Below are 57671 nucleotides of genomic sequence, written 5' to 3' on the forward strand. Positions count from 1 at the left end.
ATCAATTTTTGCTAAACATTTATACCATTTCCATTAATTATGTGACCAATCAGAGTCGCTCAGACTGTTCAGTTTGAGGCGCATTGTTGAAATAATGGTTATTCCCTTCTAAGGCAATGCTACAAAGAAATGGACTGTCTGAGCGTCTCCTGCAAGGCGGTTTTCTGTGCCTTCTATGCTGCTTAATAGTATTTTGACGTACGACTGCATGGATGCAGGAGGTAGAGCAACGCAGGAGCAGTTGCCGAGAGCAACTATGCCTACAATCCTATTACTTGCCTAGAAGGCACAGAATTACCGCTGAATGACCAGATAATTAGTGGAATTGGTATTACTTGCTCTTCACCCATGAGAACTCTGTCATTTTTACCTGCAGAGTCGACTAAAACTAAACCGCTGTTTGTTTGAATTAATAAAAGACCATCATTTTTGAGAATTGACTCACAACAATGACTCAAACAAGCGTAACAATGATTTTTTTTCAAGTTAACCAACTGATTTATGATTATAATCTATATATATTAATGCTTACTAATTTTGAGCTTTTTAATTGAGTTTTAATTTGGATAATAAGCGTCATGAAAAGTGAATCTTTGTCTACTTAACCCTTTTTATTTTCACTTTTTGTATGGTCAAACTTTTGCAGTTTTAGATTCAATGGAGTACGGCTAACTATGGTTTTGAGAGTCAAAACTAATGCTTTTGCATGGCTTGTTGTGGGGGTGTTGGTTCTTTTTTTATCACCGACTTTGATTGCACACAATATTGACGACAATGCTCAAGCAACTGTAGTGTTTACCGAACAAGAACAGCAATGGTTAGCTGAAAACCCAGTGGTTAATATTGGTGTTGACGGCTATTTTCCACCGTACAGTTATTTTAATGAAGACGGTCAACTTGTTGGCCTAGCGATTGATATATTATCTTTGATAGGTGATAAAACAGGCATTGAATTTGTCTTTAATGACGAGCATAAATGGCCAGACATTGTTGAAAATCTACAGCAAGGCAATATCGATGCTATTTTAACAATGGTCAAAACCCCTGAGCGTGAACAAGCTTACTTTTTTACTACACCCATCATTTATAAGTCTCTGGTAATTATCACTCAAGAGCATAATCACCTCATTAATAGCCGAGACGATATTGCTAATAAAACCATTGCCTTGGTCAAAGGTTATCAATACGCCGACAGTGTAGGGGAAGAGTTCCCAAATATTATCCATGTTTATGTTGATACCATGCGTGAATCCTTTGAATTAGTTGCAGCGGGGCAAGCCGATGCCACCATTAGTTATTTAGCTGCAGCCAATTACTTTCAATTAAAGTATGCCTATAACGATTTAAAAATTGCTGCATTTTATGAAAAACACAATGCGAATGAGGCCATTGCGGTAAGTAAGACTGAACCGATGTTGGCAAGTATTATTCAAAAATGCATTGATTCACTCACTTCGCAACAAAAAAAAGCCCTGATTGAAGTGTGGGGCGCCAATATTAAAATCCCAAAGGATTATACTGAATTAATTGAGTTCGCTTTACTTGCTGGTTTGCTGATTTTGATTTTAGGGATTTGGGGAATACAGTCTAAACGTAATAACCGTGATTTGGTTAAAGCTAATCAAAATGTTGAAACAGCAAATTTAGCCCTAAACGACCTTAAAGATAATTTGCAGCAATTAGTTGCTGAACGTACTCAACAGCTCACAGTTAGTGAAAACCGTTACCGAGGCTTAGTTGAGTCGCTTGAAGATGAGTACATTTTCTATCAACACGATATTAATGGTTTTGTTAATTATGTCAGCCCATCATTAACCCACATTTTAGGGCACTCGGTCACAGGTCAAGGTGGGTTTTATCATCAGTTTTTAACCGACAATCCTAAAAACCAAGCGATTTCTGGCTATATTGAGCGCATTTTGCAAGGTGAACATTTAGCGCCATTTGAAATTGAGTTAAAAGATATTAAAGGTAATCTACACACTTTCGAAGTACTTGAGCGCCCCATGTACGATGACCATGGCGTGTGTGTTGGTTGTGAGGGAATTGCCCATGATGTAACCGCACGAAAACAGCAGCAAGATAAGCTGTTTTATTTATCACACTATGATGATTTGACCGGGTTAGTGAACCGTTATTATTTTAAAAAATTACTCGATGATGACATTGTAAACTGTAAAAATAATGGCCAACCTTTGGCATTATTATTTTTAGATTTAACCCGCTTTAAAGTAATTAACGACAACTTTGGCCATTCAGCTGGAGATTACATATTAAATCAGGCTGCAGCGCGCATTCAAGATCATCTAAATAACGACTTCATCGTGTCGCGCTTTGCTGGAGATAAGTTTTGTATTTCGTTGCCCAACACTCGCGCTGCCGATGCAAACTTAATGGCCATTGAGTTAATTGAAGCATTTCAATCTCATTTTGAGTTTCTTGAACAAACCATCATTATTGGCTGCCGAGTAGGGATAAGCCTCTTTCCGCAAGATGGTCTTAATGCAGACACACTCATTAGCCATGCTGACTCGGCACTTTATGAAGCTAAAAAGAATCCTGCCTGTGTGGCTTTTTGTAATAAGGAAATGGCTTCATACAATAAAAAACGCCATATTATTGAACAAAATTTACGTAAAATTCTGTTTGTGAATGAGGAACCTCAACCTCAACAACTCTTTATGGTGTATCAGCCATTCATGAGCTTACCCGAAAAGCAATTAGCTGGCTTTGAAGCGCTTGTACGTTGGGAGCACCCTGAGTTAGGCGTCATTTCGCCAGGTGAATTTATTCCTATTGCAGAAGACACTGGGTTAATATTTACGTTAAGCCATTGGGTCGTTAATCGCGTTTGTGAACAGTTAGTTGAATGGCATCAGCAAGGGTTTGACTTTAAACGGGTGTCGGTGAATATATCGGCACTTGAATTAATGAACATTAAATTTGCCGAAGATTTACTCAGTTTAGTGGTTCAATCTGGTGCTCAACCGTGCTGGTTTAAGTTAGAAATCACCGAGACTGCTTTGATGGCCATTCCTGAGCAAGCTATCGAAATTTTACAAAAGTTAACCATGGCTGATTTTGAAGTTGCCATTGATGATTTTGGTACGGGTTACTCTTCACTAACGTACCTTAAATCATTGCCCGCCAGCACATTAAAAATTGATCAATCCTTTATTCGTAATTTAATCGATTCAAGTGAAGACCAAGCTGTAATAAAAGCGGTGATCAGTATGGCACACTCTTTAGGTAAACAAGTCACTGCTGAAGGGGTTGAACAGCAAGCTCAGCTTGACTACCTGATAGCCCATGGCTGTGATGTCGCCCAGGGATATTACTTCTCGCGGCCGATTAGTGTCCAAGAAGTGAGCCGGTTATATTTTGAGGTGTAAGTTTATTGATTCGGAATTTAGTGAATTCATAAACGATAATATTGGGTGGTGATTTGATTAATTAGCGGCGCAGTATGCTTTATTGCTATTATAGTGTTATGTGCCACGTTGGCAGCGAAGACAACATCGGAAATACCCATGGTAGAAGAGCAACAAAACAATCCATTACATGGACTTAAGCTTGAAACATTAATAACAGAGCTGGTTGAATGTTATGATTGGAAAATTTTATACGCCGCATTGAAACTCGAATGTTTTAACCTCAATCCATCGATTGAGGGTTGCCTTAAGTTTTTGAAAAAAACCGAATGTACACGTGAAAAAGTCGAAAATTTTTATTTATATCGTTATAAGCGGATGCCTAAAGCAGTAGGTGATCAGTTTGAGCTAAAACCTCGTGAGCGAGGTTTTGCTGCTGGTATAGTACCGCGTAAGCCAATGGAGCTTACTTTTGAGTCTATCGCGAGAATGCACGCCCAAGCGGCCGAAAATTTTGAAGCAAATCGTAATGCCAGAGGCACCTAAAAGCTCAGCTAAAGCCCATGTTAGTCGTAATAGTAGCGGTTATGAAAAGCGCGTTACGTCTGGTAAATCATCTAACAGAGCTCCCTCAGCCGATCCAAGTAACCCTTGGGGCAAATAACATCATTAAAACTAAAAAGCCCTGAATCATCAGGGCTTTTTTGTACTCGTTTCATTTATTTAGAGCTTATACCATTTTAATTGGCAATCGAAAGATCAGATTCTGCCGCGGCTAACATCGCGAACTCTTCATCAGCATTTTTAGCGACGAGTCGCTTTGAACTGTAGCCAAAGTAATAAGTCGCACCAACCACAAACAAGCCCATAGTGAACAAGAATGCACGCGGATCAAATGCATACACACCGGTCAGTGCAATTAATGACAACACCAAGGCAATGCCAGAGGTGACAACGCCGCCAGGTGTTTTATAAGGGCGAGCTAACTCAGGTTGTTTAATGCGCAATAAAATATGACTTAAAGCCATTAATGCATAAGACACGGTGGCGCCAACAACGGCCATAGCTAGCATCAAGTCACCTTCACCGCTCAATGATGCAATAAAACCAAATATTGCAGGAACAATTAACGCGCGAGCAGGGACTTTGCGTGAAGTGGTAATCGATAACGCACGTGGTAAATAACCGGCGCGAGATAACGCAAAGACTAGGCGACTATAGCCATAAATAATCGAGAAAAATGAGGCGACTAAGCCTGCTAAACCGAGAATGTTGACTATGGTGGCTAAGCTGTCATTGCCAGTCACTTTTAATGCATCAACTAAAGGTACAGCGCTCGCGCCCATTGTTGCAGCACCGCCAACGCCTGGTACTAATACCACCACGAGCAAGGCTGTAAATAATAAGAATATCATTGCTCCAATAATGCCTTTAGGCACATCTTTGGCTGGGTTTTTAGCTTCTTCTGCAGCTAAAGGCACACCTTCAACCGCCAAAAATAACCACATGGCAAAGGGTAGTGCTGCCCACACACCGTACCAGCCTAATGGTAAAAACTCACTGGCACCGGCTGCATCGGTAACGGCAACATCGTACAAGTTACTGGAATCAAAATTAGCCACTAACACCACTGCTGTAGCAATAATGGCCAGTACCGCTAAACCACTGATTACCATCATTACTTTTAATGCCTCGCCGACACCGGCTAAGTGGATGCCAACAAACACTAAATAAAACACCGCATAAACCCAAGAGCCATTAAAGCCAAGCAGTTCTTGTACCGCAGAACCAATAAAAATAACAATGGCAGCAGGTGCTAGGGCGTATTCAATTAATACTGCTAACCCCGTCAAATAGCCACCAGCAGGTCCCATGGCTTGACGTGCAAAGCTGTATCCGCCACCCGCAGCGGGGATTGCTGCTGACATTTCTGCCAAGGAAAGCACTAACGTTAAATACATGACTGCCATTAAGATAGCGGCAATGGCAAAGCCACCCCAGCCAGCTTCGGCGATACCGAAATTCCAACCTGCGAAATCGCCTGAAATAACATATGACACGCCTAAGCCTGCTAGTAAAATCCAGCCTGCGGTGCCGCCCTTTAATTGCCGTTTGGCAAGATATTCTTGGTTATCTGACATGCTCTTTCTCCTGGTTTTTTATTTATAATTCTGCGATTAAAAAGTTAGTTGTTTGTTGTTGATTTTCGATCAGATCATCTTGAGTGCGATCTTTAAGGTTTACTCCTGTAAGTTGGCGTTTTCTGGCTTCACTTATTAAGTATTCAGCTTTTTTTGCGGCTTCATTGAAGCTGAGACCCGCGGGACGAATATTAGAAATACAATTACGATAAGCGTCTGTTAACCCTGTTTTTGGGGACCAGGTCATATATAAGCCAAGGCTATCTGGCGAACTTAAGCCGGGGCGCTCGCCAATAAGCACTATGACTATTTGGGCGTTAAATATTTCTCCAATATCGTCACCAATGGCCACGCGTCCTTGTTCAACGACTGTAATAGGGGCGAGGGTAAGTGGTTTTTGCTGTTGGTTCAGCCGTGTTAACAATGCATTAATAAAGGGTTTAGCATGGCTTTGAACCGCTAATGACGATAAGCCATCTACGACGACAATGGCCAAATCGAATCGTGGTGTTGGTGCTTGGCCCTGATTGAGATGTTTAACTAATGAGTGACGACTTGCATCTGCCAGTTTTCGGCCTAAGTCTGGACGTTGCAAATAGGTCACTCGATCATGTGCCTGACTTGCTACAACTAATACAGGAGTTGCATTTGCTAATAACGGAATGGCATTAAGCTGGGCAGTTAACGCACTTATCTCTAATGGTAAGTTAACGGCATCACGAGCTTCGGCGTGCGACAATTGAAAGGCCAGTAATTCTGATGTTGGCAAGCTGATTCCCGCGCGGCCAAGCCCTATTCGTGCATCGGTAAATTGGCGTAACTCTCGCCATGGGTTAGCAATGACGACCCCATTTTGTAATTTATTTGGGTTTATGGGTGTTTTGAGCGTTTGAGGTGATGAAGGTGATTTCATTAGCAACCTCCTTGTAACGCACGTAATGGTTTGGCAAACGCGCTGGGTAAAGCGGTTGATAAAATGGTGTTGGACGTATCTTGCATGATGTTCATGTGCATTAACCATTGCTCAAACTCAGGCGATGGGCGTGAGCCTAATACGCGGCGAACATAGAGGGCATCGTGAAAAGAGGTGGTTTGATAATTGAGCATTATGTCGTCTGAGCCTGGAATACCCATCACAAATGAACACCCCGCGACACCTAATAAAGTTAGGAGATTATCCATGTCATTTTGGTCTGCTTCAGCGTGGTTGGTGTAGCACACATCGCAACCCATGGGGACTCCGAGCAATTTGCCGCAAAAGTGATCTTCTAATCCTGCGCGAGTGATTTCTTTACCATCAAACAGGTATTCAGGGCCGATAAATCCCACCACGGTATTAACTAACAATGGTTTAAATTTACGTGCAACAGCGTAAGCTCGTGCTTCACAGGTTTGTTGATCTAATCCATGGTGAGCATTGGCTGACAATGAACTGCCTTGACCGGTTTCAAAATACATGACGTTTTGGCCAACAGAACCACGATTAAGGCTCTGTGCAGCTTGTTGAGCTTCGGCTAAGGTATTTAAATTAAAACCAAAACTACTATTGGTCGCTTCTGTACCGCCGATGGATTGAAACACTAAATCAACCGGTGCGCCGGCTTCAATGCATTCAATGGTGTTGGTGACATGGGTGAGAACACAGCTTTGAGTCGGGATTTGATATTTTTGGATAACATCATCCATTAATGTCATTAATTTAATCGCTTGCGCTACGTTATCGGTAGCCGGATTAATACCAATAACGGCATCGCCATTGCCATAGAGCAAACCGTCTAACATTGAGGCTGCAATACCGTTTACATCATCGGTTGGGTGATTGGGTTGTAAGCGGGTAGAGAGGTGACCCGGTAAGCCGATGGTGTTTCGAAATGCGCTTGTGACATGACATTTTTTAGCAACGAGAATCAAGTCTTGATTGCGCATTATTTTGCTCACAGCAGCTGCCATCTCAGGGGTAATGCCCATTTTTACAGTCGCCAAGATTTCTGGGGTAACGTAATCACTTAACAGCCAATTGCGAAAGTCGCCAACGGTTAGGTGACTAATATGACTGAAGGCCTTGCTGTCATGATCATCTAGGATCAGCCGGGTAACTTCATCTTGTTCGTAAGGAATTAATGCCTCATTCAAAAAGGTTTTTAACGGTAAGTCTGCCAATGTCATCTGGGCTACCGCCCGTTCTTTTGCTGAGTGTGCAATCACGCCCGCTAAACGATCGCCAGAGCGCTGCGGCGTGGCTTTGGCCATAAGCTCAGCCAAGTTGGCAAATTGATAAGTTTGGCTACCTAATGTGTAGCGATAAGCGTGACTCATTCTTAACCTCAATACTCTATGTTGTGGTATAGCTTTTGCTGTGATTTTGATTAACCCAATGACTTTGATGTTTTAGCTCAGCTTAAAGCGTACCAACTGACTATCAAATTTTGGCAAAAGTCGATTTGATGTTTATTTTCAGCTAGATAAAGTTAGGTTTTTGTCAAATTTTGTTAAATGGTATGCGTAAGGTGTGTGTTAAGGAGGCCCAATGCAGTTCGACAACGTGCATGACGCACCACAAAAGCGCATAGTGCAAACGACTGACGTTGATGAGCAGGCGCATAATTTAACCTTGTGGCAGCAAATTTATGATCAAACCAGTAATGGTCAGTTTTATGGTTGTATAGAAGGGATTGATTATCCAGATTCACACGTATTTAAAGAGTTTACCCAGCGGGCACTCAGGCAGCAGTGTAATATTGCCCCTGAATCGTTATGGCTTGGCATTCCAGCACTATCTACCGACAGTAAAATAAATGGTTTACAAGTAGAGTCACATCATTTTATGTGCCGTAGTAGTGATTGTCAGTTTGAATTGGTCACCCCAGATGATTTCGATATTTATGGTGTGGTCATAAATCGAGACACATTGTTAACAATGGCTGATATTCAAGGGTTAACGCTCAAAGATTTGTCGAATCAATGCTGTGGCCGCTTAGCGACAACCCCTACAATACTTGCGCAAACACGCACCACGATTGAGCAGCTTATTAGCCATAATCATTTGGGCTTACACACGCAATTACAACAAGATATCCTTACCACTCTGGTATTAACATTACTAACTGATAACCATGTAAACCAACATATTGCGCCAAGTTATCATCATAGGTTAACCGTTGTAGAAAAAGTAAAAGACTACATTCAGCAGCATCCTCATCAGCCGATAACCATTACCCAATTGTGTCAGCATACCCATGTGAGTCGGCGCACCTTACAATACAGTTTCGAGTCAATTTTAGGCATTAATCCATTACGCTTTTTACGCTTAACCCGCCTCAATAACGTTAGGCGAGAGCTTAAAAAACCACAGCAAGATAAAACCATTGCTGTGATTGCAGCTAATTGGGGATTTTGGCACCCAGGACAGTTCACTAAAGACTACACGCAATTATTTGCTGAAAATCCATCGCAAACCCGGAATCGTTTTCAGTATTGAACGTAAATTATCTTATCTTCGTATCACACTTACGCTATTGTTTTACTTTTATTTGCGACTTGCCACAACCAAAGCAGAGGGAACTTATGCAACAAGATAAATTGAACACAATTCCGCAAGAGGCGTTTGATTGGTATGACGCTTATGCACATGGTGGCATGGATCGACGCACTTTCATGGCTAAGCTTGGTTCGTTAGTGGCGCTAGGTTATTCAATGAGTGTGCTAACCTCTGCTCTATTGCCTAATTATGCCATGGCTGAACAAGTGTCGTTTAACGATGCTGATATTAAGGCCAATTATGTTGAATTTGATTCACCATCCGGGCACGGAAAAGGCCGAGGCTACCTAGTTCAACCGACCCATGTTGATAACGACAAAGAAGGGCGTTTACCTGTTGTATTGGTTGTGCATGAAAATCGTGGGTTAAACCCCTACATTGAGGATGTTGCAAGACGCTTAGCCAAGGTTGGTTTCATTGCTTTAGCGCCCGATGCATTGTTTCCATTAGGGGGCTATCCAGGTAATGATGATGAAGGTAGGCAAATGCAGCGCACGCTCGATAGAAGCAAAATAGAACAGGATTTTGTCGCTGCGGCTGAGTTTTTAAAAACCAATCCACGCAGTAATGGGAAATTAGGTGCGGTTGGATTTTGTTTTGGCGGGTATATTGTCAATCATCTTGCTGCATATAAACCAGACTTATTACAAGCAGGTGTACCGTTTTATGGCACACCGGCTGAAAAAACATTAAGAGCCAATATTAAAGCGCCGTTACTCATTCAATTAGCAGAACTTGATGAACGCGTTAATGCAACCTGGCCAGAATACGAACAAGATTTAATCGCAGCCAAAGTGCCTTACACCTTGTATATGTATGATAAATGCAATCATGGATTTCATAATGACTCAACAGGGCGCTTTGATGAAGTTAATGCTAATTTGGCATGGGAACGTACATTAGCCTTTTTTAATGAGCACATTCAATAGTGTAAGTGAGACTTATAAAGGGTAATAATTTGCCCTTTAATGTCGTATGATTTCTGTTTATATACTTTTTATGCGATTGAATTTAAGGTGTTATTTTTTGATTTTGGCTTTTTTAGTTGATCTTGTGATTTGAGTCACTAAACATTTCGTTAAGTTAATTGAGTATTATTAAGTTAGTTATATTGCTTAATGGGTTTATATTTTTCTAATGAACACTTATGTTTTATCGAGTAATCATATAGTATGTTTTATTAATAAAGCATACTAAAAAGATCATAGGAAATGACGAATGCCATGTTTTACTCATAACCTGCAACATAATGACTAATCCAGACACAAAAGCTATTCATTTGAAGCAAGCTATTTCGCAATATGGTGTTCCTTCTATTTTGCTCGCTGATGACAGTTTAACCCAACAATTTGTCATTAAAGCCGTGCTAGAAAATGTTGGTTTTAATGTAGATTGTGTCGATGATGGTGAAAAAGCACTCGCGCAAATCAAACACAAACGATATGACATTGTACTAATGGACGTACAAATGCCTGTACTCGATGGTATTTCTGCCACCCAGCAAATAAGACAACAATTCTCATTTGAGGTATTGCCTATTATCGCCCTAACAGGCGATGCTGAACTCGATGATCAATCTCCAGCTATTGTTTCGCTATTCAATGCATTGTTATTAAAGCCAGTAGACAGTAAAGATCTTATTGAAGCCATTATTGGACTATGGAGCCCACAAACAGATTCGTCGACAATTCTTCAGCAAACAACAGTTGTGAGTGATAATCCAAACCTTGTCAATTCAATTGTGCAGCTTGCACAACACCCATCGTTTGATTTGAGTGGTGGCGTTTATGAATGGGTCGGCGAGGCGGCTTATTTGCGCGTGTTAAATGCATTTGTTCGAGTGTACAAACCTTATGTCGTTGCACTAACATTAGATGACCAACAAACATTAACACAAGCAGAGCAACATCGATTTTTTCATAAACTTAAAAGTGCTGCCGCAGATGTTGGCGCAATTAAATTAGTTAAGATTATTGAGCGATTTGAACTAGATAACCATGTCAGTATTAATGAAATTAATAGCGAATTAACATTGGTGATTAATATGCTTAGACCATTAGAGGTGATTGCCAATGAGTAGTAAAATTGCATATTAATTACGATTTATTTCATTTTTTATATTAAAATGACGTGCAATACCACAGATTAAACACGGCATTACAAAGGGAGTTCACCAATGTCAGAAGATCAACAGCCGGATTTAAAAACGAGCACTAATAATCAACCCCCTAAACTTATTGTGGTTGGTGTGGGTGCCAGTGCCGGCGGTCTTGAAGCACTTCAATCACTTCTTTCAAATATGCCTACCGACAGTGGTATGGCACTGGTTGTTGCACAACATTTATCGCCATCGTATAAAAGCATGATGACGGAACTATTGGAAAAGGAATCGACAATTTCTGTGGTAACGGCTGTAGACAACGCCCCAATTGAACCTAATAAAGTGTACATTTGTCCGCCTAATTCAAATATTGAAATTACCGCAAACGATAGGATAAAACTGTTAAGTTACCCTGATGTAAGGCATACACCACGCCCGTCAGTTGATATGTTGTTCGAGTCTATTGCAGAACATAAAAATGATTTTGCTATTGGGGTCGTGTTATCAGGTACTGGTACTGATGGCAGCCGAGGTATTAGAGCGATTAAAGGCGAAAATGGGTTTGGTATTGTGCAAGACCCTCATGACGCTAAATATGATGGTATGCCTAATTCTGCGATTAATTCAGGGCATGTTGATCTTATTTTGCAATCAACTGAAATTGGCCACGAATTAAAAAACATTATTCACTTCCCTCGCAATACCGGTATTGATAATGATGGCACCATGCCACGTGAAACATACCATGGGATTATTAAACAGCTTAAAGCACGGCGTAATGTTGATTTTTCTTTGTACAAAGAAAACACAATTTTACGCAGAATTGAGCGACGAATGACGTCTTTAAAAATCCATCATTCCGCTGATTATTTGGCTCACTTACAAGATAATAAAGATGAGATAAATTATTTATTCAACGACATGCTGATTGGTGTAACCTCATTTTTTAGAGACCCTCGTGCGTTCGATAATTTACAGCGTGAATTGACCAATTATATTCAAAACAAATCGAATAAATCGTTACGTTTTTGGTGTGTTGCCTGTTCTACAGGTGAAGAACCGTACACACTAGCCATTATTTTAAGTGAGATTCTTGGCGATAAGATTGATGATTATAAAATTCAAATTTTTGCCACTGATATTGACCAAAATTCGATTAACTTTGCTCGCTTAGCTATCTATCCTGAAACCGCCTTAAACTTTATACCTCGTTCGATTAAAAATAAATATTTTGTGCTTAACAGTGAACAATATGAAGTGATTAAACCGATTAAATCGAAAGTGATATTTTCGGTGCATGATGTCAATAACGATCCGCCGTTCTTACGACTCGATTTGATTACTTGCCGTAACTTGATGATCTATTTTACTGTTGAGCTTCAACGTCAAATTTTGCCCATGTTTCATTATGCGCTTAACCCGAAAGGGTTATTAATGCTCGGCCAATCTGAGTCTATTGGTGTTTTTCAAGAGCAATACCGTCCTTTGTCTAAAACCGGCAAAATTTATGAAACATTATTTGTGGGTAAACAATTGCCGCCTGAGCGTAAAGCTAACCGTGGTGTAACCTTATCGACCAATAATATTCAGGAGTTAAAACCTCTATTATCGTCACAGCACAATCGTAATAAAGTTGATGCTGAATTGGCAAACATAATTGCAGATACGTTACGAGAGTACGTATTGCCCAATGCGATTTTATTAAATGAAAACCAAGATATTATTTTCACCCAGGGTGACAATGCGTTGTTGGTTCGACCAACGGGATTACCTTCAAACAATATCTTCAAAAACTTACATCCGCAGTTATCGATCGATTTACGCAGTGCGTTTCATAATATTCAAAATGGCCAAAAAATAGCCGATACCGGTTATCAGTCATTTAATTTAAACGGCAATAATGTTTGGGTTAAGTTGATATTATTATCGATTGAGCGCGAAGTAGCCATTAGGCAGCTTAACTCTGATTTTTTCGCAAATTGAGCAACCTGAAAATATTCCATTGCTCACTACAGATAAGCAAGAAACGTCTAACCAAGCTATTGCATTAGAGCAACAACGTTTATTAGCTAAAACTAAAGAGCAGTTACAAAATGTCATTGAAGAGTTAGAAACCTCAAACGAGGAAATGCAATCGATGAATGAAGAGCTACAAAGCTCAAACGAAGAATTGCAAAGCTCAAACGAAGAACTCGAAACCACCAATGAAGAGTTGCAATCGACCAACGAAGAGTTACAAACCGCTTATGCTGAATTACGCATGGCTTATGAAGAACGTGAGCATCAACGCAATGAGCTTGATACTTTGAAAGTGGAGTTAGAACATTCAAATACACTTCAATATGAAGCTGAAAAGTCTGCGCAAATGGGGTCATGGTTTTGGGATGTTTCTTCTCGTAAACTTGAGTGGAGTAACGGTTGTTATGAACTGTTTGGGTTAGACAAAGAAGTGTTTCATCCTTCGTATGAGGCATTTATTGGTTTAGCCTCTGGTGAATATCGCAGCCGATTAGAAGAGCAGTTAACCAATTTATTGCACAATAAAGCCACCCAGCCATTTATTTTTGAAGCGTTAGACGTTAATCGCAATATTACGATTATGTCGTTAGAAGCCGTGGTGTCGTTTAATGATTTAAAACAAGCTACCAGAGTGATGGGGACTATTCGCGATATTACTAGCACCGTTATGAAAGAGAAGGAACAAGTTGTATATAAAGATACCATTACTTATTTGCTCAATAATACTCTAACGGCTTCGTTTGTAATGGATATCGATAAATTACAAATTGAATACATTAACGCAGCGTTCCAAAAAATATTGGGATATTCTGAGGTCGTTATCAACACCTTAGCAGATGAAAAATTATTTACCTTATTTAACACTAAAGATGCCGTCGTTTTCAAAAATATTGTCGATAAAGTTGCTCTGTCCAGTGTGGGCGAATGTTTTCCAGGCCAATACGCTATGAAGCTAAAAGATGCTAATGAATTTGTCAGTGTTTATGCAAACCATACAGTATACGAAGTTGACGAGACGACAGGGAAGCCGAACAAAATGTTGGTGTCTCTTTTTGCTGCACAATAATGCGCTAAGGTTGCATAAACGTTATATTTACGCAACCTTGGTACGACGTAGTTCATTAAGTCATCATTCATTAATGATGCGTAGTAAAAGTTAAGGAGAAATTTTGGAACAATATAACGGAATTGGTGTTCCTTGTATTTCAACAACACATAAGCTAGAAATTGTCGGCTTTAATGATGTTGCCAAAAACATGTTTGGTCGTGCATTAACGATGACACCTATGGGAGAAAAACAAATCGTTCTCACGGCTTTAGTCAATTCTAATGTGTCAAACTTTCTCTCTTGGGTAACAAATAACGATCAAGATTACTTAGAGTTAAAAGTTTTATGTCATGGTGCAGTTAAACACTTTGTGGCTAATTTTAAGAGTGTTAACCAGATTGACTCATTGGGCAATGAAATTCAGTTATACAATTTTTGCTTTTTTCCTTTGGACAGTTATCACTCATTAAACAAAGATTTTAATCTGTATCGCAGTGTGTATATGCACTCTACTCAGGCGATCTATATTACTGATCATCAACATAATATAGTGTCGATAAATCCAAGTTTTGTTAACCTATTAAGTCGTTCTATTAAAGACGTTATGGGTAAAAATGACGGTATGATATATACCCAAGATTCGCATACCAGATTACAAGAGTTACTTGCGACGTTAGCGACTGAACGGGATGATGTCAGCGAGCGCTTAGAGTGTATTAGGCGGTACCCTAACGGTGATCCGGAGATCATTTACTGTAAAGTACATATTAATGTGATTTTTGATGAGGAAACTCAAGAGAAACAATATTTGCATATACTAGATGATGTCACTCAGCAGGTGTCTATTGAACAATCATTATCTAAAGCGGCCTATACAGACAGTTTGACTGGCTTGTCTAACCGAATGAGTTTCAACGAAAAGTTTAAAAGTATGTACGATTCGGCCCAAAGGCTGGGTGAAAAGTTGTGTGTATTTTATATCGACTTAGATCGATTTAAATATTTAAACGACGAGTATGGTCATGATTATGGTGATTTATTACTTAAGCATGTAAGTGAGCGTTTGGTTGGCTGCTTTAAAAAACAAGACTTAGTGGCGAGAGTTGGTGGTGATGAGTTTGTCGCAGTTATTCAGTCTGATGAAGATGTTGAATGTTTTGAAAGTATTGCATTACGGGCTATCAACGAATTATCGAAACCCTATACTTTAAATGAATTAAGTTACACTTGCACTTGTAGTATTGGCGTTTCAATTTATCCTGATGACGCAGTCGATCAGGAATATCTCTTAAAAGCTGCTGATAGCGCCATGTATATTGCTAAGCAAAATGGTCGCAATAATTTTTCCTTTTTCGATTTGAACCACAAAAAGATTGAAGACGAACATCAAAAAATCATTAAAATTGTAGAAAAAGCATTAGCTGATAATAAGATTATTCCATATTTTCAACCAATCCATGATGTCGTAACTGGCAATTTAGTGTCTTTTGAAGCACTGGCACGTTACAGCAACGAGAAGAAAGAAATTTTACCACCCAGTTATTTCATGCCGTCTATTGAGCAAGATGTATTGCTCATTGGTTTAGGTGTGACCATTATAAAACAAGTGGTGACACAATTAAGAATGCTTGAGTCGCACGGTGTGACGATTCCAATATCAATCAATTTATCTTCTTATCAGTTACTCTCTGAAGTGATTATCAAGCAACTTGAAATGATTGCGTTACGATTCCCTCAATTTGTCCCTTTATTGAACATCGAAATTACCGAAACTTTAATTTTTGAAAATAATCAGTTTGTGATAGTTAACATAGCACGCCTAGTCGAATGCGGCTTTAAGTTAATGCTTGATGATTTTGGCACGGGTTACTCATCCATTTATTCGTTAAAAAAATTCAAATTTGAAACAGTTAAAATTGATAAAACGTTCATCGATGACATCAATTCAGGCAATATAGAAGACCAAACCTTACTCAACACTATTATTTCTTTAGTGAAAAACCTAAAATTAAATATTATTTGTGAAGGTGTTGAAACGGCATCGCAAGTCGCTTTTTTAAAAGATAAACACTGTGGTTACGCCCAAGGATTTTTTATTCGGAAGCCATATCGAAAGCGAAAATGCATGAATATATAAAAAAGAACAGTAAACAAGATACTTTCTTACCTATCAAAATACCTATGTAATAGAGATTATTAATGAGTACCCAAAAGCTTGCTAAAGTGTTAATTATTGATGATGAGCATTCTTCTATTGAAGTTATGACCACCATGCTTGAGTCAACCATGACAGTGTATGTTGCCGAAACAGCTGAAGAAGGCTATAACTTGTTGCAATTGCATGACATTGACATCATTTTATTAGATGTTGATTTACCGGATCTTTCAGGCTTTGACTTGTGCAAAAAAATTAAATCAGATCAATGTTTTGTCGATATTCCAGTGATTTTTATTTCTGGTTACAAAGATCTTATTTTCGAAATTCAAGCATTTGAAGCGGGTGGTATTGATTACCTCACTAAGCCCATTAGTCCTGTAAAAATGCTCATTAGAATGAGCGTGGCACTCAAGATTAAATTACCTATTCCAAACGCTAAGAACATTCGTTTGGGTTAATCTATACATTATTCATACTCTTTATTAAAATATTAAAATTTTGTTTATACAGCGTTGAATGTAATTTGAACATTAGTGCCTTTGCCGACTTCAGATTGAACTTCGATACTGGCATTTTGCTGTTGCAATATTTGTAATACGATAGACATCCCGATACCTGTGCCAGTACCCACAGGCTTAGTGGTATAAAATGCATCAAACATTCTTTGTTTTACTTCAGGTGGCATACCGCATCCATTATCAATAATATTGAGTTTGATAGTGTTGTCATGTTGCGACAGCGTAATGGTGATTATGCCGTCATCATTGTCTTGTTGTTCACAGGCTTGTATCGCATTGACTAATATATTTACCAGTATTTGATTAAGCTCCCCAGTGTTAGCGCTTATCGCTGAATCTGATGAATATATCAATTCATCAGTTAATGATGAGCAGCTTTTTGTGCTAAGAGATGCCAGTGTTCTTACTGTGTATATTTTGACATTATGGGGATTTTCAATCGATCTTTGCAAAGTGATTTTAATGCAAGATCATCCAGAATTTCGTGTTCAAGAGGTAAACGAAGATAAACTGGGTTTAATTATGTATTTAGTTAAATTGAAACTTTTATGTAAACTCGAGAAAACTGAAAAAGAGAACCTCAAAAACTTGGTTGTGGACACAAAAATAGTCGATTGGATAGACGAAAACTTATAAGTCTAGTTTGATATTTAAAGCCGCTACTCCGTTAATTGCAACTCATTGCTATTGATTAAAACACAATGTCAGTGCTGTTAGTGCTAAGTCTGTTTTTGAGCATTAGACGCGGCAATAATCATCTTATTTCTAAGCCACTTGTTAGCGGGTTCTTTGTCTACATTCACATGCCAATATAAATGCACGCCAATATCTGGTAATTCAACAGGTAAAGGGTGCATGACAATATCGAGCATTTCACTGTACATCTCAGCCGCGGTTTTGGGTAACGTTAATAGCATGTCGTTACTTAAAATCACTTTACAAGCAGACAAGGCTTGTTGACAACGCAGCGAAATTTTTCGGTGATATCCCATTCTCGACAATTCAAAATCTTCTAATCCAGGTCCTGTAGAGCGAGATGATACCAGTACATGGTCAAGTTTAAGGTAAGTGTCTAAGTCGAGCGTTGTGGTGAGTGCAGGGTGGTCTTTTCGGGCAACCACCATCAATTGATCACTTTGTAATTGAGTGTGACGAATATTATTGCTCACTGGGATTAATGCATCGATGGCTAAGTCGATATCACCACTGGCCAATTTGTTTTCTAACTCACTGCGATTTACCCGCTTATTACTGTTTAAGTGAATGGCAGGAGATTCTACAGAAAGGCTTTCTTGTAAAATCGGTAGGTAATAGGGCTCTAATGAACCATGTAATGACAACGAAAAGCTTTTACGTGACGTCAGTGGTTCAAATTGTCTTGATTGTACTAGGCATACCTGCAACTGATGCAACGCTTCGCGCACATCATCAATTACATTCTTTGCCACGGGAGTGAGCCGCATTTCGTTACCTTGCCTGATAAACAATGGATCGTCGAAATGATTACGTAATTTCCCCAATGAATGACTCACCGCGGGTTGCGACAAATTTAACACCGACGCGGCTTTAGTAATATTGCCTTCGCAATATATAGCATCAAAAACCACAAACAAATTCAAATCAATTTTCATGCTCACTCCGTTGAATTAATGACAGATTAAACCACTTATCTCTACAGCATGTTATCTCGTCAATAAACAACATGATATGCATAGCCTACTATTCAAATGATAAATAGTAGGGTATTAGAACTATTCATTTGTTCAATTTAGAGCTTGAGATTAGCATAGTCAAGTAGATTCGCTTCAACTCATTTTGGTTATCCGTAGCGCATTAATTAAGTTAGAGACTCACAATGGCAACGATATATTTGATCCGACATGGACAAGCTTCATTTGGCAGTAGTGATTACGACCAACTGTCTGATAAGGGGAGTCAGCAAGCCTCAATACTTGGCCAATATTGGCGTTCACGTCCTTTACCAAGTAAGTATTATTGCGGCGATTTATTACGCCATGGCCAAACCTTGTCACATTTTGCAAAAGGGTTAGAAACTGACGCTACACCCATGGTGATACATTCTGGTTTTAATGAATTTAATCATGTTGATATATTGCAAAAATTTAATGGCGATTGGCATCATTTTTCGGAAAAAACCAAGCAACTTCAGCAATATGAACACCCCAACAAAGTCCTGCATAAAGAATTTTATCAAGCATTAACTCGTTGGATGAGTGGAAAACATGATTTGGAATACAAAGAAAGCTGGCCACAATTTAAAAGCCGCTGCATCCGCGCTTTGAAAGATATTATCGAACAAGAGCTCGTTTCTCGACGGGCATTAAACAGTAGCAAGCCAGATGTTAAAGGTAATGCCAAGCAAGCCAAAGACATTTTAGTGTTTACTTCTGGCGGCACTATTTCAGCCATATTGCAGCACATGTTGCAGCTAAATGATAAACAAACCCTGGCCATTAATCAGCAAACTAGAAACACCAGCGTCACCAAGATATTGTTTTCGGAAAAAATGTTAAGTGTTGATTATTTCAATAACTACAGCCATTTAGAACAAGCTGGTGAAGAATGGATAACCTTTAGGTAAAGGTACAAAGATAAGCATTTACACCCTCTGCGGTGCTACACATGATAACGACAACAAGGACATAAAATGAATACTGGTAATTTATTTGATTTAACAGGGAAAGTGGCATTAGTCACAGGTGCTAGCCGCGGTATTGGTGAAAGTGTCGCAAAAGTGTTGGCGCAATATGGCGCTCATGTCATCGTATCTAGCCGTAAAATTGATGCTTGCCAAGCCGTTGTAGACCAAATTGTTGCCGATGGCGGCAGTGCTCAGGCGATTGCCTGTCATATTGGTGAATTAGAGCAAATTGACTCAATTTTCGCAGCCATTACAAAGCAACATGGCAAGTTAGATATTTTGGTTAACAATGCGGCGGCAAACCCTTACTTTGGCCACATTATCGATACTGACCTAACTGCATTCCAAAAAACCGTTGATGTAAACATCCGTGGTTACTTCTTTATGTCTACCAACGGCGCAAAATTAATGAAAGCCAGTGGCGGCGGCTCGATCATTAACGTGGCCTCTGTTAATGGTGTTATTCCTGGTGATTATCAAGGCATTTATTCTGTGACTAAAGCGGCTGTTATTTCTATGACGCAAGCTTTTGCAAAAGAATGTGCTCAATTCAATATTCGTGTTAACGCCTTACTCCCTGGCGGTACCGACACCAAGTTTGCTTCAGCGCTCGTTGATAACCCAGCCATTTTAAAACAGATGATGCACCACGTGCCGATGAAACGGGTCGCCCAACCTGACGAAATGGCTGGCACTGTGTTGTATCTAGCCTCAAATGCATCAAGTTACACCACGGGTACTGCCATCAATGTTGATGGTGGTTACTTGATTGGTTAACGATTCAAAACAAAAGCAAAAAACGAATATCACGCATAGGAATTTATGATGACTAGCACTCAAAACACCAACATCAACAAGCTATTTGAATCATTTTCAAATAAATCGTTATCGCTTAAAAACAAAACTGTTATGGCACCGATGACCCGCGCGTTTTCGCCAAACTATATCCCCAATGACGAAGTTGCCGCATATTACCGCCGCCGTGCAGAAGGGGATGTGGGGTTAATTATTACTGAGGGCACCTTTATTTCCCATAAAGCGGCTAACGGCTATGAAAATGTGCCGGCCATTTTTGGTGAGCAAGCCCTAGCCGGTTGGAAACACGTAGTTGATGAAGTACACGCCGCCGGAGGCAAAATTGCGCCACAGCTTTGGCATGTTGGCGCGGTGAGAAAACCCGGTGTAGAGCCAGACAAAGAAATGCCTGCGTACAGCCCATCTGGATTATACAAACCCGGTGCACCTAATGGCGTTGCCATGACACAAGCTGACATTGATGAAGTGGTTGCTTCATTTGCCCAAGCTGCACTTGATGCAAAAAACATTGGTTTTGATGCGATTGAAGTGCATGGCGCCCATGGTTACTTAGTTGACCAATTCTTTTGGGAAGGCACTAATCAACGCGATGATAAATACGGTGGCACGCTAGAAAACCGTACTCGCTTTGGCGTTGAAATCGTTAAAGCAATCCGTGCTGCAGTGGGCGATGACTTTACTATTATCTTCCGTTTCTCGCAGTGGAAACAACAAGATTACACCGCAAAACTGTGCCAAACCCCTGAAGAGTTAGCCATCTTTTTAAGCTTACTCAGTGATGCGGGTGTGGATATTTTCCATGCGAGTACACGTCGCTTCTGGATCCCTGAATTTGAAGGCTCTGAGTTAAACCTGGCTGGTTGGACTAAAAAGCTGACTAACAAGCCCGTGATCACCGTGGGCAATGTTGGTTTAGACAACGACTTTATCGGCGAAGGTAATGCTGATTTATCGGGCACTTCAAACCCTACAGGTATTGATGAATTATTGGTGCGCTTAAATAACGACGAGTTTGATTTAGTCGGCATTGGCCGTGCGTTACTGGTTGATCCGCAATGGGTGAACAAAATTAAAACTAATGCCATTGATGAGATTAAGCCGTTTAACAAAAAATCATTAATGTCGCTTAGCTAAACCATTTGCAGCTATCCATTAGCGCCACTTACTAAGATCCAGTAAAAGGACACCATATGAATTTTGAATACAGCGAAAAAGTTCAAGGGTTAATTAACCAAGTCAACGAGTTTATGGATTTGCACGTTTATCCGGTTGAGGACGAAATGCACAGGCAAGTTGCCCTTGATCCATGGTCAACGCCACCGTTAATGGAAGAGCTTAAGGCCAAAGCAAAAGCGCAAGGTTTGTGGAACCTGTTTTTACCTGTGGCATATGGCCAATACAGTGGCGGGTTAACCAATTTAGAATATGCGCCATTAGCAGAAATTATGGGCAAAGTAATGTGGGCGCCCGAAGTGTTTAACTGCGCTGCGCCCGACACTGGCAACATGGAAGTATTAGCTAAATACGGTAATGAAGCGCAAAAAAAGCAATGGTTAGCTCCACTGCTTGAAGGCAAAATTCGCTCAGCATTTGCTATGACCGAGCCCGAAGTGGCCTCAAGTGATGCAACCAACATTGAGTTGAGCATTGTTCGCGATGGTGACGAATATATTATCAATGGCCGTAAGTTTTACATCAGCGGTGCCTGCCGTAAACAATGCGAAATCATGATCGTGATGGGCAAAACTGACCCAGACAATACCAACCGCTATATTCAACAATCTCAAGTGCTTGTGCCAATGAACACCCCTGGGGTCAAGGTAGTCAGGCCGATGCAAGTATTTGGTTACGATGACTCACCAGAAGGGCATGCAGAAGTGACGTTTACCGACGTACGTGTGCCCGTTGAAAACATCATCGTAGGTGAAGGCAAAGGCTTTGAAATCGCCCAAGGCCGTTTAGAGCCAGGGCGAATTCATCACTGCATGCGCTCAATTGGCATTGCGCAGCGTGCATTAGATTTGATGTGCAAACGCGTCAGTGAGCGAATTGTATTTGGCCAGCCGATGATTAAGCAGCAATCAGTACGTGAAGACATTGCCAAATCGGCTTGTCAGATTGAACAAGCTCGTTTAATGACCTTAAAAGCGGCGCAAAAGATGGATGTCGATGGCAACAAAGCTGCTAAAGATTTAATTGCCATGATTAAAATTGTCGCGCCTAGCATGTCACTCGATGTAATAGACCGTGCCATTCAATGCCATGGCGCCGTGGGTGTCAGCCAAGATACTTTTTAGCGCACGCCTGGGCTGGCCAGCGAACTCTGCGTTTAGCAGATGGCTCTGACCAAGTGCACATGATGCAACTTGGCCGTGATTTAGTGAAAAAAGTCGCGCAATAACCTTGCAGGCAGGCCAATAATCGCTGGGGTGAGTTGGCCTGTCATTATTATTGATGACTGTCATTAATCTAATAATAAGAGTATTTACAAATGCCACATACGTTTCCTATTGATAATGAAAAGCTTAGTGCTTATTTACAGCAACATGTTGAGGGCTTTCAAGAGCCTATCACACTTGAGAAGTTTCCGGGCGGTCAATCAAACCCCACATACAAACTTAACGCTAAGTCGGGTGTTTACGTACTGCGCCGCCAACCACCAGGTAAATTATTAAAGTCTGCTCATGCGGTTGACCGTGAATACCGTGTGCTTAATGCGTTGAAACACAGTGATGTACCCGTAGCCGAGGTGTATCACTTATGTGAAGACAGTAATGTTATCGGTTCAATGTTTTATTTAATGGAATATTGCGATGGCAAGGTGTACTGGAGCGCATCATTAGCAGATGTTGACACTAATGAGCGCCGCGGCGCCATGTACGATGCAATGAATAGCACTCTCGCAGCATTACACAGTGTAGATGTAAATGCCGTTGGCTTAACTGATTATGGCAAAGCGGGTAATTATTTTGAACGTCAATTGGGCCGTTGGACTTCACAATATCGCCTAACTGAATTACACACTATCCCCGCTATGGATGTGTTAATTCAGTGGCTTGAGGACAACTTGCCAGAAGATGACGGCCGTGTATGTTTGGTACACGGGGATTTTCGTTTAGACAACATGATGTTTGCCAAAGACAGCCCTAAAATCATCGCCGTACTTGATTGGGAGCTTTCTACTTTGGGTCACCCTTTTGCCGATTTAGCCTACCAATGTATGCAACTGCGTATGCCAGCTGGCATGGGCACCATTGACGGCTTAAAAGATGTAGATCGAGCCAATTTAGGCATTCCGAGCGAAGAAGACTATGTTGCGCAATATTGTCAACGTATGGGCATTGAACGTATCGATAACTGGGCGTTTTATTTAGCGTTTAGTTTTTTCCGTTTGGCCGCAATTGCTCAAGGTGTGGCTAAACGCGCCAGTGAAGGTAATGCCTCAAACGAAAACGCCAATAAAGTCGGTTCGTTTGTTGCGCCACTGGCTAAAATGGCATTACAAGTCATCAACACCGCTGAATAACCATAAAAACAACAAGACCATCAATTACAGGAGTTACTCGCATGGATCCATTATTAGATTTTACTGGCAAGGTTGCCGTGATCACAGGTGCTGCACAAGGTTTTGGTAAGTTACTGTCTCAGGAGCTGGCAAAACGTGGCGCAAAATTAGTCATCAGCGACATCAATGAAGCTGGCGTGCATAAAGTAGCAGATGACATCGCCGCAACAGGCGCTGAAGTGGTCGCAATGAAATGCGATGTATCAAAAAATGAGTCCTGTAAAGCCATGGTCGATACTGCGCTTGAGTATTTTGGCCGCGTTGACATTGGGGTTAACAATGCCGGAATAGCTCATGAATTTATGCCACTGCACATGATTGATGAATCAATTTTAGACAGCCAATTTGCGATTAACGTTAAAGGTGTTCAGTTTGGTATGCGCCATCAAATTGCGCAAATGCTTAAACAAGGTGAGGGGACAATCCTCAATGTTAGCTCAATGGCAGGTTTAGGCGGGGCAGCCAGAGGCAGTGCGTACTCTATGGCAAAACACGCCGTTATTGGCTTGACCAAAACCGGTGCGGTTGAATATGGCCGCGACAACATTCGTATCAATGCCATTTGTCCGTTCTTTACCTTAACACCTATGGTGACCAACTTTGCTGACGAAGAAAAGCAAAAGAAAATGGCTCGCGGTGCACCGATGAACCGCCTTGGTGAGCCAAAAGAGATTGTTGCTGTGATGTTGATGATGTTGTCGCCAGCAAATACTTATATGACCGGACAATGTATTGCGGTAGATGGTGGTGTATCTGCGTTTTAAGCCGCAGAGAGTTATCCCTGTATTCACACCTTGTAGCCAATAAGAAGAGAGTATTATGCCTGCAACATTAATGAATGAACGCGACCTTGAGTTTTTGCTGTACGAGTTATTTGACAGCGAAGGCTTAATTACGCGAGAGCGTTATCAAGATCATGATCGTCAAACGTTTAATGAAGTCATCAACACAGCAAAAACCATTGCTGAAAAACATTTTTTACCCATAAGGCAAAAGCTTGATACCGAACAGCCGACCTTTGATGGCACAAAAGTTCATATTGTGCCTGAGCTCAAAACCGCAATTTCAGCGGTAATTGAGTCTGGTATTGGTTCGGCCACAGCTGATTACGATTTAGGTGGAATGCAAGTGCCGCCGATTATAGCCAGTGCTGCAGGGGCTTTTTTAAGTGTTGCTGGCGGTGTGGGTATGGGTTACAACATGCTTACAACCGCAAATGCCAATTTGTTACAAGCCCACGGCAGCGATGAGCTTATCGATACCTGGGTAAAACCGATGCGCGAAGGTCGCTTTATGGGCACCATGGCCATGACAGAACCGGGCAGTGGTTCTGGTTTGGGCGATCTGATCACCAAGGCGGTAAAAGGTGATGATGGTACTTATCGTATTAGCGGTAATAAAATTTATATTTCGGGTGGCGACCACGACTTAAGTGAAAACATTGTTCATTTAGTGTTAGCGCGTATTCAAGGTGCACCTAAAGGGGTGAAAGGGATTTCATTATTTGTGGTGCCCAAATTTTTACTCAATGACGACGGCTCGATAGGTGAAGATAACGAGGTCGCCTTAGCGGGTTTATTTCATAAAATGGGTGGCCGCGCGCAAACCTCTACAGCACTGAGTTTTGGTGAAAAAAATGGTTCGGTAGGTTATCTTGTCGGTGAAGAAAACTGCGGCCTTAAGTATATGTTTCATATGATGAACGAAGCGCGCATTATGGTCGGCACTGGCGCAGCAGTGATTGCCGTTGCGGGTTATCAATACTCGGTTGATTACGCTAAAAATCGTCCCCAAGGTCGGTTACCTTCGTGTAAAGACCCACTGTCGCCCATGGTCAATATTATTGAGCATGCAGACGTAAAGCGTATGCTACTGGCTCAAAAGGCCTATGCTGAAGGCGCAATGGCATTGGTGTTATATGGTACTCAGTTAAGTGATGACGAGCATACCGCCGACACTGAAGAGCTGCGCCAACATGCACATACCTTATTAGACTTTTTAACCCCAATCATTAAAACCTGGCCGTCAGAATACGGCCACTAAAGCTAACTCTTTAGCGATTCAAGTGATGGGCGGCCATGGCTATATTAACGAGCATCCGGTAGAGATGTTTTATCGTGATAACCGTTTAAACCCGATTCATGAAGGGACTACTGGGATCCAATCATTAGATTTACTGACTCGTAAAGTGCCAATGAACAAAATGCAGGGGTATAAGGCTACGTTACATGAAATCGTTAAAACCCTTGATGAAGCTAAGCATTACAGCAGTTTACAGCCAATGACTGAACAACTTAGTGAGGCTCTGGCGACACTCTCTACCACTACAGAAGCAGTATTAACGGCAATGGCGACCAAGAATATTGACCTCGCCTTGTCTAACTCAGTTAAGTACCTTGAGCTATTTGGTCATGTCATTATTGCCTGGTTATGGTTAAAACAAAGTATTGTGGCCACTAAAGCTTTAGCAGAGAAACCACATCAGGCCGACGTGCATTTTTATCAGGGTAAATTACAAGCTGCGCAGTATTTTTACCGCTTTGAATTACCAGAGATCAATGTGTGGTCGAAGTTGCTCACACAAACAGACAGCACCAGCTTTGATATGCAGCCAGAGTGGTTTTAAAGATGTAATGTATTGAAGCTGTTAAGGTGAAAGTCATTTCTGATTAGGATTAAACCAAGCATTACTCATTGATGGGGTAATGCTTTTTTGTTTTTAAGTGTTTAATAAATTGGTCATAACTATTCATATAGGTAATATCTAAGTATCAAAACTATTCATTTGTTTAATTCGTTTGCCCCAATTAGCATGAGATATCGCTTAAATTTCATTCATGGAGCGTACTGCTACAGTACATAGGGGAACGGAAATGCCGACAGTCATTAATCGCAATGAAATTACACAGTATATTGGCCATCAAGCCGCGCCAACGAGTTGGCATCAAATCAACCAACAGCAGATTAACCAATTTGCTGACTGCACCTTAGATCATCAATTTATTCACGTCGATGAAGAAAAGGCCAAAGCGACACCCTTTGGCTCAACTATCGCTCACGGTTTTTTATCGTTATCCATGCTGTCGCATTTTGCAGAAGAATTTAGTGTCATTATTGATGGCTTTTACATGGGCTTAAATGCCGGATTCGATAAAGTACGATTTTTGCAACCCGTAACGGTTAACAGCCAAATTAGAGCGCACGCTAAAACCTTGTCGATTGAAGAAAAAAAGCCTGGGCAATTCCGTCTATCAACTGAAGTCACCATTGAGATTGAAGGTTGCGATACTCCAGCATTAGTCGCCGAGTGGATTTCAGTGCAAATGGTGAAGTAGTCAAACATTGAGCCAGTTAGACACAAATTACATATAACAATAAAAATGATTAAGCATATTGAGGGGACAAAGATGACTATCAGTTTTGCAGGACAAGTGGCTATCGTCACAGGCGCGGGTAACGGATTAGGGCGTTCGCATGCATTAGCCTTGGCTAAGCGTGGTGCTAAAGTGGTGGTAAATGATCTAGGCGGCGCACGTGATGGCAGTGGCGCTTCGTCTGCAGCCTCACAAGAAGTGGTTGAGTTAATACAAACTATGGGCGGCGAAGCCATAAGTCATGGTGCAAATGTGGCAAATTTTGAAGAGGTTCAGGACATGGTGCAACAGGCCATGGACAAGTGGAGCCGCGTTGATGTGTTAATTAACAATGCTGGCATTTTGCGTGATAAATCATTTTCAAAAATGACCTTAGATGACTTTAAGTTAGTGATGGATGTACACGTGATGGGCTCCGTTAACTGCACTAAAGCAGTGTGGGAAATCATGAAGCAACAAAACTATGGTCGAATTGTAATGACAACCTCATCAAGCGGCATGTATGGTAATTTTGGTCAGGCTAATTATGGTGCGGCAAAAATGGCACTGATTGGGTTAATGAATACCTTAGTGCTTGAAGGTGCAAAAAATAATATTCACATTAATGCATTAGCGCCCACCGCCGGCACCCGCATGACAGAAGATTTAATGCCAGAAGACATCGTTAAAGCCTTTGCGCCAGAAGCCGTAACAGCAGGCATGTTGACCTTGTGTGATGAAGATGCACCTAACCGATTTATTTTATGTGCTGGCGCTGGCGGTTATTCAAGTGCCGGTATTTTTGAAACAGACGGCTGCTTTATTCCCACGGCTAATCAAAGCCCTGAAACGGTACGTGAAAATTGGGACCAATTAACGGCACAAGACAAACAAAAAGCATTGGTGTCGGGCGCGCAACAAGGTGAAAAATTTATCATGAAAGCCATGGCATTCATGAAAGCGCAACAGTAATTATAAATTGATTAGATTATTGCGAGGTCACTGGGGTGATTTCGGTTGAGTGGTGTTATTGGGTTCAACACCCCCACTCATAATGTGCATTAAATAAGATGCACTCTATATAAAAGGAATTTGTCATGAGAGAAGCCGTCATCGTATCAGCCGCCCGCACGCCTATTGGCAAAGCCTACCGTGGTGCATTTAATGATTTATCTGCGCCAACGTTATCAGCCGTTGCTGTTAATGCGGCGGTCACACGCGCGGGTATTGACCCAAATGAAATTGACGATTGTATTTTTGGTGCGGCATTAACTCAAGGCAACCAAGGCATGAACTTTGGTCGTCAGGTCGCTATGGCAGCCAACCTACCTGTTTCTGTGCCAGGCATGACCGTTGATCGCCAATGTTCATCTGGTCTAATGTCAATTGCCATTGCCGCAAACCACATTGTGGTTGACGGCGCCAGTGTCGTTGTCGCCGGTGGATGTGACTCAATCAGTTTGGTGCAAAACGATAAAATGAACATGCACCGCGCCGTAGACCCAAGTGTAAAAGCTTATCGTCCAGCCATTTATATGCCCATGCTTGATACTGCCGAAATCGTGGCCAATCGCTATGATATTTCGCGGGAACGTCAAGATGCTTATGCACTGACTTCACAACAGCGCACCGCTGCAGCTCAGGAGGCGGGTAAATTCGATGATGAAATTGTGTCAGTAAGCTGCACTAAGTTAGTGATGGACAAAAACAGCGGCGATATTTCAAAAGTGCCTGTGACCCTGACAAAAGATGAAGGTAATCGTCCATCAACCAATATCGAAGGCTTAGCTGGCTTAAAAACGGTGAAAGATAACGGTTCTATTACTGGCGGTAATGCCTCGCAATTATCAGATGGCGCAGCAGCGGTTGTGGTAATGGAACGTGAACTTGCTGAACAGCGCGGCCTTAAACCATTAGGCGTATATCGCGGTATGGTGGTTGCAGGATGCGAACCTGACGAAATGGGCATTGGGCCTATCTATGCCATTCCAAAGTTGCTTGAACGCAATGGTTTAGCCATGGATGACATTGGTTTATGGGAAATCAATGAAGCCTTTGCTGTGCAGGTGATTTACTGTGCCGAAAAGCTGGGTATTCCTGCTGACAAATTAAATGTCAATGGCGGTGCAATATCGATTGGTCACCCTTATGGCATGAGTGGCACACGCATGGTGATGCACGCGTTAATAGAAGGAAAACGTCGCGGAGTTAAATACGTGGTGATTAGTATGTGTATTGGTGGCGGTCAAGGCGCAGCGGGTTTGTTTGAAGTGTTGTAAGCGTTTAGTTGCTTGTTTGAAGGTCATCATAATAATAAAAACGGCGATAGTTTTCGCATCATAATAAAGGGGACAGTATTATGGAAAAAGTTTGGCTACAAAAGAGTTACCCGCCTGGGGTTGAGTTTGAAATCGATCCAGATAAATATAACTCATTGGCAGAATTGTTTTTTAAATATACCAAGCAATATGCAAGTAACACGGCATTTATCAATATGGATGTCAGCATTACCTATCAACAACTCGAACAACAAGCAAAAGAGTTTGCGGCTTACTTGCAAAACGATTTAGGTTTAGTCAAAGGCGACAAATTTGCCATTATGATCCCAAATGTACTGCAATATCCTATTGCCTTATTTGGTGCTTTAATTTCAGGGTTAACCGTTGTTAACGTTAACCCTTTGTATACCGCACGAGAATTAGAACACCAACTTAAAGACTCTGGTGCAAAGGGCATTTTAATTCTTGAAAACTTTGCCCATGTATTGCAGCAAGTGATCAATAAAACAGATGTTAAACATGTCATTACCACTAGCGTTGGTGACAGGTTAGGCTTGATTAAAGGCGCGTTAATTAATGGCGCCATTAAGCATCTTAAAAAACAAGTTCCGCCTTTTGATTTACCTAACGCGGTTAAGTTTAATGATGCCATGGCTAAAGGCAGTAAAAGCAAATTTACGCCAGTCGACGTAGTGGGGGCTGATTTAGCCTTTTTACAATATACCGGTGGTACGACAGGCTCTTCAAAAGGTGCCATGTTGACGCACCGTAATATGGTGGCCAACCTTGAACAATCAAACGCAGTAACCAAAAACGTATACGAAATTGGTAAAGAGTTTATGGTCACGGCATTGCCGCTTTACCATATCTACGCATTAACCTCTAATTGCCTGGCATTTTTACCCTTTGGTGGTCAAAACCTACTGATCACGAATCCACGCGATATGCCAGGGTTTGTTAAAGAGTTAGCCAAGTATAAATTTACCGTCATCACAGGGGTAAATACCTTATTTAACGGTTTGCTAAATACCCCAGGTTTTGATCAATTAGATTTTAGCGCACTTAAAATGGGTTTTGGCGGCGGTATGTCGGTACAACGCCCAGTGGCTGAACATTGGGAGCGTGTAACTCACTCTAAATTGTTAGAAGGTTACGGGTTAACAGAATGTGCACCATTGGTGACAATGAGTCCGTACAATCAAGAAAAATACAATGGTTCTATTGGCTTGCCTGCATCATCGACTGATATTCGTTTAGTTGGCGCTGATGGTGAAGATGTTGCCTTAGGCGAGCCTGGCGAAATGTGGGTGAAAGGACCGCAAGTCATGAAAGGTTATTACAATCGCCAAAAAGCCACTGACGAAGTATTAAGAGACGGCTGGTTAGCCACCGGTGATATTGCCACCATGGATGAAAATGGTTTCTTTAGAATTGTTGACCGTAAAAAAGACATGATTATTGTGTCTGGATTTAATGTATTCCCTAATGAAATTGAAGAAGTGATTGTCGCGCATGAGGGTGTGCTTGAAGCCGCTGCAGTGGGAGTGTCTTGTGATGCGACTGGTGAGCGGGTAAAAGTGTACATTGTACGTAAGGATCCTAATCTTACTGAGCAAGATATTTTTGATCATTGCGCTGAAATGTTAACCAATTATAAGCGCCCTAAAATCATCGAATTTATGGACGAATTACCCAAAAGTAATGTCGGTAAAGTATTGCGTAAAGACTTGCGTAGTAAGGCATAGCTTATCAACAGCGCTGAGTCGGTGGTATATCGACTCAGCGTGTCTTTACTCCTAAGTCATCGTCAGTTCTCACAATGCAATAGGTCACCTCGGTGTTAACCACATTCACTTTGCCATTGTGTCGCTGCAAAAGTAAGTAATCATTATTTATGTTAGAAATTTATGCCGGTGACACGGCCTTAAAAACAATCCAACAACAGGGATTTTCTCCAGAGCTATTTAGCTCGTTTTTGGGTGCCAGTGGCGGCTCTAAATGGTTTACCTTGTTTGGCTTAGATAAATATTTATTTGGTGAGTTTTTTAAAGACAGACAACAGCCATTAAACCTCATAGGCTCTAGTGCAGGTGCCTTTCGTGCTGCATGTTTTGCACAAAAGGATCCGGTTGCAGCCATAGAACGTTTGGCTAAAAACTATAGCGAGACAGTCTATTCAGACGATAAAAAGCCACAACCGATAGAGATTACCACTAAAGCATTTGAGTTACTGGAAGCCATATTTGGCAATACAGGAGCAGATGAAATCATTAATAACCCCGTATTTAAAGCGCATTTTATAGTGGCGAAATGCAATGGCTTGGTCGCTTCAGAAAACAAGCTTAAACAAGGGGTAGGCTTAACCAAGAGTTTTATCAACAATGCGTTGAGCAGACCATTACTTAAAAGTCAGTATGAACGGTATATCTTTCAACATCACCAAAGTGATTTGTTGTTAAACGATCCAGATAACTTTGCCACAACCTCGGTGAACTTGAACTCAAACAATATTAAGCGAGCATTGCTAGCGTCGGGCTCAATCCCGATGGTAATGCAAGGCATTAACGACATTCCTGATTGTCCTAAAGGCATGTATCGTGATGGCGGCATTATTGATTATCATTTTGATTTAAATATTCAAAATGACGGCTTAACCTTATATCCACATTTTAGTTCCACTTTAAAAGCGGGTTGGTTTGATAAAAGTTTGTCTCGGAATGTCAGATTACAACATTACGATAAAACCGTGTTGCTTTGTCCCTCTGCCGAGTTTGTTGCGTCGCTGCCATATCAAAAAATTCCCGACCGCAAAGACTTTGTGGGACTAGCGCCACAGCAACGAATTAAATACTGGCAACAAGTGTTTGTGGAAAGCGAAAAATTGGCCTTGCACTTTAAACACTTTTATAAACACCAACGCATTGATCAAATTAAAAATATTAAACAGTTAATGTAAAGCAATACGATAAATACAACGCCATTGACGGCGAAACAACTAACCACTGAGAGAGAAAACCATGAGCACATTTACCGCAATCAATCTTATCGCTCGTCCACAAGGCGGCTCAGTTGATCCTGAATTATTTGAAGTTGTGCAAAAGCCAATGCCAATCGTAGCCGACGGCCAATTTCTGGTGAAACAAAGCCATATGTCCCTTGACCCAGCCATGTTTGGTTGGATGAGCCCTGATACTGAAAGTTACATTCCGCCAGTTGAGTTAGGCGAGGTGATGCGCAGCTCTGGCATTGGCGAAGTGGTTGAAAGCAAACACCCAGATTTTAAGGTGGGTGATCGCGTAATGGGCATGATGGGTTGGCAAGAATATTTTTTAAGTAATGGCTTCAGGGTTAAACAAAGTCACCGCACCTTTACCCGACGAAGCTATATTATCTGTGTTTGCGTTACCGGGTTTAACGGCTACGCAAGGACTATTCAATGTCGGCAAACCTCAAAAAGGTGAAACTATTGTCGTGTCTGGCGCCGCGGGATCGGTGGGCTCTATTGTGGGGCAACTGGCTAAAGCCGATGGTTTAACGGTGATAGGTGTTGTTGGTAGCGATGAAAAAGCAGATTGGATTGTCAATGAGTTAGGTTTTGACGGAGCGATAAACTACAAAACCGATGATATTGAAGCCAAGCTTGCTGAGTTAACACCAAAAGGCGTTGATATCTATTTTGAAAACACCGGTGGTCCTATTCAACATCATGTATTCGCCAGAATGAATGCCCACGGGCGCATTGTGGTGTGCGGCATGATTGCAGATTATCCAAAAGCAGTGCCTGATCTTGGACTCAAACTGGATCCAAGTGATAAAAAAACGCTTAACCATTCAAGGTTTCACCATGCCAGACCACTTTGGCGACGTACCGGCCTTGTTACAAAAACTGACACCCTATGTCATGAACGGGCAGATTAAGCATCGCGCGCATGTGTTAGAGGGGCTTGAGTCAGCGATGACGGGACTTAATTTGTTCTTTACCGGTGCGAACAAGGGCAAATTAATCGTTAAAGTTTAACCCTTAATCATGCAGCACAATTGCTACCGATTGTGCTGTTTTTACATCTGGCCAAGCAGGTAAACAATATGAGCGAAATCAATATCCATTATCGTAATTGCAATATCTGTGAGGCCATGTGTGGCTTAGAAATTAGCTATCAAGATAAGCAAATTATTGCCATAAAAGGCGATCAACTTGACCCATTTAGCCAAGGTTATAATTGCCCCAAAGCATTAGCGTTAGAGGATTTTTATACCGATAACGACCGTTTAAAAACCCCAATAAAACGTACCGCTGAAGGTTGGCAAGCCATCAGTTGGGATGATGCGTTTAGCGAAATCGTCGACAAATTCAAACATATTCAGCAACAACATGGCAAAAATGCATTAGCGGTGTATTTAGGCAATCCCAATGCCCACAGTTTAGGTAATGCGTTATTTCTCAAACCGTTTATGAAATCCCTTGGCACTCTTAATCGGTTTAGCTCAGCTTCTGCTGACCAATTACCGCACCATGTGGCTGCTAATTTTATGTTTGGCGCAGGCATGTTAATTCCGGTGTCTGATATTGACCGAACCGACTTTATGCTTATTATTGGCGCAAACCCTGTCGTGTCAAATGGCAGTATGATGACCGCCCCTAACGTGATTGGGCGTTTAAAGGCCATTCAAAAGCGCGGTGGTAAAGTGGTGGTGGTTGATCCGCGCAAAACCCGCACCGCCAAAATAGCCGACCAACATGTGTTTATTCGCCCCGAAAAAGACGCCTTTTTATTGTTGGCATTAATCCATTGCGTGTTTGCGCATAACAAGGTCAATTTACGTCATTTATCCAATAAGGTTGATGGGTTAGGTGACATCGAAAATCTAGTAAGAGATTACTCGCCACAAGTTGTTAGCCCATTGGTAGGCATTGAGGCAGAAGTCATTGAAACCTTATCAGCGCAAATGCTCTCTGCCGACTCAGCAGTTTGTTATAGCCGTATGGGCGCATCGACCCAGAGCTTTGGTGGCATTTGTTTATGGCTCACCAATGTGCTCAATATTATTACCGGCAACTTTGATAGAGCAGGCGGAGCAATGTTTCCGCAACCGGCATTTGATTTATTGCGTAATCACAAGGCGGGTCATAAAAGCTCATTTGGCCAACACCAATCCCGTGTGCGCAAATTACCGTTTTTTAATGGTGAGTTTCCTGTGGCTGCATTAGCAGAAGAAATTCAAACCCCAGGAGAAGGGCAAATTAGAAGCTTAATTACGGTTGCGGGTAATCCTGTGTTATCAGCACCCAGTGGCCATAAATTGGCTGAAGCCTTTAGTGAGCTCGAGTACATGGTATCGATTGATATCTACCTCAATGAAACCACCCAATACGCTGACATCATTTTACCGGGCACCACGGGGGTCGAAAACTCGCACTTTGATATTTTCTTTAACTCCTTCTCAGTGAGAAACACGGTTAAATATTCAGCGCCATTATTTGAAAAGCACAGCGAGCAACGTAGCGACTGGCAAATATTGAAAGAGATTGCTGCGCGCATGCTTAATGTGCCAGCAGATGACCCAATGCAACAAATTACCCCTGAAATGATCTTGGATATGGAACTTAAAAAAGGCCATATGGCAAGCAGGGCATGAGTTTGCAAACGTTAATTGATAATCCATACGGTATTGATATTGGCCGCATTAATGCCATGTTTATCTGAGCGGATTAAAACCGCGAATGGTAATATCGATTTATTCCCGCAGGTTTATCAAGATGATTTACCGCGATTGCAGGCGTTTATGACTCAAACTACACGTGATAATCAATACCCATTTGATTTAATCAGCAGGCGCCTGGTGAAAAGCCACAATACCTGGATCCAAAATTCAGAGCGGCTCATTAAAGGTAAAAATCCGTGTACTCTAGAAATACACCCACATGATGCACATGCCCTAGGGGCAAAGACTGGCCAGCAGGTCATAGTCACCTCCGCAGTGGGAGAAATTAGCATAGAAGTGGTCATTACCGATGATGTTCAGCCAGGCGTTGTCACTATGCCCCAAGGCTGGGGGCATAATCAGCAAGGCACTAATATGTCAGTAGCCGCCACTCAACCTGGTGTGAGTATTAATGATTTAACAGATGCTAAACGAGTTGATATGCTGACAGGAAACGCGGCTTTTAATGGCACACCGGTAGCGATTAAGCTTGCTTAATGATGATTGAATGTATTATCAACAAATAACGAATAAATAGAAAGGTTAACCATGTTTAAAAGTACCCAAAACTACATCGCATCAAATGATCTCACATTAGCGGTTAATGCAGCCATTGCGCTCGAAAAACCGTTATTGATAAAAGGGGAGCCAGGCACGGGTAAAACACAGTTAGCTGAAGAGTTAGCGCGCTCGCTTAATTGTAAACTGTATCAATGGCACATAAAATCGACCACCAAAGCCCAACAAGGTTTGTATGAGTACGATGCAGTATCACGCCTGCGTGACAGTCAATTAGGCGATGCGAGGGTGCATGATATTGGCAACTATATCGTAAAAGGCAAGCTATGGCAGGCGTTTGAAGAAGAACAACGTCCCATTTTATTAATTGATGAAATTGATAAAGCTGACATTGAGTTCCCTAACGATTTACTGCAAGAGCTCGATAAAATGGAGTTTTATGTGTATGAAACTCAGCAAGTGATCAAAGCAAAACAGCGCCCCATTATTATCATCACGTCTAATAATGAAAAAGAGCTGCCCGATGCGTTTTTACGTCGCTGCTTTTTCCATTACATTAAGTTTCCAACCAAAGCGGAAATGGAAAAAATCATTGATGTGCATCATCCAGATGTAAAGCAAACCCTGTTAACTCAGGCTTTAGATGTGTTTTTCGATCTGCGAGAAGTCAATGGCATTAAGAAAAAGCCATCAACATCTGAGCTTATTGATTGGTTAAAATTACTGATCTCCGATGACATTTCACAACAGGCATTACTGGATAAGCAATCGGATATTATTCCATTATTTGGCGCTTTATTAAAGAATGAACAGGATGTGTCATTGATTGAAAAACTGGCCTTTATGAGCCGCAGAAACAGGTAGCATCGTCGTGTTTATTGATTTTTTCTCACCCTAAAAAAACACAAAGTACCTTGTAGTTTGCGCGAACTACTTGACCTTATCGCCTTGCTTAAAAAAGGCGTAGTATTTGCTGATGTAGAAGAATTTTATAATTTAGCCAAGATTGTCATGGTAAAAGATGAAATCTATTACGACAAATACGACAACGCCTTTGCAGAGTATTTCCAAGGTATCGAACATATTGATATTTTTGACAAATTATTACCAGAGGATTGGCTGCGTAAAGAGTTTGAAAAACACTTAAGTCAAGAAGAAAAAGACCAACTTAAGGCGCTTGGTGGTCTTGAAGAGCTAATGAAAACACTGAAAGAGCGTTTAGAAGAACAAAAAAAACGTCATGCCGGTGGTAATAAATGGGTTGGTACTGGCGGCACATCGCCTTTTGGTGCTTATGGTTATAACCCCGAAGGCATACGTGTTGGACAGGATAAAAACCGCAATAACAGCGCGGTGAAAGTGTGGGATAAGCGCGAGTTTAAAAACTTTGATCAGGATCGGGAGTTGGGTACCCGTAATATTAAATTGACCTCAAAAAGTTACGTAAATTTGCCCGCACAGGTGCCAGTGAAAAGCTTGATATCAATACGACTATCCGCTCAACCGCGCAAAATGGCGGCTTACTTGATGTGCACATGGAGCCAGAGCGTCACAACGCGGTAAAAGTGCTCATGTTTTTCGATATCGGGGGCTCAATGGATGACTACATTCATACCTGCGAAGAGTTATTTTCAGCCGCACACAGCGAATTTAAACACTTACGCTTTTTTTATTTTCATAACTGTTTATATGAAAAAGTATGGCAAGACAATCACCGCCGGTTTGATAAAACCATTGAACTAGAAGAAGTGTTACGGACTTTCTCGTCTGACTATAAAGTGATTTTTGTGGGTGATGCCACCATGGATCCCTACGAAATCATTGCTAAAGGCGGCAGTGTTGAACATTGGAATGAAAAGCCCGGCATAGAGTATATGAATCGACTACTCGGTCATTTTCATAAAGTCGCCTGGTTGAACCCACAACCAGAACAATACTGGCAGGTACATCATTCAATTTCGATTATTCAAAAACTGGTTGGCGACAAAATGTACCCGTTAACTGTAGATGGCATAGGCCGGCCATTAAGGACATAAGCTAATTAACCTGAGCTCGGGATAATCAACGCCTTTCAAACAGTACTTTGCCCTGCTAACTGCGTTGAATCGACTTGCAATAGGCTTGCTATTGACGCGTCAATTCGCCTTGTTAACAGAACAAATGACAAGCTTGAAAGTGAGAAAGGGGTAACATGTTGATTTTAAATAGCATAAGCTCATCCCTTATCCCGAATTCAGGTTAATTAAATTGACGACTGTTTGGCACTTATAAAACAGACCAAGGAACCGACATAATATGGATTTTTTACGTACAGAAGACAGCTGTTTTGCTCATTTGCCAGATTACCCTTTTGCTGCGCATTACTTAAACGTCGATGATAACGAAGGCGGCGAGTTGAGAGTGCATTATGTTGACGAGGTGCCAGTAGATGCTGCGCCAATACTCTTGCTGCATGGCGAGCCGACATGGAGTTTTTTGTATCGTAAAATGATCCCCATCTTAGTAAAAGCAGGGCATCGGGTCATCGTGCCCGATTTAATTGGTTTTGGCCGTTCAGACAAACCAACAAAACGCTCAGACTATACCTATCAGCGTCATGTTGATTGGATAACCTCTTTCATGTTACATCTTAACCTTAATGACATGACCTTAGTATGTCAGGATTGGGGCGGCTTGATTGGTTTACGATTAGCGGCAGAACACAGCGAACGCTTTGCTCGGATAGTTGCAGCCAATACCATGTTACCCACAGGTGATCATCAACCCGGAGAAGCCTTTCTCAAATGGCGCCAATTCTCACAAGATGTTGATATTTTTCCGACTGGCAGCTTAATAAACCGTGCTTGTGTATCGACACTGACCGACGAGATTATCGCCGCTTATGATTCGCCATTTCCTGATGAACGCTATAAAGAGGGCGCGCGTCAGTTTCCTTTACTTGTGCCAATCACACCAGATGACCCCGCAGCAGCTAAAAACCGTGCAGCATGGAAAGCGTTAGCAAAATGGAATAAACCGTTTTTAACTGCCTTTAGTGACTCTGATCCTATTACCAAAGGGGGCGACGCCTTGATGCAAAAATTCATCCCCGGTACCCAAGGGCAAAAACACACCACCATTGTCAGTGGCGGACACTTTTTACAAGAAGATAAAGGCGAAGTGTTAGCCGAAGTTGTGGTGCAATTTATTGCTGATAATCAATAATGGTCTGAGTGACAAGTGACAAGTGACAAGTGACAAGTGACAAGTGACAAGTGACAAGTGACAAGTGACAAGTGACAAGTGACAAGTGACAAGTGACAAGTGACATAAAGTAATGACAGGGAAATGACTTTAAGGAGTCTATATGTTGTATCACGGAATTTCGATTATGTTGGCCCCAGTGCTTGTGTTACAAGGGCTCAAAGTGCGACGCACAACACCAAAGTTGCCAGAGCCAGAAGGCGAACGAGTGGGGCAAACAGGGGCTAATCCGACATTAAATTTATTGATTTTAGGCGACTCAGCCGCCGCCGGTGTTGGCGTTTGTAATCAAAGTGAGGCACTTCTTGGCCAGGTGATTGAGCAATTAAGCCCAACACTAGATGTGAATTACGCCTTGTTTGCTAAAACAGGTGCGACAACATCAACAACCTTAGAGGCGCTCAAGCAGCAGTGTACACCGGCACACCCCATATTAGGGCAATCAACATTTGATGTAATTATCACCTCACTTGGTGTAAACGACATCACCTCATCGGTAAGTTGCGATAAATGGTTGCAGCAACAACAGCAATTTTTTGAGCTTATCCGCCAGCTTTATCAGCCAAAACTCATACTCGTTACAGCATTACCGCCACTGGGATTATTTCCGGCATTGCCCAATCCTCTGCGGTGGAGTTTAGGCCAACGTGCTAATCAGTTTAATGAGCGCTTAGCGCAATTAATCCATAAACTTAATCAGCAGGACAATCAAACAAGCCGTTTTGCTATGATTAAATTACCATTAGATAACCCGCAACCCGAAATAACTATGCTCGATTTTATGCGACAAGTGATGGCCAGCGATGGGTTTCACCCAGGTGCACCGATTTACAATGCATGGGCGAGTTTAGCGGTAGAGCAGATAGTAGATGGTGTTGTTGCTCCAACGTTCGTTTAACTACTAATACGTACGGTAAATGGGTATAGATTTAACAGGGCTTTATTACTGTTTGATACTTTCTAAAAATTGAATATACTCTGCTGCCGATACATACCAAATATCATTTTTGTTTGAGACCGTCCGAATAAGCTTTTCGGCGTAATCCCAATTATTATTTTGGGTCTTTTTATCAAACTCCCAAGCGTACTCCCATATCATCATCACGGTCAGTTTTTCGCTTTTAAGTGCGATATATTGTTTAACTAATGGCATCGCTTTTTCGTGGTGAACAGTAGGGTTCCACTCCATATAGTTTTTGGGTAGTTCAAAATTATGGGTATCGTTTGTGGTTCTTGCGTTGGTCAATCCAGCTTGTTTAACTAATTGCATGGCGGCGTTATCGTAAGAACCTAAAGGGTAAGCAAATGATTTTAAAGGGCTGCCGTTAATCGGTGCTAAAATTTGCTGATCGCGAGACAGTTGAAATCTAAGTTCCGCTTCGTTTAACCCTGCAAAACCAGGATGTGAGTAACTGTGACTTGCAATTTCATGGCCTTTATAAAGCGACTTGATTTCATCAAGGTTAATGTATTCACCTTGTTTACCAATGAAGGCTTCCATCCAAGGTAGTTTTTTACCAAACAACCCTGAATTTAAGTTAAATGTGCCCACCACATGATATTGGTTAAATAATTCAACCAATTTTCTATCTTGAATAACACCATCATCATAACTGAATATAACGGCTTTTGTTGCCCCGTTTGGATAACTGTGTATGGGTTTTTCATCTGCTAGGCATAAATTTATCGTCAAAAAATAGAGTATAAAAATATACTTCATTTTAACTCTGCCATTATTGGAGCCAGTTGCTCCGCCCATAGTGCGTAGCCTGCTTGATTTAAATGTGTCCCGTCGGTAGTTAGAGAGCTGTTCATTGTGCCATTTGAGGACAAAAATGCAGAATGTAAATCGATATAGGTAAAACGTGCGTGTTTAATCGTTTTGATTTGTTGATTAACGGTTTGCACCATGTCAGTGATAAAATCGCGATGATCAGGCAGAATACTTTGCACAAAAATAGGCGTGTTAGGCAGGGCTTCGTTTAGTTGTATCACGATGTTTTCGATGTTTTCACTGACAGATGATAAGTTTTTTATTTGTTTAATATAATAAAAATTAAAAATATCGTTTACACCTATTTTTAAAAATATCGCCTTAGGTTGTGTCATTTTCAGTTCGTCTAATCGAGCCAAAACACCATAGGTCGTGTCACCGCTAATACCACGGTTTCTCACTCGCAGGTCGTTAAACCTTATTGCCCAATTTAACCCTTGCTCTGTAATACTGTCGCCAATAAATACAATATCACCTGATCTCAGAGGCTGTAATGTAAAATGTGCAATTCGTTCAGCGTAATGATTTTTTAACCAGTCAGATTGATAAGGGATTGGTTCTTCGGCATTTGCATGAACACTGGCAACGCCAGAGCATACAAAAAGCAAAAAAAGAAAAAATGATGTGTTTTTGTGTGAAAATTGACTTCGTTTAACGTCCATAAAAATACCGTACTTACCAACATACTCAAATTACAATGTATCGATTAATGCCAGCTTTTGATATGTATTACATTCGTATTCAGTCAATGTCGGCGTTCTATCAATAAGTAAATTTATTAGCTTAATACCATCAACATGGCCATATATCGGTGAACAAAAATCAATCTAAAAGACTATGTTGAGAAAATTTGAGCTATTTTAATATATTAATGTTGTTTGGTTTATTTTTACATTTTATCTTGACACTTTTAAGGTGTAATTTAAGTTTTATTTGAGTGTAAGAACCATTAAATTGTTTTCGCCGTTAGTTCATAGATATAGGAAATGTAGGATGATGTTAATCAATAACTCAAAGGTCGGCTTTATCGGGAAGCCGTTCTTTAATAAGCTGTTAGGTGTTTAATACGCCCTACACCTAAAGCATTTCTTTATCTGGGCGTACGAAAGGGAATATTATATGACAAAATTAATTGGCATTATTTCGCTTATCAGTTTGTGGCTATCAGCTAGTGTTTTCGCCGCGGATGCGCAGCACTGTGTTTCACTCGACGATAACTGGGGAAATAGCTGTGGTTCTCCAGACTCATTACAAATTAAAGTAAAGAACGGTTGCTCGCAAACGATTTATGTGAAAATGTGCATAGAAAAGAAAGATGGAAAATGGAGTTGTGGAAGTGATTCTACGCTTGCCCCAGGTAGAACTAATACCGGTTTTTACACATGTCATGCAACAAGCAGGTACAAGTGGTCTGCGTGCACTGGTGGCTATAAAGAGTGTGGATTTAAGAACCTGTAATTAACCTTAAACACCGTGTCAAAATAACCGACTTACAGTTCCCCACACGGCTACCGTCTTGGTAGTCGTGTAAATTTAATTGAGTGGGTCAAAATTGAGTGGGGGCAAGGTAAACTTTTATAAACAGTTCAAAACTTGTGCCTTAAGTTAAATTCTATGCAAAATTAGTCAGAAACAATCATTGGAATGCCCCAATTCAACGATGAACTTGATGCCGCTTAAGATGTTGTATAAAAGAATACGTTAACTTATCATGGCCTTTCACGCACATTTTAGTCATAAGTGAAAAAGCAAAAACACTTGGAGCCCAGCTTAACAGCCCAGCAGGGACGACAAGAAGAGGCTTAGTAAGTTTACTATCATCTAAGACTAAGCCTGAAAAACATTACTGCTTGTTATAACTCACCCGATAAATTGCATTGGCAAAGTCATCTGATACCAAGATAGAACCATCTGCCAGAGTCATTACATCAACTGGACGACCCCAACTTTGTTCGCCATCAAGCCAACCTGTGGCAAAGGGTTTGTAATCTATCACCTTATCGCCTTCAAGTACGACTTGCATTACACGGTAACCGACTTTGTTTGTGCGGTTCCACGAGCCGTGTTGAGCAATCAAGATTGAGTGTTTATAAGCTGCAGGAAATTGCTTGCCTTGATAAAACTCCATGCCTAATGCGGCAACATGAGCGCCTAAAGCTAATACTGGAGGCGTGTTGAGTTTGGCAATGGTAGGGTTAGTAAAATCGGGGTCGGAAATATCGGTATTGTGAATAAAAGGAAAACCAAAGTGTTTGCCAGTTTGAGTGACATGATTAAGCTCATCGTCGGGTAAATCGTCGCCCATCATGTCGCGGCCGTTGTCGGTAAACCATAGCTCGCCCGTAACGGGATGAAAATCAAACCCAACACTATTACGCACACCTTTAGCCACAATCGTGGTTTGTTTAGTGTCGACATTGAGTTTTAAGATGGACGCAAAAGGTAAATCACTTTCACATACATTGCAGGGTGCGCCGACGGGAATATATAAGTGTCCATCAGTTCCAAAGGCAATGAATTTCCAACCATGGTGGGCTTTATTAGGTAGCTTATCGAAAACTAATTCGGGTTTAGGGATGCTAGGTAAGGTGTTTTCAATATTAGGGTAACGCCAAATTTTATCGACCTCTGCAACATACAAACTGCCATCATGAAATGCTAATCCTGATGGCATAAACAAATCTTTCGCGATAACGATCTGTTTATCGGCTTTAAAGTCATTATCACTGTCTATAAGCGCATATACATTACCAGCCTTGCGACTGCCCACAAATACCGTGCCTTTATCGCCCAGTGCCATTTGGCGTGCGTTTTCGATATTGTCAGCGTAAATATCAATACTAAATCCCTGAGGGAGTTGTATTTTATCTAACGGTAACGCGAACACAGAAAAACTTAATCCCAAGCCACAGGTAAGGGCGGTTAACAATGTCGTTGGCTTTAGCATTGCACTCTCCTTTTACTGCTATTTAATCAACATTGACTATCGCTGTCACCAATCTTTAATAATCTCTTTGACCATGGTAGCAGTGTTTTCGGGCTGTTCTAATGGAAACATGTGGCCGCCCTTAGGTAACGTCATTAAATCGATGTCGTTTAATTTAGCAAAACGCTTAAAATGTTTAATCGGAAAGATAGTGGTGTTTTCACCGTAAATGAGTTTTGCAGGTACGGTTAACTTGTTTTTGTACTTAGCAAGATTAGTCGGTAAGTGCCTAAATATATCAGCTTCTACAGCGGGCGAAAAACTTAGCTCTAACCGATTATTACGCTGCACTGCACAAGATGAGGCGTAGTCTTGCAAGCAACGCGGGTCAAAGTCTTTAAACAAACCTTTCTGTGAAAAATAATCAACCAAGTTAGTGTTTTCTGGCCATTGATGCTGGCGTGTTTTCGCTTTGCCCGCCGGAGATAATTTATCAATATAGGGAGTGCGTTTAATAAAACTCAGTAAATGAGAAAATGCCCCAGTGACCACTGGTGGGTCTAACATGACTAACCCTCTGAATAATTCAGGATGTTGGCAAGCCGCGATAAATGAAAGAACTCCTCCAAAAGAGTGGCCAACACAAATCACCGGTTCATGTTGTTTTTTAATAAATTCTATTAACTCAGTCACTAGGTGTTGCCAGTTACTGTGAATGGGATACATCACGTTGTGACCAAATTGATTGTGGGCAATCGTGCGATAGTCGCCCTCAAATTGAGCTAAAAAGGTGTTATAACTTCCCGCCGGAAAGCCATTAGCATGCACTAGGTTAATTAATGGTTTCGTCATAATGTCTCTAAATGGTTGAACACTTTTTGCTATCAAATAAAATCATCTATAAAGCGTGTTGATAGCAAAGAGTGCAATAGTCCATAATGCTTAGAATATTTTTGATGGATCTATTTGAGTCAATTCAGCAAATTGTGGCTCGCGCTTTTGCGCTTTAGCTGTAAAGATTTCCATCATGTCATTTTGTGGCTGGAACATGCCGCTTTGCCAAACCGACATGTAATTTAGGCTGTCTGCCACACTATGGTCACGGGCATAGTTAATCATTTCTTTACAACCAGCCACAGCTAAGGGAGAACGCGCTGCCATTTCTGCCGCCATGCCCAAAACTGCATCAAGCATTGACTGATGGTTGTCATACACATGATTGACTAAACCAGCTTGTTTAGCTTCATCTGCAGGCATTCTGCGGCCTGTGTAGGCAAGCTCTTTGACTAAACCGATAGAGATAAGCTTGGGTAAGCGTTGTAGTGTACCGACATCAGCGGTCATGCCGAGCTTGGTTTCTTCGATACTGAAAAAGGCATCTTGGGTGCAATAACGACAATCAGCAGCTGTGACCATATCGACCGCGCCGCCAATGCAACCGCCTTGAATGGCCATTAAAACCGGCATTCGCACAGACTCTAAGACATTAAAACAAGTTTGCAGTCTTAACACTAGACGGCGTAATTGCTCATGCTTACGACCAAGCTCAATATTATCTGTGCCATTGTTGGCACTAAACACCGCGAGATCCATGCCTGCACAAAAATGTTTACCTGTTGATGAAATCACAATGGCTCGTGCAGCTGATTGATTATTTATCGTTTCAATGACTTGAGGAAACTCATGCCAAAAATCCACATTCATCGAGTTAAGTTCATCAGGACGATTAAGCACAATGTGGGCGACTTTGTTGTTAATCTCAACGGTGAGAGTGTTATAGCTTTCTTGCAGACTCATGGTGATATCCCTATATTATTTTTGTGGTTAATGCGTCATGCTCAATTGCAGCACCTAAGGCTGTTAAAATGTGCTGACGTTCTTTTAATTTTGTGCCCTGATGGGCTTTCATATTCAGTTGTTGCATTTGGCTTGCAACAGCAAGGCCGGTCTGCATGAGTTGATCTGGCGCTACAACCTGATCCAAAAAGCCAGCGTTTATGGCGGCTTCTGGGCTAAAAAGCTCAGCATTAATGACCGCTCGAGAGAGATAATTAATTGGAATGCGGTTACGGGCGATTTCAATTCCTGCCTGGTGCATTGTCATGCCGATGGCGACTTCATTTAACCCAATTTTAAACGCGCCGCTACAGCCGATGCGGTAATCACAGCTCAGTAATAAAAATGCGCCTTTAGCAATAGCATGACCACTGCACAGGCCAATAATAGGGGTTACAAACGCCAACATTCTGCGAGATAAATTCGAGCCTGCTGTGACCAACGCCATTGCGGCTTCTGGGCTTTGTTTCATGGTGTTTAAATCGTATCCGCCCGACAAAATGCCGGGCTGTCCTGTGAGTATTACCACAGCCGCTTGCTGTTCTGCATCATCAAGCGCAAGGTTTAGTTGTGTAATTACCTCGGGTGATATTGCATTCACCTTGCCATTATTTAGACTAATGATATGGACATTATTTTCTATCGTTACATTGATTAATTGCATGTTGCACCTAATGGGTTCGTTTATCTTTTTTAGTTTTCAACCACGGAGCGGGTTAACTGCTTCGCTTTTACGTATTTAGAGTTCAACATACCGACTAAAATACCCGCAGTAAATAGCATGGTAAGGGTGTAAATAGCCGGAGTGAACGACATTTTATAATTGGCGAGTAGGGTTAACGCCATAAACATAGATAACGTACTGTTTTGCAGACCGACTTCGATGGTGATTGAGGTGCGCTGCGCAAAATTAAGACCAAAATATTTACTTGAGTAGTAGCCTAACAGCATGGTTGTGATATTGAGAATGACCGATACTGGCTACAGCAGCAATTAATGCGGGGATAACAATATCCTGTTGAATATACGTCAAAAAGATTATCAATAAGGTTAAAAATAAAATACCAAAACGTGACACATGCACTTGGGTACTTTCTGCTATCTTTGGCGCGTAACGTCTTACCAACATGCCCAGTGCAATAGGGACTATAGTGAGCTTCATCAGGCTTATCATGGTGGCGATAATCGGTAACTTAAATTCACTGCCTTCACCCATAAAGTGAATAAGCGAGTAATTAAGCACCACTGGTATCGTGAACACAGTTATTAAACTGGCTACAGCTGTCATAGTGACCGACAAGGCCACGTCGGCTTTAGCCAAGTGTGAAAACATATTGGACGTTGTGCCACCGGGGCACAATACCAATAACATCACTCCAACCGCGTATTCAGGTTCTAACGGCATAATATTGGCCAATGCAAACCCAATGATAGGGAGCAGTAATAATTGGTTGGTTAAGCCAATGGCCACCGCTTTAGGATATTTAACGACGCGTTTAAAATCATTAACCACTAACGATAAACCCATTCCCATCATAATCAAAAAAATACATATAGGAATCACTTGTGTATTGACTAACGTTATCAGTTCCATGTTATCCATAATAACCTCGAGTAAACCTTGTTTAGTTAAAGAAACATCTGTTCATACACGTGATTCATGACTTGTTAGGTAAGATTATCTGACCGATAGACGCCTCTGCGCTGCCAGCCAGTACGCTTTGATAAACATCATTTAGATTATCAAGTTGATGGGTGTGTTTAATTGAAATTACGCTTTTACAAAAGGCGATATATTGCAATAAAGCCAGACTCATTTGCTTCATGGTTTCGCCAGCGCCCCAATCTAGAGTGCGCTTTTTCAACTGTGTAGGTGCAAAAAAGAAGGTAGGGGTTGCGCCTGGAAGTTGAGTGCTTTGAGCGGTTTGGTTGAGCTCAATGTCATGATGTTGTGTCGCGCCGATACGACAGGAGTATTTAAGCTTATCTACAAAATGATGATGTATTGTAGCTAAAGTGGTTTTGCCACCTGCCATATCCACCAGTATTGAGCTGACATTATTGGCCAGGTCTTGGATGCGTTGATAACTAATGACTTTGTCATAGCAATTGAGACTTTCTACAAATGCAATGTTGGCCTCTGAAGTTATGCCTATCGCGGGGCGTTCACCCCGTTGCTTAATGTTAAAGGCGAGGGCAATACTGGTTTTACTTGATGCACTGGTGATGAGATATTGTTCGGCATCAAAATACTGGTTATCGCACATAAAATCATCAACTAACCATGAGGTGGTAAACAATCCTCTAAGTAAAATGTCGTAATCTTCGTTTTGTGGTTGATAAAATGGATTGGCACTTACACGGTCAAACTTACTGTATACCGGTGACAAACCTTCTCTGCATGGGCTGATATCGCTAAAGCCTCCCTGATTAACTTGGCCAGCTAAAACGATGAAATGCGTTGCCATAGGCATAAAGCCCCATACTCTTTCTCCGATTAATACTTGGTCATGTTTTGATGCGATAACTTCTGCATAGCCCATGACGGGTAAACGTCCCCAATGTTGTGGTTTGCTTGATGGAAAAAAGTGCCAGTAACCCAGTGCATCACCGGTAATACCATAGCTAATGTTATTTGCCGTGAGTGCAAACGTGTCTATCCGCAAAAGCACTTCGTTATGGGCTAACGGGGCTGATACCGATAAGTCGATGATCCGAGTTGTGCTTAAATTTTGTTTTTCGACTTCAAATACGCATGCTCGGATTTGATCTTGTTCAATCTCTGTCATAAAACACCTTTATGGTTATTATTTTGATGGGCTTATAAATTCATTGATTGCCTGATTCACTTCATCAGGGCGTTCGTGTTGGATCCAGTGACTGGTATTGGGAAATCGTTTGATAGTGCAATGTGCAACGTAATCGAGTAATCCATCGAGGTTTTCATTAACAAATGCCAAATCTTGCTCGCCCCAAAGCACCAGCGTAGGTATGTTTAGTCGAATATTGGGGATTTTGATTTCACTCGTGGGCTTAACTTGAGTTGCACTGGTTGAGTGATGATCACTTTGCTTATGAGCGGTTTCTTTTTCCGCCAGTTGTGGCATTGCACGATAATATTGCAGCATGCCATTAATCGCGCCCGGTTGTTGCCAAACATGGCGATATGTATCGATGATCTCAGGGGTAAAAAATGTATTCGTTTGACACTGAAAAATATTATCTGTGAGATAACGGTAATTATGTTGAGTTAATAATCGTTCACCATCACAGCCTATAAGTTCATGAATATAATTACTTTTACTCCGTTGACGAGGGTTGTTGATCATTTCGCGAGTAAAAGTACTGGGATGAGCGGCATTTAGTATGATCAATTGCTGTAAAAGATGTGGTTTAAACGCTGCTAATGGCCATGCGATGGCGCCGCCCCAATCATGCGCCACTAACGTAACTGGATGGTCTGGACTTAATGCAGTAATGAATTTACTTATAATATGAATCAGATTAGGCAGGTCATAAAAGTCAATATTGTGAGGTTTTTCGCTGAGATTGTACCCCGGTAAGTCTGGTGCAATAACCCGATATTGTTTGGCAAAAAACGCGAGTTGTTTATTCCATGTTCCCCAAAACTCTGGGAATCCATGTAAGAAAACAATCGTTTCTATCGATGGTTGAACGGTCTGAGGCACTGACTCAACATAATGAATATTGATATCATCGATTAATATATGGTTATGTGTGAGTGTCATATGCAATCTCAATGTTAAAACCAATTAGCGTTAAGTCAGCTCAAATTGCTGTTGTTTAGTTAAAAAATGTTACTGCAGTCTCTAAGGTTTCACGTTGAGTACGGGTACGGTTAACTGCGGCGTTATCATCGGCATAGCCAAAAGACATACCAAATAAAATGCCACGCTCATCGGGTAGACCTAAGATTTCACGAACCGGCTCGGGAAATTGACCTAATGCACCTTGCATACAATTTGCCACGCCGTGTTCTGCCATCACTAATGATAAGGTTTGCGCATAAATGCCTAAATCGACGGCACCCATAATGTCCAGGTACTTGTCCATAGTGAAAAATACTGCATGAGGCGCATCAAAAAACTGCCAATTACGCACCATGGCCATTTGACGGGCTTTTTTGTCTTCGCGCGCGATACCTACCGAGCTATAAAGTGCATTAGCTGAGCCAAATTGACGGTCACGGTGCACCCCTTGATATTGTGGTAACCAATTAAAATCGGGGTTAGGTGTGGCGCCGCTCATTAAGGTTTCGATAAATTTGGCTTTTAATGTGTCTTTAGTTGCCCCCGATACCACGCAAGTTTGCCAAGGTTGTACATTACAGTTTGATGGCGATAGTTGCGCACTAGAAAAGATTTGTTTGAGCACATTTTCAGGTACAGGCTTAGGTTGAAAGGCACGAACGGAATAGCGATTTTTTAAGATAGATTCTATAGACATAATGGCGACTCTTATTGTTATTAAATCATCAAGCTATACCTGATGTTAGGTATAAATGCGTTTTTGCAGTTATTAACACTTATAACGCCAGCCAATAGTTTGCTGACGTTATAAGCAATGGTTAATTAAAATTGGTACGACACGTTTGCACCAAAAGTCCGTGGCTGATTAGGATAGCCATTAAAACTCCCAGCTTGAATTGGAGGTGGGAAAGCCGATAGTAGGTACTCATCATTGGTTAAGTTACGCACCCAAAGTTGAACACTCACGCCATTATCAAAGGCAAGCCCTGTACTGGCGTTTACGGTATTCACTTCACGCGTTAATGACTCTGGTGTGTTTTCTGCTACTTTAACGTCGCTTTCATATAAATAGTCTGCGCGTACATAACCATTAGCGCCGTTAAACACTTCAAAGTTGTACACCATCCCTGCAGATATACTCACTTCGTGAATACCTGCAGGTTGCTCACCAGACAGATCAACTGGGTCATCTAAACCCGATGCGCCTTCAAATGAGTCGTAAACTGGATCGAGGAAGGTACCTGCTAAGGTCACTGACCAGTCGTCGGTGATGTTGTAGTTTGAATCGAACTCAAACCCTTGAGTACTTTGCTTACCTGCATTGGCTAACACATAGCCAGTGCCGATAAAGATAGAAGATTGAAACCCTTCAATGGTTTGATCAAAGAGCGTTGCGTTGAATGAGCCGTTTTCAAATTGAGTTTTGATGCCAATTTCATACACCTTAGCTTCCTCTGGTGAGGCGTATCTACCACCATACACTTGATTGGGCTCTTCAATACCAGCAGAGACCAATGCATCTTGATCTGTGGCAAATGGACTTGAATAACGGGACAAGTTCCAAGATGAGGCCTTAAAGCCCGTGGCAGCAGTAGCAAACACATTGATATTATCGTTAATTTCATAAGCTAAACGCAGTGACCAGGTGGTTTTACTGTCATCGGTTTTGTTATCTTCAACACTGTTAGGTAGGCCTAACATTGGCGGTAAAAACTGTAAGCTTTCTAGCGTGGGGACTGCGGGTGCTAATGTAGGAATACTGCCAATCGGTACGCCAAAAAGAGTCAACTCGTTTTCAAGATCTAGCGATGAAAACACATCGGTATTATTTTGAGAAATCTTAAGCTCTTTTTGGTCATTGGTATAACTCACCCCAAAGATAGCGGTAAATTGATCGTTAATGTGGTAATCGAAACTGGCAAATAATGAGTAAGCATCATTTTCTTGTTCAAAATCAGAGCTAACTGATGACGTATTTGAAAAGAACGTACCAGGGGCAATACCATATACACCCTCAACACCTTCGAGTAATCCAGGTGCACCACCAGCAGCCATTAGCACATCAAAATAATTACGAATGTCATTGCCGTAATATAAGGTGTCACCCGTGGAGACTTCTTCATGAAAAATATAAGCACCAAACATCCATTCAAATGTGCGTTCGCCTGTTGAGGCTAAGCGAAATTCTTGGGTCATGGTGTCAATGTCGGTGTAACCGCCTTCTGTCAAAATGTCTAAGGTGGTGTAGTCAACATCATTCATAAAGTCCGATTCGTTATTACGTATCGCACTAATTGAGGTAAATGCATATCCCTCAAAATCAATATCTAATTGAAGTGACACGCCGCCATCTTTAACATTGTTGATTGGGTCAGAGTTAAGTGTAGATTGATAGGCAAATGAACTGGTTTCGTCGAGATCCATGCCCCCTAAAGCGCGAACAGCTGCAGTAGTTAGGTCATGTAATAGAGTTTTCGACCGTACAGCAAGCTTCTTCTATTTCGCTGTAATCGGCAATGAGGCGCAGTTTGACATCATCAGTAGGCTCAAACAGTGCCTGACCGCGTACATTCCAGCGATCACGATCGTTAACATCGTCTAAGCCTGATACCGACTCAGTGTAACCATCTCGAGTGTTAAACCCACCAGACACACTAAAGGCTAAGTTATCGTTGATGCCATTAGTGTAATAACCTTTCATCACTTTTTGATTAAAATTACCAATACCGGCTTCAATTTTCCCGTGTTCATAATAAGAAGGTTCACGCGTTGTCACACTAATAACACCTGCTGATGCATTTTTACCAAATAGGGTACTTTGTGGCACCACTTAACACTTCAATTTGCTGCAGCCTTGGTAAATCACCAATTTGAGCCGCGGCGCGAGAGCGATATACACCGTCAATAAATACCCCAACTGAGGGCTCAATCCCGGTATTGTTAGTCCCATTGCCAAAACCTCGGATGGCAAAATTGGTATTGGTTGAACGTTGAAGTGGGGTAACACGTAAAGTAGGTACTAAGGTTTGAAGATCATCGATGTCCATGACCTTAGCCTGCTCAATGGCTTTGCTGCTTACCACGGTAACGGCAACAGGAGATTCTTGTAATCCTTTTGCACGTTTAGAGGCGGTAACCATAATGCGCTCCATACCTTCTTCTTGCTTTACTTCTTCTTCAGCAGCAATTGCCGAAGAGCTAAGTACCCCAAAAACCGCAAGTGAAAGAATAGAGTATTTGAAAATCTGTGATTTATTATTCATTTATTTCCCCAGATAAAGACTAATCGTTATTAAACAAGCTAACTAATACGTTGAATTACCAAAGATATATACGACGCTTAAGCGTTCTTGTTTGTGATTTATAAATATCGATCTTTGTAAAACAGCTTTATTCAATAACAACAAGGGGAATCTTCAAGAATTAGTTTTCTTAACGAAATTTTCCTGAAAATACGAAATTACCACTTATAGTGAACAATTGACCGCAATTTCATGCTAGGACGAGTCGCAACATTAAACAAATCAATTATTTTAATAAGCTACTATTCATTTAAAGAATAGCGTGTTACTAAACTAGTGTTTTTACTCAAATTTTGTTCAAAAGAAGCATTGTTATTAGTTTTTTGGCTGTTAGAAACACATATTTAGCTAAGTATCTGGAGTCCTTGTTATCGCTCAACTATAAATACAGCGAATGTGTACATATAATTAATATGCATTTGGATAATACTTGCAGTTCACTTAGCATCAGAGTTAACCCTTTTATAGTTGATTAGATTCGGTCAACTTTTTTATATGCAATTGGACTGATAAATACCTGGAGAGCAACAATGCCTGAATACAAAGCCCCCGTTCGTGATGTGAAATTTGTGATGCAAGAATTGCTCAACTGTGAGCAACATTACCAACGTTTAGATTATGACGATGCAAGCCTAGATATGGTTGATGCCATTATTGTTGAAGCTGCAAAACTCACAGAAGAAGTGGTTGCACCATTAAATCAAATTGGTGATCAACAAGGATGCACATGGAACGACGGCGTTGTGACTACACCAGATGGGTTTAAACAAGCCTATGACCAGTATGTTGAAGGCGGTTGGCCGACATTATCCCAATCTGAAGAATTTGGTGGCCAGGGTTTACCTCACTCATTGAATATCAGCATTGCAGAATTGTTTTCAAGTGCTAACCACAGTTTTGCCATGTACCCGAGCCTTAGTCACGGTGCATTAGCGACCATTGAAGCGCATGGTACCGAAGCCCAAAAACAGCAATTTATGCCAAACCTTGTTGACGGAAAATGGACCGGCACGATGTGTTTAACAGAGCCGCATTGTGGTACTGACTTAGGCATGCTGCGCACCAAAGCTGAATTACAAGCTGATGGCACTTATTCATTAAGCGGTACTAAAATCTTTATTTCAGCAGGCGAGCACGATTTATCAGACAACATTGTGCATATTGTTATTGCCCGTATTCCTGGCTCTCCAGAGGGTAATAAAGGCATCTCATTATTTATCGTGCCTAAATTTAACGTGAATGAAGACGGCACAATTTCAAATCGAAATGGCGTGAATTGTGGTTCTATTGAACACAAAATGGGGATTAATGGTAATGCGACGTGTGTGATCAATTTTGATGGTGCAACAGGTCACCTGATTGGTGAGCCTAATCGCGGTTTAAAATGCATGTTTACCTTTATGAATGCCGCCCGTATTGGTGTCGCTAACGAAGGTGTTGCCGCAGCAGAAGCTTCATTCCAAGGTGCGCTGGCATACGCTAAGGATCGCTTACAAATGCGCTCAATCAGTGGCATAAAGAACCCAAATGGCCCAGCCGATCCGATTATTGTCCATCCAGATGTTCGCAGAATGCTGTTAACGCAAAAATCGATTGCTGAAGGCGGTCGCGCGTTAGTATCTTACCTAGCGCAACTGGTTGATATTGGCCATGCAGAAAAAGATGAAGCCATTAGAGCGGATGCCGAAACTAAACTGGCATTATTGACCCCGATAGCTAAGGCGTTTCTATCTGAGCTTGGCTTTGAATGTACTAGTCACGGCGTGCAAGTGTTCGGTGGCCATGGCTTTATTAAAGAGTGGGGCATGGAACAGCTGATGCGTGACACAAAAATCAGTTGCTTATATGAAGGTACAACCGGTATTCAAGCACTTGATTTGTTAGCCCGTAAAATTATTGGCACACAAGGTGAAGTATTAAAGCCATTTTCGAAAGATGTCACTGTATTTTGTCAGCAAAATATGGATAACCCAGCCATGGCTGAATTTATTAAACCCATCATGGCCTATGCAAAAGAGTGGCATGACATAACCGTGCTCATTGGCGGTAAAGCCATGAAAAACCCAGATGAAATCGGCGGTGCATCGGTAGATTACTTAATGTATGCAGGTTATGTCACTCTGGCATTCTTTTGAGCCAAAATGGCCAAAGTGGCACAAGACAAACTTGAAGCGGGCACTACTGAAAGTGCTTTCTATGAAGCTAAAATCAAAACCGCGCAATTCTATATACAACGTATGTTACCCAGAGCAAAAGGTCATGCAGCCTGTATTCAAAATGGCGTAGATTCAATGATGGCACTAGACAGTGAACACTTTGTTTTTTAAACGATGATTAACTAATAGGAGATGGCGAAATCGCTGTTGACTCATTAAAATCGTAACGTAGAGCGTTGCGATTTTTTTGGGCTAAGTTTTTCATCAAATGATGATGCATCAATATGGGCGTAAAGCTTTTTATGATTTAAAGCTAATAAAAAAAGCCCTGTTGTCTATTGGCTCATTACAAGAGCAAAACAAAGGACTCATAGAGATTATATTGCATAACTGAGACAAACTAACCTTGATAGAGCAGGCCGTCTCAACATAACAATTAATCGACAGCTAGCATAACGTTTGACGCTTTAACAATCGCGTATGTCGATGAACCGACTTTCAAATCCAGTGATTTTACAGCTTGGTTAGTGATAATCGAAGCAATATGCTCACCACCAGATAATTCAATTGTCACTTCAGAATTAACCGCACCCGTTTCGATTGATTTAACCGTTCCTTTCAGCTGGTTTCTAGCACTTATTTTCATGTGTTCTCCGTCTAAAGTTTATTAATGAATAACCAGTATTTCCAATACTGCATATGATTGTAGTCTTATTTATGATTGCAATGTCTATTTAGATTGTTGAAAAACAGCATAGGTCACATTTTTTATCTTTAAATCCGATAGGTGAAGTGATTGGCATCGCGATAAAATCTCAGCGTTAACCACGGTAACGCAGTAAGCATATAGATAAACCCTCACCGATTAGGGTTAAGTTTGGTTAAACTTGAGTGTACTAAATCAATTGTGGCTTCGTTTCTATTGTGCTCTCTGATGTTGTCGCCACGAAAGCTTGATGTATTGCTAACAACATATATTGTAACCAATTCGTTACTTTTCTTATGCCCATAACTGAGTTGCACAGCTTACTTTTAGACTAATTCGGGTATAGTGAGTCTTTATTTATCAAAAAGGGACTTGGACAATGTCTGGCAAATTGCTCCGTTCAATCACTCCGTTACTTGTATTACTTCCAATGACGGCCGTTGCCGATTCTTGGGTTGATGTGAGTAATCAGTACACTAATAAACAAATCGAACTCACTGCTGAGTTTCAACCAGAAATGGCCAGCTCGATAGGCATTGTTGCAGCAGATAAACAATGCAGCAACATTAGTCAGGTACAACAAGATAAGTATTTAACGACTCTTAAAACCAGTAAAAAGACTTTGCTGGATGCATTAAAAACCGAAACATTACTGCCTGTTCGTCAAGATCTGAATATTATTATTGATGATATTGATCAAACAATTGCTACCTCAGCATTAGACGACAAATACATGCTGCCTTGGGTTGATGTCCCCTTGATTATCTTTCGAGGCGTGTCAGCATTATTAGATGGCCAAATGCCAGAAACACGTAAACAGGCGGCAATAACACGTTTAGCCTGTTATGTCGGTAAAACCGGTCAACCAGCGTTAACGAAACAAGCGCAAACCTTGTTTGAAGCTGCGCTAACCAATGACAAACTGCTTGGCCCCACCAAAGAAGAAGTTGAACAAGCACTGGGCAGAACCGATAAATTACTTGAAGGTTTACAGCAATTATTTGCCGAGCATAAGCTCTCTAAAGCAGAAGGCGATTTAGCACTGTTAAGCCAACAAATCAGCGATTTTCGTCAATGGGCACAAAAAACGGTGATGCCACACACGCGTAGCAATTATCGTTTACCCGCCGACATTTATGCGTTAAAACTCAAAAATGTTGGTATCGATATTGAACCTAATTTGTTGATTGAGCGCGCTAAAGCAAGTTACATGATCACTAAAGCCAATATGCAGGCTTTAGCACCTTTGGTGGCGAAAAAGTTTGATATGCCATCAACTGACTACCGTGATGTTATTAAACTACTCAAACAGAATTCATTGGCAAATGATAAAATTGAAGATCATTACCGCCGAATTAACAGCAAATTAGAAACAATTATTACAGCACAACAAGTTGTGGATTTACCTAAGCGTAATATGATTATGCGCCTAGCGACAGAAGCTGAGGCCGCTGGCAGCCCAGCACCACATATGCAACCACCCCCGTTCATAGGCAATACTGGCGAACAAGGACAGTTTATTCTCACTACGGGTAACCCAGCCTTAACGGGTGACGCCGCCTATGATGACTTTAATTTTGATGCCGTAGCCTATACCTTAAGTGCTCATGAGGGGCGACCAGGTCATGAATTACAATTTGCGGTAATGCTTGAGCAAGGTGTGTCGTTAGCCCGTGTGTATTATGCGTTTAACAGTGTAAATGTTGAGGGCTGGGCACTTTACGCTGAAGCTGAAATGCTGCCATATTTACCCATTGAAGGGCAGTTGATTGCCTTACAGCATCGATTATTACGCAATGCACGAGCGATGTTAGACCCCATGTTAAACTTAGGGCTAACCACAAAAGAGCAGGCTTATCATTTATTAAGTGAAGATGTGGTGTTTTCAAAAGCGGCTGTTAAGCAAGAAGTCGACCGTTATACCATGCGTATGCCAGGTCAAGCTGGCAGTTACTTTTACGGTCTATCGCGATTACTTGAGATAAGAGCAGATGTTGAATTAGCCCTCGGCTCTAAATTTGACCGTTTAGCCTTTAATAACTTTGTATTAGAACAAGGCTTAATTCCACCAAACTTAATGGCAGAAGCGGTTAAAGCTCGCTTTATTACGCCAGCGGAAAAGACAAACTAAGCGATTATTGTTAGGACCTTAATTATATATAATAAA

General features: G+C 41.3%; 48 protein-coding genes and 5 pseudogenes. 33 read left to right on the plus strand and 20 right to left on the minus strand.

The genetic code is table 11. The features are described 5' to 3' along the window. Positions 1-674: 674 nt before the first annotated feature. Both N4T56_RS08375 and N4T56_RS08380 read left to right on the plus strand, forming a co-directional pair. Positions 675-3392, plus strand: coding sequence for an EAL domain-containing protein (locus N4T56_RS08375; protein WP_261732883.1), 2718 nt, complete (start codon positions 675-677; stop codon positions 3390-3392). A 138-nt stretch (positions 3393-3530) separates the two neighbouring features. Next, positions 3531-4035: pseudogene (locus tag N4T56_RS08380) on the plus strand (VF530 family protein). A gap of 76 nt (positions 4036-4111) precedes the next feature. On the opposite strand, the gene eat reads toward N4T56_RS08380, so the two are convergent. From eat to N4T56_RS08395, 3 genes are read right to left on the minus strand one after another with little or no spacing between them, the layout of a single operon-like run. Then, the gene (gene eat / locus N4T56_RS08385; protein WP_261732884.1) at positions 4112-5512 is read right to left on the minus strand and encodes an ethanolamine permease; all 1401 of its coding nucleotides are present in this window, start codon (positions 5510-5512) and stop codon (positions 4112-4114) included. Positions 5513-5534: 22 nt separating this feature from the next. Continuing rightward, a complete protein-coding gene (gene eutC, locus N4T56_RS08390; RefSeq protein ID WP_261732885.1) occupies positions 5535-6425 on the minus strand; it encodes an ethanolamine ammonia-lyase subunit EutC in 891 nt (296 codons plus the stop codon). Continuing rightward, positions 6425-7828: an ethanolamine ammonia-lyase subunit EutB gene (locus tag N4T56_RS08395; RefSeq protein WP_261732886.1), complete on the minus strand. Its 1404-nt coding sequence runs from the start codon at positions 7826-7828 to the stop codon at positions 6425-6427. The genes eutC and N4T56_RS08395 overlap by 1 nt, the downstream gene beginning before the upstream one ends. A 211-nt stretch (positions 7829-8039) precedes the next feature. On the opposite strand from N4T56_RS08395, the gene N4T56_RS08400 reads away from it, so the two are divergent. From N4T56_RS08400 to N4T56_RS08430, 7 genes are all read left to right on the plus strand, one after another. Next, positions 8040-8990 (plus strand): helix-turn-helix domain-containing protein, encoded by a 951-nt coding sequence (locus tag N4T56_RS08400; protein ID WP_261732887.1) that lies wholly within the window; start codon positions 8040-8042, stop codon positions 8988-8990. Between the two features lie 86 nt (positions 8991-9076). Continuing rightward, on the plus strand, positions 9077-9979 hold the full coding sequence (locus N4T56_RS08405) for a dienelactone hydrolase family protein (protein ID WP_261732888.1): 903 nt from the start codon (positions 9077-9079) through the stop codon (positions 9977-9979). A 320-nt stretch (positions 9980-10299) separates the two neighbouring features. Then, positions 10300-11130, plus strand: a complete 831-nt coding sequence (locus tag N4T56_RS08410) for a response regulator (RefSeq protein WP_261732889.1) — start codon at positions 10300-10302, stop codon at positions 11128-11130. Positions 11131-11226: 96 nt separating this feature from the next. After that, on the plus strand, positions 11227-13134 hold the full coding sequence (locus N4T56_RS08415) for a chemotaxis protein CheB (RefSeq protein WP_261732890.1): 1908 nt from the start codon (positions 11227-11229) through the stop codon (positions 13132-13134). A gap of 19 nt (positions 13135-13153) precedes the next feature. Beyond that, positions 13154-14236 carry a PAS domain-containing protein gene (locus N4T56_RS08420; RefSeq protein WP_261732891.1) on the plus strand — a complete coding sequence of 361 codons (1083 nt, stop codon included), beginning with the start codon at positions 13154-13156 and terminating at the stop codon, positions 14234-14236. A 103-nt stretch (positions 14237-14339) separates the two neighbouring features. Continuing rightward, entirely contained in the window at positions 14340-16355 is a 2016-nt protein-coding gene (locus tag N4T56_RS08425) for a putative bifunctional diguanylate cyclase/phosphodiesterase (RefSeq protein WP_261732892.1), read from the plus strand. Between the two features lie 62 nt (positions 16356-16417). Then, positions 16418-16834, plus strand: coding sequence for a response regulator (locus N4T56_RS08430; RefSeq protein ID WP_261732893.1), 417 nt, complete (start codon positions 16418-16420; stop codon positions 16832-16834). 44 nt (positions 16835-16878) lie between these two features. On the opposite strand, the gene N4T56_RS08435 is transcribed toward N4T56_RS08430, so the two are convergent. After that, positions 16879-17247, minus strand: coding sequence for a sensor histidine kinase (locus N4T56_RS08435; RefSeq protein WP_261732894.1), 369 nt, complete (start codon positions 17245-17247; stop codon positions 16879-16881). Between N4T56_RS08435 and N4T56_RS08440 the strand changes: the two genes are divergently transcribed. Further along, a complete protein-coding gene (locus tag N4T56_RS08440) occupies positions 17210-17530 on the plus strand; it encodes a hypothetical protein (protein ID WP_261732895.1) in 321 nt (106 codons plus the stop codon). The genes N4T56_RS08435 and N4T56_RS08440 overlap by 38 nt on opposite strands. Before the next feature lie 83 nt (positions 17531-17613). On the opposite strand, the gene N4T56_RS08445 is transcribed toward N4T56_RS08440, so the two are convergent. Next, entirely contained in the window at positions 17614-18525 is a 912-nt protein-coding gene (locus tag N4T56_RS08445) for a LysR family transcriptional regulator (protein WP_261732896.1), read from the minus strand. 224 nt (positions 18526-18749) lie between these two features. On the opposite strand from N4T56_RS08445, the gene N4T56_RS08450 reads away from it, so the two are divergent. From N4T56_RS08450 to N4T56_RS08545, 20 genes and pseudogenes are all read left to right on the plus strand, one after another. Beyond that, positions 18750-19496: a histidine phosphatase family protein gene (locus N4T56_RS08450; RefSeq protein ID WP_261732897.1), complete on the plus strand. Its 747-nt coding sequence runs from the start codon at positions 18750-18752 to the stop codon at positions 19494-19496. Positions 19497-19562: 66 nt separating this feature from the next. Continuing rightward, entirely contained in the window at positions 19563-20333 is a 771-nt protein-coding gene (locus N4T56_RS08455; RefSeq protein ID WP_261732898.1) for an SDR family oxidoreductase, read from the plus strand. A 48-nt stretch (positions 20334-20381) separates the two neighbouring features. After that, positions 20382-21506, plus strand: a complete 1125-nt coding sequence (locus N4T56_RS08460) for an NADH:flavin oxidoreductase (protein ID WP_261734782.1) — start codon at positions 20382-20384, stop codon at positions 21504-21506. Between the two features lie 56 nt (positions 21507-21562). Next, a pseudogene (locus tag N4T56_RS08465) lies at positions 21563-22773 on the plus strand (acyl-CoA dehydrogenase family protein). A gap of 90 nt (positions 22774-22863) precedes the next feature. Beyond that, on the plus strand, positions 22864-23898 hold the full coding sequence (locus N4T56_RS08470) for a phosphotransferase family protein (protein ID WP_261732899.1): 1035 nt from the start codon (positions 22864-22866) through the stop codon (positions 23896-23898). 41 nt (positions 23899-23939) lie between these two features. After that, a complete protein-coding gene (locus N4T56_RS08475) occupies positions 23940-24701 on the plus strand; it encodes an SDR family NAD(P)-dependent oxidoreductase (protein ID WP_261732900.1) in 762 nt (253 codons plus the stop codon). Between the two features lie 55 nt (positions 24702-24756). Beyond that, positions 24757-25980, plus strand: coding sequence for an acyl-CoA dehydrogenase family protein (locus N4T56_RS08480; RefSeq protein ID WP_261732901.1), 1224 nt, complete (start codon positions 24757-24759; stop codon positions 25978-25980). Positions 25981-26005: 25 nt separating this feature from the next. Then, on the plus strand, positions 26006-26563 hold the full coding sequence (locus N4T56_RS08485; RefSeq protein ID WP_261734783.1) for an acyl-CoA dehydrogenase C-terminal domain-containing protein: 558 nt from the start codon (positions 26006-26008) through the stop codon (positions 26561-26563). Positions 26564-26810: 247 nt separating this feature from the next. Next, positions 26811-27272 (plus strand): MaoC family dehydratase, encoded by a 462-nt coding sequence (locus tag N4T56_RS08490; protein WP_261732902.1) that lies wholly within the window; start codon positions 26811-26813, stop codon positions 27270-27272. A 72-nt stretch (positions 27273-27344) separates the two neighbouring features. After that, positions 27345-28262, plus strand: coding sequence for an SDR family NAD(P)-dependent oxidoreductase (locus N4T56_RS08495; RefSeq protein WP_261732903.1), 918 nt, complete (start codon positions 27345-27347; stop codon positions 28260-28262). 125 nt (positions 28263-28387) lie between these two features. Then, positions 28388-29569, plus strand: a complete 1182-nt coding sequence (locus tag N4T56_RS08500; protein ID WP_261732904.1) for an acetyl-CoA C-acyltransferase — start codon at positions 28388-28390, stop codon at positions 29567-29569. A gap of 80 nt (positions 29570-29649) precedes the next feature. After that, complete coding sequence (locus tag N4T56_RS08505; RefSeq protein WP_261732905.1) at positions 29650-31314, plus strand: AMP-binding protein; 1665 nt, start codon at positions 29650-29652, stop codon at positions 31312-31314. A gap of 149 nt (positions 31315-31463) precedes the next feature. Continuing rightward, on the plus strand, positions 31464-32525 hold the full coding sequence (locus N4T56_RS08510; protein ID WP_261732906.1) for a patatin-like phospholipase family protein: 1062 nt from the start codon (positions 31464-31466) through the stop codon (positions 32523-32525). A gap of 61 nt (positions 32526-32586) precedes the next feature. Next, positions 32587-33587 (plus strand): annotated as a pseudogene (locus tag N4T56_RS08515) (NADP-dependent oxidoreductase). Between the two features lie 68 nt (positions 33588-33655). Then, positions 33656-35206, plus strand: a complete 1551-nt coding sequence (locus tag N4T56_RS08520) for a molybdopterin-dependent oxidoreductase (RefSeq protein WP_261732907.1) — start codon at positions 33656-33658, stop codon at positions 35204-35206. Positions 35207-35257: 51 nt separating this feature from the next. After that, positions 35258-35770 (plus strand): molybdopterin dinucleotide binding domain-containing protein, encoded by a 513-nt coding sequence (locus N4T56_RS08525; protein ID WP_261732908.1) that lies wholly within the window; start codon positions 35258-35260, stop codon positions 35768-35770. Positions 35771-35821: 51 nt separating this feature from the next. Further along, positions 35822-36655 (plus strand): AAA family ATPase, encoded by an 834-nt coding sequence (locus tag N4T56_RS08530; RefSeq protein WP_261732909.1) that lies wholly within the window; start codon positions 35822-35824, stop codon positions 36653-36655. A gap of 57 nt (positions 36656-36712) precedes the next feature. Continuing rightward, a pseudogene (locus N4T56_RS08535) lies at positions 36713-37827 on the plus strand (vWA domain-containing protein). A 259-nt stretch (positions 37828-38086) separates the two neighbouring features. After that, complete coding sequence (locus N4T56_RS08540) at positions 38087-38995, plus strand: haloalkane dehalogenase (protein ID WP_261732910.1); 909 nt, start codon at positions 38087-38089, stop codon at positions 38993-38995. 142 nt (positions 38996-39137) lie between these two features. Beyond that, positions 39138-39932 carry an SGNH/GDSL hydrolase family protein gene (locus tag N4T56_RS08545; protein WP_261732911.1) on the plus strand — a complete coding sequence of 265 codons (795 nt, stop codon included), beginning with the start codon at positions 39138-39140 and terminating at the stop codon, positions 39930-39932. Between the two features lie 45 nt (positions 39933-39977). Here N4T56_RS08545 and N4T56_RS08550 read toward each other — a convergent pair whose 3' ends face one another. Both N4T56_RS08550 and N4T56_RS08555 read right to left on the minus strand, forming a co-directional pair. Beyond that, positions 39978-40754 (minus strand): polysaccharide deacetylase family protein, encoded by a 777-nt coding sequence (locus N4T56_RS08550; protein ID WP_261732912.1) that lies wholly within the window; start codon positions 40752-40754, stop codon positions 39978-39980. Then, positions 40751-41470: a GDSL-type esterase/lipase family protein gene (locus N4T56_RS08555; protein ID WP_261732913.1), complete on the minus strand. Its 720-nt coding sequence runs from the start codon at positions 41468-41470 to the stop codon at positions 40751-40753. The genes N4T56_RS08550 and N4T56_RS08555 overlap by 4 nt, the downstream gene beginning before the upstream one ends. A 457-nt stretch (positions 41471-41927) precedes the next feature. Between N4T56_RS08555 and N4T56_RS08560 the strand changes: the two genes are divergently transcribed. Beyond that, positions 41928-42266, plus strand: coding sequence for a hypothetical protein (locus tag N4T56_RS08560; protein WP_261732914.1), 339 nt, complete (start codon positions 41928-41930; stop codon positions 42264-42266). Positions 42267-42651: 385 nt separating this feature from the next. On the opposite strand, the gene N4T56_RS08565 is transcribed toward N4T56_RS08560, so the two are convergent. The 12 genes from N4T56_RS08565 to N4T56_RS08620 all read right to left on the minus strand — a co-directional run bounded on the left by N4T56_RS08565 (position 42652) and on the right by N4T56_RS08620 (position 52603). Further along, positions 42652-43755, minus strand: coding sequence for a PQQ-dependent sugar dehydrogenase (locus N4T56_RS08565; RefSeq protein WP_261732915.1), 1104 nt, complete (start codon positions 43753-43755; stop codon positions 42652-42654). Between the two features lie 45 nt (positions 43756-43800). Then, entirely contained in the window at positions 43801-44586 is a 786-nt protein-coding gene (locus tag N4T56_RS08570; protein WP_261732916.1) for an alpha/beta fold hydrolase, read from the minus strand. Positions 44587-44676: 90 nt separating this feature from the next. Then, on the minus strand, positions 44677-45531 hold the full coding sequence (locus N4T56_RS08575; protein WP_261732917.1) for a crotonase/enoyl-CoA hydratase family protein: 855 nt from the start codon (positions 45529-45531) through the stop codon (positions 44677-44679). A 10-nt stretch (positions 45532-45541) separates the two neighbouring features. Further along, entirely contained in the window at positions 45542-46234 is a 693-nt protein-coding gene (locus N4T56_RS08580) for a crotonase/enoyl-CoA hydratase family protein (RefSeq protein ID WP_261732918.1), read from the minus strand. Between the two features lie 29 nt (positions 46235-46263). Beyond that, positions 46264-46521: a hypothetical protein gene (locus tag N4T56_RS08585; protein WP_261732919.1), complete on the minus strand. Its 258-nt coding sequence runs from the start codon at positions 46519-46521 to the stop codon at positions 46264-46266. Beyond that, entirely contained in the window at positions 46496-47164 is a 669-nt protein-coding gene (locus tag N4T56_RS08590) for a bile acid:sodium symporter family protein (protein WP_261732920.1), read from the minus strand. Before N4T56_RS08590 ends, N4T56_RS08585 begins: the two co-directional genes overlap by 26 nt. Before the next feature lie 64 nt (positions 47165-47228). Further along, positions 47229-48359 (minus strand): DUF2855 family protein, encoded by a 1131-nt coding sequence (locus tag N4T56_RS08595; RefSeq protein ID WP_261732921.1) that lies wholly within the window; start codon positions 48357-48359, stop codon positions 47229-47231. An 18-nt stretch (positions 48360-48377) separates the two neighbouring features. Further along, positions 48378-49319 (minus strand): alpha/beta fold hydrolase, encoded by a 942-nt coding sequence (locus N4T56_RS08600; RefSeq protein WP_261732922.1) that lies wholly within the window; start codon positions 49317-49319, stop codon positions 48378-48380. 55 nt (positions 49320-49374) lie between these two features. Continuing rightward, positions 49375-50037 (minus strand): nitroreductase, encoded by a 663-nt coding sequence (locus N4T56_RS08605; protein WP_261732923.1) that lies wholly within the window; start codon positions 50035-50037, stop codon positions 49375-49377. Positions 50038-50162: 125 nt separating this feature from the next. Beyond that, complete coding sequence (locus tag N4T56_RS08610; protein ID WP_261732924.1) at positions 50163-51764, minus strand: TonB-dependent receptor domain-containing protein; 1602 nt, start codon at positions 51762-51764, stop codon at positions 50163-50165. Positions 51765-51798: 34 nt separating this feature from the next. Continuing rightward, on the minus strand, positions 51799-52167 hold the full coding sequence (locus tag N4T56_RS08615) for a hypothetical protein (protein ID WP_261732925.1): 369 nt from the start codon (positions 52165-52167) through the stop codon (positions 51799-51801). Continuing rightward, positions 52142-52603, minus strand: a complete 462-nt coding sequence (locus N4T56_RS08620) for a TonB-dependent receptor plug domain-containing protein (protein WP_261732926.1) — start codon at positions 52601-52603, stop codon at positions 52142-52144. The genes N4T56_RS08615 and N4T56_RS08620 overlap by 26 nt, the downstream gene beginning before the upstream one ends. A gap of 569 nt (positions 52604-53172) precedes the next feature. Between N4T56_RS08620 and N4T56_RS08625 the strand changes: the two are divergent. Then, positions 53173-54969, plus strand: a pseudogene (locus N4T56_RS08625) (acyl-CoA dehydrogenase C-terminal domain-containing protein). 265 nt (positions 54970-55234) lie between these two features. On the opposite strand, the gene N4T56_RS08630 reads toward N4T56_RS08625, so the two are convergent. Then, on the minus strand, positions 55235-55444 hold the full coding sequence (locus N4T56_RS08630) for a TOBE domain-containing protein (RefSeq protein ID WP_261732927.1): 210 nt from the start codon (positions 55442-55444) through the stop codon (positions 55235-55237). A gap of 439 nt (positions 55445-55883) precedes the next feature. Here N4T56_RS08630 and N4T56_RS08635 point away from each other — a divergent pair, with 439 nt between their 5' ends. Continuing rightward, positions 55884-57635, plus strand: a complete 1752-nt coding sequence (locus tag N4T56_RS08635; protein ID WP_261732928.1) for a DUF885 domain-containing protein — start codon at positions 55884-55886, stop codon at positions 57633-57635. Positions 57636-57671 lie beyond the last annotated feature (36 nt).

Source organism: Shewanella phaeophyticola (assembly GCF_025398315.1).
Classification (GTDB): Bacteria; Pseudomonadota; Gammaproteobacteria; order Enterobacterales; family Shewanellaceae; genus Shewanella; species Shewanella phaeophyticola.

Bases quoted from the DNA above. Each gene is read 5' to 3' on its own strand.
- N4T56_RS08375 (WP_261732883.1), top strand. From the start codon at position 675: ATGGTTTTGAGAGTCAAAACTAATGCTTTTGCATGGCTTGTTGTGGGG.
- eat (WP_261732884.1), bottom strand. From the start codon at position 5,512: ATGTCAGATAACCAAGAATATCTTGCCAAACGGCAATTAAAGGGCGGC.
- eutC (WP_261732885.1), bottom strand. From the start codon at position 6,425: ATGAAATCACCTTCATCACCTCAAACGCTCAAAACACCCATAAACCCA.
- N4T56_RS08395 (WP_261732886.1), bottom strand. From the start codon at position 7,828: ATGAGTCACGCTTATCGCTACACATTAGGTAGCCAAACTTATCAATTT.
- N4T56_RS08400 (WP_261732887.1), top strand. From the start codon at position 8,040: ATGCAGTTCGACAACGTGCATGACGCACCACAAAAGCGCATAGTGCAA.
- N4T56_RS08405 (WP_261732888.1), top strand. From the start codon at position 9,077: ATGCAACAAGATAAATTGAACACAATTCCGCAAGAGGCGTTTGATTGG.
- N4T56_RS08410 (WP_261732889.1), top strand. From the start codon at position 10,300: ATGACTAATCCAGACACAAAAGCTATTCATTTGAAGCAAGCTATTTCG.
- N4T56_RS08415 (WP_261732890.1), top strand. From the start codon at position 11,227: ATGTCAGAAGATCAACAGCCGGATTTAAAAACGAGCACTAATAATCAA.
- N4T56_RS08430 (WP_261732893.1), top strand. From the start codon at position 16,418: ATGAGTACCCAAAAGCTTGCTAAAGTGTTAATTATTGATGATGAGCAT.
- N4T56_RS08445 (WP_261732896.1), bottom strand. From the start codon at position 18,525: ATGAAAATTGATTTGAATTTGTTTGTGGTTTTTGATGCTATATATTGC.
- N4T56_RS08450 (WP_261732897.1), top strand. From the start codon at position 18,750: ATGGCAACGATATATTTGATCCGACATGGACAAGCTTCATTTGGCAGT.
- N4T56_RS08455 (WP_261732898.1), top strand. From the start codon at position 19,563: ATGAATACTGGTAATTTATTTGATTTAACAGGGAAAGTGGCATTAGTC.
- N4T56_RS08460 (WP_261734782.1), top strand. From the start codon at position 20,382: ATGACTAGCACTCAAAACACCAACATCAACAAGCTATTTGAATCATTT.
- N4T56_RS08470 (WP_261732899.1), top strand. From the start codon at position 22,864: ATGCCACATACGTTTCCTATTGATAATGAAAAGCTTAGTGCTTATTTA.
- N4T56_RS08475 (WP_261732900.1), top strand. From the start codon at position 23,940: ATGGATCCATTATTAGATTTTACTGGCAAGGTTGCCGTGATCACAGGT.
- N4T56_RS08480 (WP_261732901.1), top strand. From the start codon at position 24,757: ATGCCTGCAACATTAATGAATGAACGCGACCTTGAGTTTTTGCTGTAC.
- N4T56_RS08485 (WP_261734783.1), top strand. From the start codon at position 26,006: ATGGGCGGCCATGGCTATATTAACGAGCATCCGGTAGAGATGTTTTAT.
- N4T56_RS08490 (WP_261732902.1), top strand. From the start codon at position 26,811: ATGCCGACAGTCATTAATCGCAATGAAATTACACAGTATATTGGCCAT.
- N4T56_RS08495 (WP_261732903.1), top strand. From the start codon at position 27,345: ATGACTATCAGTTTTGCAGGACAAGTGGCTATCGTCACAGGCGCGGGT.
- N4T56_RS08500 (WP_261732904.1), top strand. From the start codon at position 28,388: ATGAGAGAAGCCGTCATCGTATCAGCCGCCCGCACGCCTATTGGCAAA.
- N4T56_RS08505 (WP_261732905.1), top strand. From the start codon at position 29,650: ATGGAAAAAGTTTGGCTACAAAAGAGTTACCCGCCTGGGGTTGAGTTT.
- N4T56_RS08510 (WP_261732906.1), top strand. From the start codon at position 31,464: ATGTTAGAAATTTATGCCGGTGACACGGCCTTAAAAACAATCCAACAA.
- N4T56_RS08520 (WP_261732907.1), top strand. From the start codon at position 33,656: ATGAGCGAAATCAATATCCATTATCGTAATTGCAATATCTGTGAGGCC.
- N4T56_RS08525 (WP_261732908.1), top strand. From the start codon at position 35,258: ATGCCATGTTTATCTGAGCGGATTAAAACCGCGAATGGTAATATCGAT.
- N4T56_RS08530 (WP_261732909.1), top strand. From the start codon at position 35,822: ATGTTTAAAAGTACCCAAAACTACATCGCATCAAATGATCTCACATTA.
- N4T56_RS08540 (WP_261732910.1), top strand. From the start codon at position 38,087: ATGGATTTTTTACGTACAGAAGACAGCTGTTTTGCTCATTTGCCAGAT.
- N4T56_RS08545 (WP_261732911.1), top strand. From the start codon at position 39,138: ATGTTGTATCACGGAATTTCGATTATGTTGGCCCCAGTGCTTGTGTTA.
- N4T56_RS08550 (WP_261732912.1), bottom strand. From the start codon at position 40,754: ATGAAGTATATTTTTATACTCTATTTTTTGACGATAAATTTATGCCTA.
- N4T56_RS08555 (WP_261732913.1), bottom strand. From the start codon at position 41,470: ATGGACGTTAAACGAAGTCAATTTTCACACAAAAACACATCATTTTTT.
- N4T56_RS08560 (WP_261732914.1), top strand. From the start codon at position 41,928: ATGACAAAATTAATTGGCATTATTTCGCTTATCAGTTTGTGGCTATCA.
- N4T56_RS08565 (WP_261732915.1), bottom strand. From the start codon at position 43,755: ATGCTAAAGCCAACGACATTGTTAACCGCCCTTACCTGTGGCTTGGGA.
- N4T56_RS08570 (WP_261732916.1), bottom strand. From the start codon at position 44,586: ATGACGAAACCATTAATTAACCTAGTGCATGCTAATGGCTTTCCGGCG.
- N4T56_RS08575 (WP_261732917.1), bottom strand. From the start codon at position 45,531: ATGAGTCTGCAAGAAAGCTATAACACTCTCACCGTTGAGATTAACAAC.
- N4T56_RS08580 (WP_261732918.1), bottom strand. From the start codon at position 46,234: ATGCAATTAATCAATGTAACGATAGAAAATAATGTCCATATCATTAGT.
- N4T56_RS08585 (WP_261732919.1), bottom strand. From the start codon at position 46,521: ATGCTGTTAGGCTACTACTCAAGTAAATATTTTGGTCTTAATTTTGCG.
- N4T56_RS08590 (WP_261732920.1), bottom strand. From the start codon at position 47,164: ATGGAACTGATAACGTTAGTCAATACACAAGTGATTCCTATATGTATT.
- N4T56_RS08595 (WP_261732921.1), bottom strand. From the start codon at position 48,359: ATGACAGAGATTGAACAAGATCAAATCCGAGCATGCGTATTTGAAGTC.
- N4T56_RS08600 (WP_261732922.1), bottom strand. From the start codon at position 49,319: ATGACACTCACACATAACCATATATTAATCGATGATATCAATATTCAT.
- N4T56_RS08605 (WP_261732923.1), bottom strand. From the start codon at position 50,037: ATGTCTATAGAATCTATCTTAAAAAATCGCTATTCCGTTCGTGCCTTT.
- N4T56_RS08610 (WP_261732924.1), bottom strand. From the start codon at position 51,764: ATGGATCTCGACGAAACCAGTTCATTTGCCTATCAATCTACACTTAAC.
- N4T56_RS08620 (WP_261732926.1), bottom strand. From the start codon at position 52,603: ATGAATAATAAATCACAGATTTTCAAATACTCTATTCTTTCACTTGCG.
- N4T56_RS08630 (WP_261732927.1), bottom strand. From the start codon at position 55,444: ATGAAAATAAGTGCTAGAAACCAGCTGAAAGGAACGGTTAAATCAATC.
- N4T56_RS08635 (WP_261732928.1), top strand. From the start codon at position 55,884: ATGTCTGGCAAATTGCTCCGTTCAATCACTCCGTTACTTGTATTACTT.